The organism is Comamonas testosteroni, assembly GCF_030505195.1.
Taxonomy (GTDB): domain Bacteria; phylum Pseudomonadota; class Gammaproteobacteria; order Burkholderiales; family Burkholderiaceae_C; genus Comamonas; species Comamonas testosteroni_G.
Genome location: NZ_CP129672.1, coordinates 5,103,493 through 5,157,551, shown reverse-complemented (window position 1 = coordinate 5,157,551; position 54,059 = coordinate 5,103,493). Strand labels below are relative to the sequence as shown.

Here is a 54,059-nt window from a genome sequence, read left to right as displayed (position 1 = left end):
GGGACACCTTCATCATGGTGGCCTTCACGTGCAGCGAGAACAAGATGCCCGACTCGCGGCAGTCTTCGATTTCCTTTTCATAGAAAGCGCACAAGGCCTTCTTGCTCATGAACATGGAATCGATCACTTCTGCAGCCTGCAGCTTGACCTTGTCCTTCAGAACGATGCTGTTGCCGGACTTGGCCTCCAGCACCATCTTCACTTCGCGGGCCTTGTCCAGCGTCATGGACTTTTCGCCGTGATAGAAGTCGCCCTCTTCCATGTGCGACACATGGGTTTGCGACCACTGCTTCCACTCACCCATGGAATGGGGGTGCTTCTTGGCGTAGTTCTTGACCGCAGCAGGCGCGCGGCGATCCGAGTTGCCTTCGCGCAGCACGGGGTTCACGGCAGAGCCAATGCACCTGTTGTAGCGTGCCTTGATGTCCTTTTCGGCATCGGTCGTGGCGGTTTCAGGATAGTCGGGGATGGCATAGCCCTTGCCCTGCAATTCCTTGATCGCGTCTTGCAGCTGGCCCACGGATGCGGAGATATTGGGCAGCTTGATGATGTTGGCTTCAGGCGTCAGCGTCAGCTTGCCCAGTTCAGCCAGATTGTTCGGAGCGCGTTGGGCTTCGGTAAGAAAGTCGGGGAACTCGCCCAAGATACGGCCTGCCAGCGAGATATCGCTGGTCTCCACATTGATGCCGGCCGGTGCTGCGAAAGCACGGATCACGGGCAGGAATGCGCTGGTGGCCAGGCGGGGAGCCTCGTCAGTCAAGGTGTAGATGATGGTGGGTTGCTGCGTACTCATCTCTTGTCTCAGGTTGTGAAAAAAGGGGGAAAGGTGCCTTGGGCCTGCATCCCGGGCTTGCGCAATGGGGCCTGACACAGCGGGACGACACTTTCTTGATGCAATGCGTTCCCACAATACAAAATTCTACGCGCAACCGGGCCGATTTTTTCAAGTCTTGTACAAGACTCAAGGATTTAGCTCAACTTTCGCAAGGTGTTTTCATAGGGAAACAGCCTTTTTTCCCTGGTTTTCTACCATGTAAAAATGTCGCACTGAGGCATTCATTTAGCGACCATCACAGCCATGCAAGTTGCGTTTGAGAGTTGCGTTGCGCGGCCTTTGGCACAAATTTGCGCGAGCTTTGGCACAAAGTAGCACAGGCTTTGGCACCAAGGCTGACAAATTGGCAAGCGTTCAGCGGCCCGTATGTGTTGTTTTGTCGCCAACAGCCAGATCCAACCCTGGCGACGGATGTATCGGCCAGTGGGATTTTCAGGCTACAGGAGCGGCAGGAAGCGACCCGTTGCTGCCGCTCGTGATTTTCTCGCAGGCGACTGCTGTGCCGCGAAAGCGGCTATCTAGCCGCTTTCGTTTGTCAGTAGCAGCGTCATCCGCAACAACCCTTAAGCAGGCTCCGCAAACTGCTGGTAGGCCTCCAACGTGGGCGGCGAATCAACGGTTCACATCGACGACGATGCGTCCCTTGACTCGCCCGTTCAAAAGTTCCGTCGCCAACGGAATCACATCGGTCAAAGGCACCTCGTGGCAGATGGCACCTAGTTTTTGCAGATCCAGATCAGTCGCCAGCCGCGACCAGGCCTCAATCCGGTCCGCCTTGGGCCGCATGACGCTGTCGACGCCAGCGAGCGTCACTCCTCGTAAGATGAAAGGCGCCACTGTGGACGGGAAATCCATGCCCGCAGCCAGCCCGCAGGCCGTCACCACGCCGCCGTAGCGGGTCGTGGCACACAAGTTGGCGAGGGTGTGGCTACCCACAACGTCCACAGCAGCAGCCCAGCGCTCCTTGCCAAGCGGCTTTCCGGGTTCTGCAAATTGCGCGCGGTGCAAAACCTCTTGGGCTCCAAGATCAAGCAGGTAGTCAGCCTCATCGGTGCGCCCGGTAACCGCTACCACGGAGTACCCGAGCTTGGACAGGATGGCAATGGCCACACTTCCCACACCGCCTGCCGCCCCCGTCACCACGATTTCGCCGTCGCCTGGCTGAACGCCATGGCGCTCCAGCGCCAAGACGCAAAGCATGGCGGTATAGCCTGCGGTACCTATGGACATGGCCTGCCGGGGAGAGAAACCCGCAGGCAGCGGGATCAGCCAATCCCCATTCAGACGCGCCAGTTGTGCAAGGCCACCCCAGTGGACCTCGCCTACCCCCCAGCCGTTGAGCAGAACCCAGTCCCCCTCTTTGAACGCGGCGTGGGAGGAATGCTCGACCTGCCCGACCAGATCGATCCCCGGCACCATCGGAAATTTGCGCACCACCGGCCCTTTACCGGTGATCGCCAGCGCATCCTTGTAGTTGATCGTGGAGTGGGAGACGCGCACAAGCACGTCGCCCGGTGGCAGCAACGACTCTTCAATACGCTGAAACCTGGCCTGATAGCCATCATCGCCTTTGGTGATCAAGATTCCATTGAACATCGACACTCCTTATCAATTAGACCAATCGTCTGGTAAATGGCAAAAAAATCAGGCCTTTGGCAGACCCGCAGCAAAAAATTGCGCAAAGAAATGGAGCGGCTGGGCGCTGCGCTCCAGCTTGGCACGCAGTACAGCACCTTCCCATCCGATCCAAAAGACACAGGCCAACTCTGCAGTATCGGCAGCGTGTGCAATCTGCCCTTGTGCCTTGGCAGCCTCCAGACATACCATCGTCCGCGTTTCCCAGTCTTTGAAAACCTTGGCCAAGCGAGCGCGAAAGGACTCAGGCAGACCGTTCATTTCCTGCCCTAAGTTGCCAATCAGGCAACCTCGCTTGAAGTCGTAGCGCTCCATCCCAGACACCGCATCCGCAACAAACGCGTCGAGCCTGGCCAATGGCGCAAGTGCCTCGCTGCCAAAGTGGCTGTCGAGCTTGTACGCAAAGTAGCTGGCATAGCGCTCTATGAGCTCTAGGCCGAAGGCTTCTTTGCTGGCGAAGTAGTGATAGAACGAGCCTTTCGGCACCTCCACCCGCGACAGGATTTCATCGATGCCCGCCATGGCAAAGCCTTTTTCAGTGAGCACCTCCAAGCCCGCACGCATGAGCAACTCGCGCGTGTCGACATCGTCGACTCGCAACTTTGGGGGCCTACCCCGCCGGGGCTTGAGAAGTACATCCGTTGGCATGCAGGAAATATAGACCAATCAGTCTAAATATTCAAGCCATTAGGTATCGCATTGAGACCACGCGATAGGAAAGGCTGGTCGATTCAAGGTCCACAGAGGTCTCCCACTGGTGGTCTGTCTTGGTCAACGGTGCGAACAGACATGACTCCAAGATGTTCGAGAAGTGCGTGGATGCAATTCCTGCGATTGCAGGCTTGGCAGGGCGCCCCCCGTAAAAGGCGAGCCAAGCTGCACGCCGACAAAGGCTACGACTACCAACGATGCCATGCTCACCTGAGACAGCGGGGTATCGCCAGCCGAATTGCCAGACGAGGCGTTGAGAGCAGTGAAAGGTTGGGCAAACACCGCTGGGTGGTAGAGAGGACGCACAACTGGTTTGCAGGCTTTGGCAAGCTGCGAATCCGCTTTGAACGACGGCTGGATATCCACGAAGCGCTGCTGAAATTGGCGGCGGCGATCATCTGCGCACGCTTCGTAGATCGGTGGTGTTAGCCAGTCTTAGTGGCACTCCGCTCTAACGTATTGCCCGGCCTTCGCTAGAAGGCCGGGCATTTTTTTGCCTGTCTTTACTCAAACGTAAGGAAATGAGAATTCTGCAAATTAAAAAATCCTGTAATGCGTCTTGATCGCATTAATTCTGTGCGCCAAGTCGCTACTTCTAACTGTTAACTTTTTGTCTGTCTACTGTAGTGCTTCAGTCTCAAATCTTATTGAGATTAGTTAAATCATCAAGTCCAGAATTTGAAGAGTCTTCTAAGTTGTTTCCGCCGCACTGCAACTGAAACAAAATGCATATTGCTTGTATATTCTGCCTTGTATCAGTCCATTGAGGCTTGGTACGTCTGCACATTCCAAGCTAGGAGTGTTCCGAAGCCCATGCATGGGCAGTGATCTAAGCCTAGCACCGCAGTAAGTGAAGACGGCTTGTTGCGGGCAGCATCTAGCGTAGGAGCGCTTTTTATGATGCGATGGTCCAGTTTTGAGTCCAAGGTTGTAGTCGCATTTGGAGCAGCAACCCTGGTTGTTAGCGGGTTGGCACTATCAACCTGGGAGGTCGCTGACGACGCAACCCAAGCCGCTCAAATGGTGGCACGCACACAGCAACTGCTCAACAATCTTGCTCGTATCAGAGGATATTCATTACAAGCGGAATTAGCCACTCAGAATTTCCGACTGACAGGTAGCACGGACCATTTGGAAGAGAGAGACGCAGCGATAGCAGGGAGAGAGCTATCACTGGAAAACGTCCAGCAGCTCACTATTGCAAATCCTGATCAACAGGTTCGATGGCAAGAACTGCGTAAGCTTATTGACCAGCGCATGAGCATCTCGCGCCAGATCGAAAATTTACGCAAAACACAGGGGCAGGAGGCTGCGACTGCATTTGCAGCAACAGCTCCTCTCGCGTCTACCCGCTCCAGAACGTACGAACTGCTGACCGAAATGGACGATCGGGTTCGCCAACAACTGGCTGAGCTTGAAGCAGAACATACGCAAGCGCGAAAGCGATTTGTAGTTGCAGGAGTCTTGGTCGCTGCGACACTTATCCTCCTGCTGGCTGCATGCCATCTTCTGATACGACGACAGCTACGCGCATCTGAAGCCAGCCAGCGTGCTCTGGCTGACAATGAAGAGAACCTTGCAACCACCTTGCATTCGATTGGTGACGCAGTACTGGCCACTGACACTGAGGGACGAGTTACTCGCATGAACTCCGTGGCAGAGAGGCTCACAGGTTGGCCACTCGACCAGGCACTAGGTCGCTCTATCGGGGAGGTATTCGATATCATCCATGAGCAGACCCGCAAACCTGCTCAGATTCCTATTGAAGCAGTGTTGTCCACTGGGAGTGTTCAGACGCTCGCCGACCACACTTCACTCATTGCCAGAGATGGAACCGAATGTCCGATTTCCGATAGTGCAGCCCCGATTCGCGACTCCAAGGGTCAACTACGAGGCGCAGTACTGGTCTTTCGTGATGTTACGACGGAGCGCACTGCAGAACGAATCATCCGGGAACATAACTCAGCCTTAAAAGCTGACGTCCATAGGCGGACTATGGAATGGCATGAAAGTCAGAATCACTTAAACAATGTCATTAGTACTGTTCCCGCGTTAATTGCCTATGTCAATTCAGAGCAACGATACGTCTACGTCAACTCGCAGTATCGAGAATTCTTTGCACCTAATCGCGATGACATTACAGGTGAAACTGTAAAAGACATTCTTGGGGAGCAACGATATGCCCTTGTAGGTTCGTTGATCGGTAACGTTATTGCGGGTGAATCACAAACCTATGACTGGCAACCTTCCCCAGGGTTATGGCAAACTATTCAGTATATTCCGAGGCTCCAAGCCAATGGAGATATTGATGGCTATTATATCTTGGGCACGGACATCACTGAACGAAAAAAATATGAAGAACGTATACAGACGCTCAATGCGGAACTAGAGCAAAGAGTTTATGAGCTAGAGCGCATTGGCCGCGCTTTGCGAACATTAAGTGCGGGGAATCGCACCATGCTCCGAGCCACGGAAGAGCAGAACCTACTTGAAAGCATGTGCCGCGCCATTGTTACTTCTGGAGGTTACGGAATGGCCGCTGTTTGGTATGTAAGCGGCGATACAAATGAAGACCTTACCCCCATGGCAGAGTGCAACTACCCTGGTGGTCTCGCTGCACTTCGCGATCTAGGGATCATGGCTTCTGATTCAGTGCAGGGCCAAAGCCTGACAGCCACTGCAATTCGCAGCGGAAAGGTGCAGTGTATTCAGGACTTGCACATAGATCCAAAGCATATTCGTTGGCGCGATAAGCTTGGAAAATTGAAATCCGGCGCATCCTGTCCTTTGTTAGTAAATGGAAACGTTATCGGTGCCCTATCAATCTATGACACTGACACGAACGCGTTCGGCGAGGATGAGATTGCTCTGCTGACGGATTCGGCGGACGATTTAGCGTTTGGCATTTCTACTTTGCGAACGCGCAATGAGCAACAACGGGTACAAGCAGAGATGAACCACATTCTGCGCCATGACTCGCTCACAGGACTTCCCAATGCTATAGAGTTCCAAGAGGTATTGACTGCAAAAATCAGTGATACGAATGCTCTTCCAGCGCCACTTGCCGCGTTGCAATTCAATATTGAACGTCTTGGAGAAATCAATGACGTTCTAGGTTTTAGCAATGGCGACCGTATACTGCGAGATTTCGGACAGCGCTTGAAGCACTATGCTCCTGAATCTGCGTATGTCGCGCGCTTGCGCGGGGACGAATTCGCAGTGATTGCCCCAGCGAAGGATATGGAGTCTGCTACGGCGCTGGCCGATGACTTGGAAATGCATATTTCACGGCCATTTCAAGTTGCCGATATTGAATTGGATGTTAGTGCCAGAATTGGCATCGCGCTGTTTCCCGAACATGGCAAGACCGCCGATGACATATTGCGTCGAATGGGAAAAGCCACCTTTCAGGCCAAAGCTCGCGGACTGAGCCGTTGTGTATTTGATACGTCGTATCAAAAGAATCAAGCTGGGCGATTGACGATGGCTGGCGAGCTTCGGCGAGCAATTATCGGCAATCAACTACGGATTTTCTTGCAACCTAAAGTTGAATTTTTAACAGGGAACGTCTGCGGTGCAGAAGCGTTGGTTCGTTGGATGCACCCTATCAAAGGTTTAATTCCTCCTGGTCTGTTTATAGACCTAGCAGAGCAAACCGGCTTGATAAAACCATTGACAGAATGGGTGATCGTTGCTGCTCTTGATCTTCTGCAGAACTGGCAATAAAAAGGCTGTGCTATTCCAATTGCTGTAAACATCTCCGCACGAAACTTCAGAGATGAGAAACTCTTTGACAAGTATCGTCAATGGCATTCAGAGCGCACGGTTTCCGCAGGCTTACTGGAAGTTGAGATTACCGAAAGCACTGTAATGGAGAATGCCGATTATGCGTTAAAAGCACTAAGAGAACTGCGCAATGCTGGCATCCCTCTTTATGTCGATGACTTTGGAACCGGATATTCTTCATTAAGCTATCTTCAAAAATTGCCGGTAGATTACATCAAGATTGACCAGTCTTTTGTTTCTGCAATGGACCACGACAAAGATTCGGCAACGATAGTGCGATCGACCATTGATCTCGTGCATGATCTCGGACGCAAGACGGTAGCCGAAGGGGTAGAGACCAAAGAGCACTGGGATCTGCTCAAAGAACTTGGATGTGATATTGCTCAAGGCTACTTTATTGCGAAACCTATGCCAGCCAGCGAATTCCCGAAGTGGGCTGAAGATTTCAGAGCACGCCAACTGCAGAATGATTCATTGTTATCATGATAAGAAATTAGCGATATATATGCATTTGGTGAAATCAGATCAATGCTTATCTGACTTCCAACCTCATAAGAGCTTGGAAGTCGTAGCACCTCATCATCGTCTGGCATCCTCTTGATTTAATTGAACTTCTTGGTCGGAAGCAACATACGACTTCCGGCCTTAGATGTTCAGTCCCACCGTGAGATGGTGCGGATGAAGTCTAAAGCGGCTTGGATCTTTTTCCCATGCCTCACACATCGCCCGGAATGGTGTCTTCCACCTGAGCGCCTTCAAGTGCTTGCCGAAGTTGTAGCTTTGAATAAATGCCTGGACATGCTTCCGTAGCTGCTCCAGGCCCTCGTACTCATACGTCTTGATCGTGGATTCCTTGATGGTCCAGTTCATGCGCTCGACCATGCCGTTAGTCCAAGGGTGGTACGTCGAGACCTTCAACGCAAAGGCAACGGCGACGTACAGCGTGACGCCCTTGCTGCTGCGCTACCCGCTAGCGATTGAGGGAGGCGCCATGATTGCAGGTGAACTGGCCAAACTAGACGATGAATACCGTGATCAGGCTCGCTCAGCCTTCCTGGCCGCCAGTGCAGCATCACCACGCCTGACTTGGGCCGAGGTGGCAGGCGGTGCTCCCTGGGAATTTGCGCGGCAGGCCCTATATTCCGATTTGATCGTGCTAGGCCAGCGTGACGCCATGGATGAGGCGTCATCCGGAACACCGCCCGACTTCGTTCCCAACCTGCTGATCGAGACTGGCCGGCCAGCCTTGGTACTGCCCTACGCTGGCCCGACTGCTCAGATCGGCCGCAACGTGCTGGTGGCGTGGAAGCAGACGCGCGAGGCTGCGCGCGCCATTTCAGCCGCTTTGCCTTGGCTCGTTCGCGCTGACCACGTACACGTTGTCTGCTATGGCGATACCCCCGACCTTGTTTTTCAGGCACAGTAGCATTACCTAAAGAGCCACGGAGTCGTCGCGACCATGCACGACGGTGGGGGGGGGAGCAAGGCGATGCTGGGGCGGCTCTGCTATCCCTCGCCTCCGACTTGGACGCTGACATGCTCGTGATGGGCTGCTATGGCCATAGTCGCGCACGCGAGTGGGTGCTGGGGGGGGGCCGCGCGCTCGGTGCTTCAATCCATGACCTTACCAGTGCTGATGGTGCATTGAGTCTGGTTAAGGTTCAAGATCAAACGCATGTATACCGATTTGGCGTTCGTGCACCCTGCCCTGCAGGAGTTCGTCAAATGAGCGTCTGCCCCTGAGCGTCGTCATTCCGTTGTACATGCGCTAATGAGGAGCAGCGCCTGAGTCAGCGCAGGGCCTGGCTCGCTCGACGCGGGGATATGCACGGGTTGTCTGTAACAACTTTGGGCAGTCGACTTGATCCAAAGATAGTGACATTGAATCCTCGCCATGGGCTTGGTCGGCTCTATGCCAGTGCGTGGCATCAAGCGCAGCCCTGGGTCGAGACGGTACTCTGGCATGTGTATTGCCAACCGCGCCTCAATCCACAAGAGTGGTCTGCCTTAGCCCATCAAACAGCCTTTGGAGGCAGCCACCCAGCCGAACGTGGGTTGGAGTTGCAGCACCCACAGTAACTCAGAAAACGAAATGTAAATGGACCAACGCTAGGCATTGCGACCTACAGATAACTAATGGGCATTGGATTAGAAAGTGAATTAACCCCTAAGGAGACGTCAATGAACTCATCTCATCAGTACCAAGCATGCATTGATGCATGCAACGTATGCGTGACCGCCTGCAATTCTTGCATTGCCGAGTGCCTGAAAGAGGATGATGTGAAATCGATGGCTGGCTGCATAGAACTTGATATCGATTGCGCTGCTGTATGCAGCTTGGCCGTTAATTCAATGGCTCGTAACAGTGAACTGGCTAAGCACTTTTGCAAGTTATGCAGTGAAGTATGCTTGGCTTGTGCCAATGAATGCGGGCAACATCTCCACGGACATTGCCAAAGGTGCGCCGATGCCTGTCGCGCATGTGCCAGAGAATGTCGCGCAGTGATTAACTAGCCTATTCGAATCGCAAAAGCCTTGACCGCTTCCAACAGTTCGTCTTTGGTTGAAATGGGCCGAATTTGAACCAATGACCCTCAGTTTATGAGCTCCGAAAAACAGCAGGACTGCTCCTCCTCACGAGAAAATCCTTGCCCGCGCTCTCGTGCCAGTCACTGAAAACCTGCTGAAGCGGATAACCAGAGGCAGTCATAGAGTTGACGACTTGCGATAACGGCCTCTGGCCGTCAGCTGCCCGTCAAAAGGACTGCAATTAACAAACGGCGGCTAACCCAAAACCATTACTAACTTTCCTAGCCTTCGGAATTACCGGAGTCATAGAGGCGAAAGCGCAGAAATTGAACGCCATCGACATCAAACTCGCTATCTTCCTTAAATCTCAGCCTGAAAATCCCTCTAATTCTTTTTCTTGAGGCCGGAAGCACAATAGTGATGGAACTCAAGCCCACGATGGTGAAAGCACGATTGATAATTTCCTGATAGATGGCTTTGCCACTTCCCCAATATTTGGGGTACAGAACCAAGGCCAAGTCAGCATCACCTGCTTCGTCCTGCAGCCCTCCCCAGCCTGCAAACCTCTTCCCTTTATGGCAGGACAGCGCTCGAGCCAGATGACACCCTGACCGGCAGCTTGAAACTTGGGCTCAGCCTACTTTTTTGCATCGACCCATGTTTTTCGGAATTGCTGCGCATCAAGTTGAGACACAATGTGCGCGGCCACTTTCGATTGAACGTGAACCAACTGCATAAGCGATGTATCTCATGTATGAGTGCACCAATTTAGTGCTATCTCAAATATTTACAGCGGACCTCTATTAAATGAGTACACATTCGTACAAGGAATTGTTGGCGCAACGCGAAGCTCTTGAGCTGCAGATTGCTGCCGCTCGAAAAGCCGAAGTCGCAGGCGCGGTGCAAACAATCAAGGACTTGGTCGAGGCTTTCGGCCTGACACAGGACGATGTATTCCCTACCGCCAAGCAAAAACAAAAGCGCGAGACAGGCTCTGTGGCCCCTAAATACCGCGACCCCGCCACGGGTCAAACATGGACAGGCCGAGGAAAGCCTCCGAACTGGATCAAAGATCAAGATCGTTCGCAGTTTGCGATTTAAAAGTGGCCCTAGTGGCCACTTTTTACTTGTTGCCCCAACAGCATCTCAAGGTCTGGCAACTACACCACCCCTTCTGTATAGGTGAGGCCTGGAGCCTCGCCCTCAATCTCTCCACCACGCACAAACACGCGCTGGTCAGCTTGAGCCGGGCCTCGCACCTGCAGGCGTCCTCCACCTGCAGATCGATCGTCGCGATCCCGTTGACCACAAATGCCACCGTGCCCACCAGCAAAGGCTTGGGCGACTGCAGCTCCATGAACTGCTTGTAGAGGTTAGGCATGGGTTTCTACCTACAGCGTCTGATGCAGCTTGGGGGCGGCCCAACTGACAGCGGTTGAACGCACGATGCCTTGAACCTTCTCATTGCCGCGATAACGGACAAACTGCCCCGGCAGGATCACGCCGGTCTCGGGCAGTACCTGCATGGATAGTGAAACCAGCGCCTGGCGGCCCGTGTCGGCAAGCTCAGCCAGGCCTCGCTGTCTATGCACCGTGGAGTCCGTAATCAAGGCATGCGTGACCTGGGGCGCAATCAGATCGCCAGCGGTTCCGGCCCGAGTGATGGGCCCAAACACACCCGCGCTCATGCCACCGACAAACACCCGGTTGTAGTCGGGCTTGTCCAGGATTTCGTGCCTTCGACCTCTGGCGCTGCCTCTGGGATCTCAAAATCCGGCACCACATCACACCAATGCCAAGGTGCGGCGGGGTACTTGGGCAGGATGCGCAACACCTGGTCGGTGTTATGGGGCCGCACATAGCCGCCAGCCGCCGCCGCGATATCGTTGATGGCATCCATATAGCTGCCCTGTAGAGCCCAGGCTCCGGCAGGCACTTGCCAGTCCTCCAACTGCCAGTCGATCCCCCAGCCAATGGAGACGCCGTTGACCTTGAGCACTTGGGCAGCCAGTTGCTGGGCCGTCAACGTCTGATTCGGGCTGCCGAAAGAGATGGACTTTGCCAAAGGCTCTGCCAGGACTGCGGCAAGGCCGCGCCCGGAGACTGACCAGCGCTCCTGAGGCAAGAATCTGCGGTCGCGGCTGGTGCGCTCCATGCGCAGCTTGAACGCCACGCCATTGACGTTGGCCAGGAACTGCGCAGGGTCGCTATCCGCTTTTACAAGCGCAATGAAGCCACCGGCGCTTATGGCGCCATCAACCTGGATCTGGCTGCCGCATGACGACTACCCGCTTTGCTTCTACCGCCGATGTCGCTCACTCCGTGTGCACCAGCGAGGGCGCGCAGTCGTTGCCTCTGGTGCAGACCACCAGGATCGTGGACTTCACCCTGCGCACGGTCATCGGTCTGAACTGCCAGAACGGCAACACCCTGGACATCAATCTCGGAAACGGCCATGTCTTGAGCTGCAGCATCAAGAAAGCCATCGGCCCTACGGACGTTTAAAGGAGGCGGCATGACCCGCTTTGTTGCTCACCTCTCCTTTTGCTGCAAAAGATCAGCGCCGCCGTGAGCTGGGCCACATCCATCAGGGGCGCACGGCCCTTGGCTGGACGGAGGATGACTACCGCTTCCACCTGGTCGAAATCACGGGGGCGGCCAGCTCTGCGGATCTGGACGCAGCGGGTCGTGCCAGGGTACTGCCTCACATGGCCCGGCTGGGCTTCCAGCCCAAGTCCAGCAACTTCATGCCCTTTGGTCAGCCCGAGAAGATCAAGTGGCTCTGGAAGAAGCTCGATGAGGCAGGCGGTCTGCGCGACGGCAGTCCTGCCGCCCTACTCGCCGTTGTGGCCTGAACCATTGGCACTGAGGTGTCTGATGTGAAGTTTCTGCCAACCGCCCAGGCCAGCACGGTCATTGAGGCACTGAAGTCCATGCTGGACCGAGCCAAGCGTCAGGCACAGGTGAAATGACCCAGACTTTTACCGTTCCCATCGACCTGCTGCCGCCCCTACTGCAAGAGTTTGAGCGCCTAGTAGGTCTGCAGGCCACCATGGCGCTGATTCAGAAATGGGGTGGGCTGCGGGTGTACTTTCCAACGCTAGAGCGAGCCACCGAAGATCACCCCTATGCCGCAGTGATTGGCATTGACGCGCTTTTAAAGCTGGCGGGGGAATATGGAGGACTGCCTCATTTTCAACTGCCAAAAGCGGAAAGAGCGCTCCAGGCCGTGCGCAATGCGCGGATTGCAGCAGAGTACGCGACCAACAAGACAGCTCGGTAGATCGCTGCCGAGTATGGTCTCACGGAAGGTCAGGTCGTTAGGATCGTTGCCATGCTGGACGTATCCGCTCCACCAGACAGACGACAAAAGGCCCTGTTCTAAACCCCGCACCTTCCCCCAAAAAAGCCCAGCCTGCCAAAGACTGGGCTTTTTTCTTGAAGTCGCTCAATTGGTCACTGCAGACAGAAACTGCTCAATCTCTAAGGCGCTGCTGCGTGCCGTACGCATGACACCAATGAGTGTGGCCGACGCAGGCCCGGTCCACTCCCCGTAGCCCACAAGCCATAAACCAGGGACGCTACGCACCTTTGTGCCGTCTACCGCGACTCTGAATTCGTTGACAACGCCAAGAGTCTCCAGAGGCTGCAACGCTGACCTGAAGCCGGTACACCAGATGATCGCGTCGAAGGGCTTGGTACTTCCGTCGCCCCATTGAGCCCCGTCCGCCGTGAGCTTCTCAAATGAGCCGACAGAATGCAGCACGCCGCGCTGGCGTGCGTCAAGGACAGGGGGGACCATCACGATATCGCCAAAGCCACCTGGCAGGCTCTCTGGATCTTTACCCTCCTGTAGGGCCTGCCAGCGTGCCGTAGCCCTCTCGAAGAGTACTCGCCCATCGACCTCGTCCGGTAAAAAGGCTGGAGGCTCCAGCGTGACCCAGGTCGTAGACTGCGCAACAAGCGAGACCTCCGCCAGGATCTGTGCGCCAGAGTTTCCTCCACCGACCACCATCACCCTCTTTCCTTTGAAGGGCTCAGGTGATACGTACTGAGCTGAGTGCAACTGTGGTCCCTTGAAGGACGTCAAACCTTCAGCGTTGGGGACAAAGGGATTTCGCCATGTTCCCGTGGCCAATACAACTGCACGCGAATGCCAGGTTCTCGCTCCAGCATTGACCTGGAAGCCTTGCTCAGTGGGCTCAATACCCGTAACACGAACCGGCCTCTCGATCTTGAGTTCATAGCGTTGTTCGTACTTGCGAAGATAGTCGACCACATGGTCACGACCTGGATACTGCTCACCTGAAGGAGGCATCGGCCATCCCGCGATGGAACTCCACGAGGCGGGAGAAAAAAGCCTCAGCGAACCCCATCCATGCTGCCAGGCTCCACCACCAGCCTCCTCGGCATCCAGCAGCAACACTGACAGATTGGTTCGGCGCAGGAAATACGCCACCGATAGGCCTGCCTGACCCGCTCCAACAATGATTACGTCATGGAAAGACATGGTTTAGTTCCTATCACTGCCACTCCCCCTGCACTAGCAATAAGTGCAATGTGGATCGCTTAAATGCTGCGTTGGTTGACCCGTTTGGACAGTTCTTCAGCACTTTCACGGCGCTCGCTATAGCGATCCACCAGGTAGTCCGAACAGTCTCGCGTCAGCAGCGTGAACTTGACCAGCTCTTCCATCACATCCACCACCCTCTCGTAATACGAAGAGGGCTTCATCCGGCCAGCCTCATCGAACTCGGCAAATGCCTTGGCAACGGACGACTGATTCGGGATAGTGATCATGCGCATCCAGCGACCTAACACACGCATCTGGTTGACCGCATTGAACGACTGCGAGCCGCCAGAGACTTGCATCACTGCCAGTGTCTTGCCTTGCGTCGGTCGCACGGCACCAGCGGACAAAGGAATCCAGTCTATCTGCGCTTTGAGGATGCTGCTCATCGCGCCATGACGCTCAGGGGACGTCCAGACCATACCCTCGGCCCACACAGCCAGCTCACGCAGTTCCTTGACCTTTGGGTGATCGTCAGGGGCACCATCGGGCTGAGGCAGGTCACGCGGATCGAAGATCCTGGTCTCGGCCCCCATCTTGCGCAGCAGGCGCGCGGCTTCTTCGGTCAACAGGCGGCTATAGGAGCGGTCACGAACCGAGCCATACAGCAGCAGAATTCGCGGCGCGTGCGTCGCACGCTGTGCGGGCAAAAGGCCTTCCAAGCTGGGCTTTTCAAAGACTTGTTCGTCGAGATTCGGTAGATCAGCGCTTGCCAATTCGGTTTCCTTTCGAGTCAATAACGGTTTCGCCGTCCTCCTTGGAAAAGGCAGCCTGTTGCGGCTGAGGGAGGATGTCCAGCACGGCTTCCGAGGGACGGCACAAGCGGGTTCCCAGGGGGGTGACCACTATCGGCCTATTAATCAGGATGGGGTGCTGGAGCATGAAATCAATCAACTGCTCGTCCGTCCATTTGGGATCACCCAGCCCGAGCTCCTCATAGGGTGTGCCTTTTTGGCGCAACACTTCGCGCACGGGCATGCCCATGGCTTGGATCAGGCCCACCAGGGTGGCGCGATCAGGAGGCGTCTTGAGGTACTCAATGACCTTAGGCTCTTCCCCGCTGTTGCGGATCAGGGCCAGAACATTGCGAGAGGTACCGCAAGCAGGGTTGTGGTAAATCGTGATGTCGCTCATAGCGCTAGATTTCCGTTGGAAAGGTTCATGACGTCACGCTGAGCCGCAAGGCCAGCGCTGCAAGTGTGATGAGCAGCACGGGCATGGTTAGCACTGCACCAACTTTGAAGTAGTAGCCCCAGCCAATGGTTGTGCCCTTCTTGGCGAGCACATGCAGCCAAAGGAGCGTGGCCAGGCTGCCAATCGGCGTGATCTTGGGGCCGAGATCGCAGCCAATCACATTGGCGTAGACCATGGCCTCCTTGACCGCACCGCTGGCCGTGGATGCATCGATGGACAGTGCTCCGATCAAGACCGTGGGCATGTTGTTCATGATGGAAGACAGCACCGCAGACAGCACGCCCGTGCCCAGCGATGCGGTCCACACGCCACCGGCTGCAAACTGATTCAGCAACATGGCGATGTAGTCCGTGAGGCCCGCGTTGCGCAGCCCGTAGACCACCAGATACATACCCAGCGAGAACACCACGATCTGCCACGGAGCGCCATGGAGCACCTTCCTGGTGCTGATGACATGGCCACGCGCAGCCACCGCCAGCAAGATAGCGGCCCCCACAGCGGCCACAGCACTGACAGGGACGCCCAGAGGCTCCAGCGCGAAGAAGCCGACCAGAAGCAAGACCAGCACGACCCAGCCAGCCTGGAAGGTGGCCACATCCTTGATCGCAGCCGACGGCTGTTTGAGCTGGGCCACGTCGTAGGTGGCAGGAATATCGCGGCGGAAAAACAGCAGCAGCACACCGAGGCTGGCCAGGACCGAGGCGATGTTGACCGGCACCATCACCGATGCGTAGTCGTTGAAGCCGATCTTGAAAAAGTCAGCGGAGACGATATTCACCAGATTGGAGACGATCAGCGGCAGGCTTGCAGTGTCGGCAATAAAACCGGCAGCCATGACAAACGCCAGCGTGGCTGCCGGAGAAAAGCCCAGCGCCACCAACATGGCCATCACGATGGGCGTGAGAATCAGCGCGGCTCCGTCATTGGCAAACAGGGCCGAAACGGCGGCACCTAGCAGCACGATGAAAGCAAACAGCTTGACTCCGCTGCCGCCACCCCAGCGGGCAAAGTGCAATGCAGCCCACTCGAAGAAACCGGCTTCATCCAGCAAAAGGCTGATGATGATGACGGCGACAAAGGTCGCCGTGGCATTCCAGACGATATGCCAGACCACCGGAATATCAGCTAAGTGCACGACTCCCAGCAGCAGCGCGATACCGGCCCCAATAGAGGCGCTCCAGCCAATGCCAAGACCGCGTGGCTGCCAGATAACCAGCGTCAGAGTGAAGATGAAAATCAGGATGGCCGTCAACATGACGTATAGGTCCTAGAAAAAGCTATGAGTCAGCATCAATGCCGCCCACAACGCGAGGACGTCAGTGAAGCTTGGTGCTGCAATCCAGACTCGGTATCTGGATCGCAATTGAACTATCGGTCTTCAGTGCGAAGAGAGTTCACGTGCCGTGGACTGCAACACAGCCTGCTCCAGCTTGTGCGCCGGGAGGTTCACCAATAGCTCCAGGCGGCGATGAATCATGTGCATCGTCTGTCGGAAGGCTTCGAGCTTTGCTTCGTCAGAGGCTTCGCCTTCCGAGGGGTCCGAGTAGCCCCAATGCGCTGTGGCTGGATGACCAGGCCAGAACGGACAGACTTCACCAGCGGCGTTGTCGCACACGGTGATGATCAGATCCATGCGCGGCGCGCCAAGCACGGCAAATTCATCCCAGCTCTTGCTGCGCAAACCATCCACAGAGACGCCGGCCTTTTGCAGCACTTGCAATCCCAGCGGATTGGGTTGCTGATTCTCTCGGGGGCTGCTGCCTGCCGAATAGGCTTTAAAACGGCCTTGGCCCATATCGTTGAGCAAGGCCTCGGCCAAGATGCTGCGTGCCGAGTTGTGAGTGCACAGGAACAAGACGTTCAGGGGAGCTTTGTTGTCAGACATGGTTTTAGCAGCGGACTTAGGGATAGAAAAAGGTCGCAGCGACGCTTAGCACTGGCATGACGCAGCAGCGTCATTGGTACAAACCGCGCCCTGGCAGCAGTTCTCCGTGAGATATGCCAACAAATCGTTCATCACGGGGAAGGCCGCGCGGTAGAGCACATTTCGGCCCTGCCGCTCCTGACTGACCAGGTCGGCATGAAAAAGCTCTTTCAAATGAAAGGACAGCGCGTTCGGCGCGATGCCTAGCTGCTCAGCTAACGCACTAGGTGTCAGGCCCTCGGGACCGGCCACCACAAGGGCGCGAAATACGCGCAATCGGGCCTCATGGGCCAAAGCGGAGAGTGAGCGGATGACGTTTGCTTCTTGCATGACCCCATAATACATCAACTGTTGAATTATTGTTTTAATGACCATGAGAACGTCCCAGGTGTCATCGCGAGGTCATCAGGCAACGCCGAATGCACGCCCAAGTTGATACAAGTTGGGCGTGCTCCCCCTGAGTTTGAGGGGGGAGCTCCAACCTGTTGAATAAACAGAGAAATGTGAACTTGGGCGCAGAGCACCGCCCAACTTCCGAGCGCCCAACTTAAAGCGGTGAGGTACAGATGCTTTAAACAGCTGACCGATGGTCGCAACCCCTCGTGAAGTCAAGAAAAGGCCCGAGCGTCGCGCGAACTGGCATATCCCACGCAAGGCCCACTTTGGCCGTTTGCTGCGCCCTAGAAGTCCACTTGGTGCCAAAGTGGGCGAGCCACTTCAGACTCCGAAAATCGCTTGTAAGTCCGCATCAACATTACCGAACCCAAAATTTTCCATAGCCGTCGCCTGTGCCAAAACAAGCACTCCCCCACTTTTGTGAGTTGCGTTGCGCGGCCTATGGCACAAATTTGCGCGATCTTTGGCACAAAGTAGCACAGGCTTTGTCACCAAGGCTGACAACTTGGCAAGGGACAGCACCACAAATGTGTTGTTTTGACGCCAACAGACCGAGCGAGCTCCGGCGATAAATGTATCGGCCAGTGGACTTTTCGGCCTACAGCAGCGGCAGGAGGCGACCCCCTTGCGGTCATTCGGGGCATCATTTTCACGATACGATGCAGTACATCAATAGTGCTTGAACGGGTAGATCTATTTCATGCAAGTCTTTGTGGCCGGTACAGGAAAACTTGGTTCTGAATTGTTGAAATCTCTCACTTCTAAAGAGGGACAGGCAATTCTTCCCTGGCATAGCGAGCCGATTTCGAATGAAAAGAGCATCGTTATTCATGCGGGCTCTGGACGTGAGTTGCAAACAATTTCCACTTTCTGCTCCCGCACATCCTCCGTACTGATTGAACTGTCCACGGGTTCCGCAATTGAGTCCGTTGATGTCTGCTTTCCAGTTGTGCTATGCCCAAACACCAACATCCTCATGCTTAAATTTATGCATATGTTGGAATGCTCAGGCAGCTTGTTCAGCGGCTATGACATAAAGCTAACGGAATCCCACCAAGCATCTAAGAAGTCTGTTCCAGGCACTGCTGTTTCTATAGCCAACGCATTGAACATTCCTTTAGACAAGATTGCTTCAGTTCGTGATACAGCGATCCAAAAAGATGAGTTAAACATTCACGAAGAGCATCTGGGTCGGCATGCCCTTCATCAAATCAGAATCAATGACGGCTCGTGCCAAATCGAGATGGAATCGAGAGTAGTTGGCGACTCTCCATACGTTCATGGCGTACAGCAAATCGTAAGTGCAGTGATAGGACAAAAGCTACTAAATCAGATTTACTCGATTACTGATTTCATCGAAAAGCGATGGCTCTGAACAAGCTCAGTCACGAGCTTTCGACAACCGCTTCTAGCCGAGGCTGTGTAAAAACGCTTGGTTCGACAATTTTCAAAAATTAAAATCAAAACACCCGGTTTTAGCGAAGTGACCCATGAAGCGATTCATCGAAGGCCAGACCCGCGAGCAAGTGACCTTGCTGCCCGAGTGTCTCGATGACTTTGTGGGTGCAGACAATCCGGTGCGCATTGTCGATGCATTCGTTGAAGAACTGGACCTGCTCTCGCTGGGCTTTGATGGGTCAACACCCGCAGCCACAGAAACCAGTCATGGCGCCTTCAGATCAGGCCTGTCAGTTCACCGGGCACGAGTGGCAGACGTTCCTGCGGGAGCACAACTTGGTTAGCAGCATGAGCAGGCGAGGCAACGTCCACGACAACGCCGTGGTCGAAAGCTTCTTCCAATTGCTCAAACGTGAGCGCATCCGCCGGCAGGTCTATGCGACCCGCAGCGATGCGCGAGCCGATGTATTCAACTATATCGAGATGATCTATAACCTCAAGCGGCGTCACTGCACCGCCGGCGGCACTTCGCCGGTGGAGTTCGAGAGACGCTATTCCCAACGGCTCAAAAGTGTCTCGGGAATCCGGGTCGATTCAAGCGAGTGCTTTGCATTCTTGGGTTTGAGAGAACAATGGCCGCGATGCGTCTGGTGGGCGGATGAGCCCTTTTTACGCGGTGAAATTAGAGCAAAAAAGGCCTGAATGCCCGATTGGGCGGGTTCAGATCGTTCTTGGCTGGAAAAGTCTTCGACATCCTGAAATACGGGGACTCTGTCGATTCATTGGCTGAGATGTTGATGAAGTTTTTGAGTTTCCACACAGCCTCGACCCTAAGCTGCCGGTCAGATACAGGCAAAGCGTTCAGCAATCACCGCTTTGATATGCTTTGCATCTGATTGATAGACGACCAGATATAGGTTAAGCATGATTTTGGAATTTAAGCGACTCACTGAAGTTGACCTAGCTGACATCATTTCTCTGAACAACAATCCTGATGTGCTACGGCAAATGCCGCTTGGAAGTGCAAATTTCGACCTAGTGAAAGCAAATGAATGGGTTCAACAAAAAGATGCCCAGTGGCAGCAACACGGCTATGGGCCATGGGCGTTTGTAATTGATCAGCACTTTGCTGGCTGGGGTGGATTGCAGTATGAGGAAGGTGATGCTGACCTAGCTTTGGTGCTCCATCCTCAGTTTTGGGGGAATGGGAAAGCCATTTATCTAGAGATTGTGAAACGTGCATTCACTAGCTTGGGACTGGACTCCTTCACAATTTTGCTTCCCCCCTCAAGAACTAGAATTAAAGGGATTTTCAGACTGGGATTTCAGCCAGATGGTGAACTAGACATTGAAGGTGTTCGCTTTCTGCGATTTCGCCTGTACGCATCTAGCAAACCCGTTCGACTAGATAGTTGAGCAGAGAGTCTGCCTACTGGGCTGCCCTTGTCGACTGACCGAATTTGGCCGATCTGCGACTGTCGCTGTTCGACTGTGGATTCAACTGGTCAATGCAACACAATGACCGCCACTGGCGCAAGGAGTGTTGGCATGAAGCAAAGACCGCGGATTTACTACACCGAAGCTCAGAAGGCACTGATGTGGGAGCGCTGGAAAGCTGGCGATACCCTGCACGAGATCGGCAAGCTGTTTAACCGACCGCACACCTCCATTCACGCCATCCTGAGTTTGACGGGCGGCATTCGGCCACCTGCGAGACGCCGATCTCGTTTGGCGCTGTCTCTGGGCGAGCGCGAGGAGATATCGCGCAGCTTGGCCGCAGGTGAATCCATCCGCTGCGTTGCCAGGCGCTTGAAGCGAGCAGCATCCACCATCAGCCGAGAACTCCTACGCAATGGCGGCAAAACCTGCTACCGAGCTACAAAAGCAGATGAGGCAGCCTGGGGGCGGGCACGTCGCCCAAAGATGTGCAAGTTGGCCTGCAATCCTGCGTTGGCACAGATCGTGGCGGGTAAATTGCAGAGTCAATGGTCACCTGAGCAAATAGCAGGATGTCTCAAACGAACTTACCCGGGCGCAAAGGATATGCAGGTGTCTCACGAAGCCATCTATCGCACGCTCTTCGCCCAAACACGCGGAGCCTTGAAGAAAGAGCTTCTGGAGCATTTGCGGCGCACCAGAGGAATGCGTCGCTCACGCCATTACACCCAGAAGACGCCGATCCATGGCCGGATCTGCCCATTAGCGAGCGCCCAGCCTGCATAGAGGATCGAGCAGTGCCGGGCCATTGGGAGGGCGATCTGTTGTTTGGCGATGACTACAGCTAGATTGCAACTTTGGTGGAGCGGCACACGCGCTACGTGATGCTGGTCAAGCTGGTTGACAAAGACTCCTACACCGTCGCTGCGGCGCTGGCCAGGCATGCGCAGACCTTGCCGCAAGAGCTCTATCGTTCCTTGACCTGGGATCGAGGATCGGAAATGGCGGGGCACAAACGATTCACTGTGGCCACCGACATCCAGGTCTACTTCTGCGATCCACAAAACCCATGGCAGCGCGGAACGAACGAGAACACCAATGGGCTACTCAGGCAGTACCTACCCAAGGGCATCGACATCTCTGGCTACTCGCAAGATGAATTGGATGCGATTGCAAGAAAATTAAACGAGCGGCCCAGAAAGACCTTGGGGTAAAGAACCCCGGCGGAGATGTTTAACGAATGCGTTGCATCGATCGATTGAATCCAGAGCGACTACAGTCGGCCATTCCCCCTAAAACAGCCCCGCTAGCTCCTCACTCCTGGCCCAGCTATAAATCACCAGCTCACCACGCTCCACCCGGTTCGCACCACCGCCGACCGTGTAGTCCAGTTTCAAAGTCTTTAAAGCATTCCCAGACAGCAGGATGGTCATTGATGCTGATGACGGCTTTGCCTTTGATTTCCTTGACCTTTCTTGCCATCAGCTCGTACTGCTCCAGCCGCAGTGTGCTTCCGAGTGACTGCTGCATTGAGTGCATTGGTGCGGCTCTGCGCTAGGCAGACCCGGCAGTCATCTGCACCGCCCCGAAGCGGTCAGACGTGACGGGGCAAGAGATGAAGGCTTGATTAGGCCACACCTCACAGAAATACAAATCGTTCGCATTCGACATTAAATTCAGGGTCTCACCTACATTAATAGCCTTTGCCAATGATCAATACTTATTACATCGGCTAACTACATCACACATTGAACGTTCGAGTTCCAGAGGCCATATGTCTAGCGAGAGCACCTCACGCTTCAACAAGCATGTCATCTCTATGGATGAGGTGTTGGAGCGTACGGCGTTATCAAGATCGATGCTCTACAAGCTCTTGCGGCAGGACAAGTTCCCTCATCCCACGCCGATGAGCAACAGAAGCGTTGGCTGGTTCGAAGTGGATATTGAAAACTGGCTGCAGACTAAAACAGCAACTCGCCAAGCCAATCTCACACTCCCTCTCATCTACATGGCGGGCCAAATGGGTACAGCTGAAGGCAATAGGAAGCAGGACAGCGATATCCACTGCTGGCGAATCTTCGACGTCTCCAAGTCCAATACTCTCGGTGAACCCGGAGCTGAAGACATACTGATCTCACCGCCGCAAGAAATGGTCTTTCATGGAACGCGCACGAGGTTCATGTACTCAGGGCCGTGGAAAGCCCAGGAAACCCGCCATGGATACATGCACGAAGCCACTTCTGCTTCGCTCGATAAGACCCGGAACGCCACATATCGTGGTGCTCTTCAAGGCATTTCACGGGCGGATGTCGTTGTGGCGTATCTAGAAGACCTGCAGGCCTATGGAACCTTGGTTGAAGTCGGCTACGCACGAGCGGCCGGCAAGAGAGTGATTGTGATTACTTCGCCTGCACTCCATAAGCCACCGCTTAACAACGGCTGGGGCAGAGGTCTATGGGTTGCTATCCGGGCTGCCGACCGACATATCGAGCTGCCCGATCAACCTGGCAGCACGTCAGAAGACCACTGGCGACTGGCACATGCACACGCGGCAATGACGATTGCCGAGTGGTATCCGAACACGGTGGTCAATATCTCTTAACACCTTGCCCTGCGCTACGTGAGCAGAGGCTTTTAGTCACGGCTGATTTCATTCGGCCGAGACCTCACAGATCAGTTCGGCACACTCGTTGAATGTCTCAAACAAGCCTTGCCGCTCAACGATTTGATCGTTGATTAACTTAAATGATGCCTTTCATTACCGCATACCTAACGGCCTGAGCCCTGGTCCTGACCTGCATCTTCCGATAGATATTTTTTACATGCGTTGATACAGTCAACGCACTGATTTTCATGTAATCCCCAATCTCATGGGTTCTTTTTCCTTGAGCAATCAATCGTAAGACTTCTTTTTCCCGATCGGTCAGCTTCTCGAGTTTCTTATGGTCAATAGGACTTTCCTCGAATTCAGAGTACTTAAATATTTTTGGAAGAATTTTCTTCGCAACAGTCGGAGATATGGAGGCGCCACCATTAGCCACTTCCAGAACAGCCTGCGAATAACTTCCAAACCATGAACTTTTTAACAAGTATCCCACAACACCTTTCTTGAAAGCATCTATAGCAGTTTCTTCTTTTTCACTGAAGGAAATAGCGATGCTCAACACGTTGGGCATTCTCAATTGGACCAACTCCAGCAAATCTGCCCCTTGTCCTTCGCTAAGAGACAAGTCAACGAGAAGCACATCGAACTCCTCCGCCAAGATGCCCTTGCGCGCTTCTCGGTAGCTGGAAGCCTGCCCGACCAGGATCGTCCGGGGGTCACGCATAAGCTCCTGCGCAATCACGCTCCTGATGTGCCTGTCTTCATCTGCTAAAAAAACCCGAACTGGTTGGTTCTTCTGACCTTTCATGTCGGATGGCCACGTGTACCCCAGAACAGAGGAGGTGACTTCAGTGCTGCCTGCATCAAGGTACGGTCCCTTGGGCGAGTCGGAGAGGTACATGTGACACCCGTCTGTGTATTGAAAAGTGAGAAAAACCTCCTGAAAAATAAAATTGACGCTGGTAAAAATCTATTGAAAATCAATAAGGAATAAGATAGTTAATAATTTTACATTTATTCACGCAATAACTAGGTATTTATTTCAGAATCACTATGAAAAATAGATAAAAACCCTCTACTTTCGAGACACAAGAAGAAAATCTAATTGAATTAAAGATTACTTTTTCTAACACTGTAGGAATTTTCCAACAAACGCTATTTATTCAATAGCGCACCATCTATAGAAAACAAGGCTCAAAGCATATTTTTTGTTGATTTTATTTGGCAGAAAATATTTTCAAACAGGGTATTACTGTTTATCAGACATTTTTTGAAACTGCACCTACCGAAATCATGTTTTGGAAAGTAACCAAAGAATCCAGAGCTTGAAGACGGTTAAAACTGGCCCTTGCTTAATACCTAGCACTGGTCTCTAGCTCACATAGTCTCAGTTGTCTTTGAACTCGCTACTTAAAGGAATGATCATGAAAAAGTCTCTGATTGCCATGGCGGTTATTGCGTTGACTGGTGTTGCCTCTGCTGCAGTGAGCAGCTCAAGCATTGCGGCAACAAACACGACGTCGAGCGCATCTTCTGGCACGGTGTCGGGTGCGGCCAGCTCGGGCAACGGTGCCGCGCTGAGTTCAAATAGTGCCACCTCTGGTGCGACTTCCAATGCCAATGCTGCTGGTGGCGGCTTCGCTATTGGTCCTTTCGGTGCCGGTGGTGCAACTGCCGGTGGTAGCGCAACGACCTTCGGTAACGTGAAGAGCCTTTCGGCAACCTCGGGCAACGCAGTTGCCGGTGGTGGCGCAGCGACCAATGCCAACGCTGGTTCTGCAGCGGCAGCGGGTTATAACGCGGGCCCCGTCAGCGGAAGCGCTGGTGGCGCAGCCACTTCGCACACCGGCAACGTCGTCGCAACCGGCGCGGGCCCTGGCGGCGGACTGTCTTATGTGAACAGCAATGCTGGCACCACATCTGGCTACAACGCCACATCGGGAGCCGTTTCCTCACCTTGGGGCGCACTGACCAACACCACATCCAACGCAGGCTCTGTGGGTACCGTCCACCAAAATGCCGGCTCCTGGGGTAACGCTGGCTACTTCTCCAACGGTGGTGGCACCTCCGGTACTGCCGGTGCGGGCTCTGCTGCCAATGCCAACTAAGGAAGCTGTCCCTGGATAGCTGTGTTTGTCCCGGGCCTGGCTGACCAGGCTCGGGCGACATAGGAGCCAAGCATGAAACTCTCAATAGCTCTGTTAAGTCTTTGCGTTCCTTTGTGCAGTTATGCGCAAAGTGCCGACAGCAGCGCGCAAAGCTCCTCTAATTCCTCTTCCGTAGGAGCACAACAGAATCAGTCTGTCACCATTGTCAATCCGGTTGCTGCTCCGGCGGAAAGTCGATCTGTATCCACGATGGATAGCAGATCCACTTCAACTTCCGATCAAAAAATAACAACAACCGGAACGACCACGCAGAACCTGAACAACACGGTGTCCGGGACGTCCAAAAACATTGTGGAGTACACAGGTACTTACACCATGAAGAACGTTCCCAGTGTGAACGGGCCCAACCTCACGACCAGCAATGACACCTGCATGGGCAGCAGCAGCGGCAGTGCCAACGGCCCTGGCTTTGGCGTGAGCTTCGGCACCACCTGGACGGACGAGCATTGCAAGCGCCTGAAAATGAGCCGTGAGCTCTGGAACAAGGGCATGAAGGCCGCCTCGCTGGCAATGGACTGCATGGATCCCGCCGCTCGCGTGGCACTGGAGATCACGGGCTCGAAATGCCCGCAATCCATGACTGCAGACGAGCGCCGCAACAACTACGGCCCGGATGCGTCGGCACAAGGCAGCCCGAATCCTGCTGCACCTCCCTCAGAGGCTCAGTCAAGCTTTGCACCTGAAGTCACTCGCCCCACGGCTATCACCTCTGTGACGGATGATTCGCGTACGGCACAGCTGTATGAAAACTAGCAGGAGTGATTCCTAATCTAGGAGGCCGCTATGGGCAAGACTCTAGCTCTTTTAGCGATGGCACTATGTTGCGCCTCGACATTGGCTGCGCCCGACTCCAGGGCCATCAATGAACCGTTGAGCATTCAGCGTCAGATCTTCGGAAGTGGTGAGCAAGGCGCGACTGGATCGCAGCAAGCCGAGCCAGTGGGGGACTATGGTGTCTGGCATGTGCCGCAGTACCTGCCTGGCTATCCGACTGCAGCAACGATATGGCCTCGCGCTATCCCTGTGAAATGCAAGGACAGGCAGTGCGAAGGCTATGTGATTACCCCGCAGATGGGGCCGGGTGAGTACCTGTTTTTCGTGCCTACAAGTGAATAGGCTGGTCAAAAGCGAACAGGGCTAAAGCACTTCATTGGCGCTGACAGCAACTCACCTAACAAGGGCGGGATTCATCCCGCCCTTGTTGATTTGCCAGAGCGAAGACAACGATCCTTGTTTTAAAGATCGGATACATCACTTTTAAAGATACTCACCCCTCAATGAGCTGGGCACTTTACTTTGAGATGTACCTTAAAAAGCCAAATTTTCACTTCCAACGCTTCGCGAGGTCGGAAGTTTGGAAATCTGAGAAAAATTCATGTATCCGTTTGATTTTACAAGATATTTATAGGTTGAAGGCAAACCGCCCTCCAACCTCATGCCTTCCATCCTTGCAGAAGAGAGAGAGAGAGAGCGTCTGTGTTGGCTTGTGGATTCAACGGGCCAAAGCAACACCATGGCTGCCTCTGGCGCAAGGAGTGCTGGCATGAAGTAAAGACTGCGGATTCACTACACTGAGAATCTAAAGAGCCACACTGTGTATCCAGACAGTCACTCCCCAACACCCGCTGCCAGCCCGACTTCGCTGTCCAACTCTCTTACCTCGGAGTACTGCGCCTGCCGCCATGACACCTGACCAATATCTTGCGCATTTGCAGGCTGTGTATGCCGCATTCCAGCTAAGCTTTCACCCCATGCCGCCGGCCAGCGAACAGGATCTGGCAGCTTTGGCTGCCGCGCTGGGGCCTCTGGATACCGATCTGGCCGCATTCTGGCGCCTGACTGCAGGCAGCAGCGCCGACAGCACCCAGCCCCTGTTTCAGCGGCCAGGCTTTGTGGATGCACTGGACCTTCTCACGCCACCGCAGGCCATCGCCCTGGCACTGCGCATGGAAAATCGGGCCCAGCGCATGTGGGATCTGGCCGGCCCCGCATCCCAGGACCCTCGTCTGAGCGGACGTTGGTGGCACGCCGGCTGGCAGCCGTTTGCCAGCTTCTATGGCGACATCGTGCTAATGGCCGATCATCATCCCGGTCCTGAAGGACAGCGCGGCCAGATCATTGCCTATGTGCACGACCCCGACCAGATCTGCTGGATTGCCCCCAGCTTCTCAGCCTATCTTCAAGCGGCCGCTGACTCGATTGACGATGACAGGGAAGAATTTTTGAATGGACCGCTGGACGAGCAGGAATAAGCGGAGCTCCTGGCTACGCCCCGGCCTCAAGGCAGTAGCTGGACAGCGTGGCCGAGCCCATGAAGGTCTCTTCAAAGTAAACGCGGCGGGCCTGGTCTTGCTCGCCCCCCCCACGACCACCACCATCAACGGCAGCAGATGCTCCTCTGATGAGAACTCCCTCGTCACGCAACAGAGCCAGCGCACGGCCCACGGCCAGGTGTTATGCAGCGTTCACCCTGCCTGCCAGCTCAGGCGATCCGGGCGCACGGTAATGCAGGTTATAGGTGTGCGGTGGAAAGCCGCCGTAGTCATAAAGCATGCCATGTTGGGCGGCACTCTGCGCGGTGAAAACCGCCTCTTCCCAGTGGGCGGAGATCAGCGACACGGCCCTGGGCCTGCGCACCAGTTGGCGCGGAATATTGCGCAAACCCTCTGCCATAAGCGCATGTCAGTCGTGCATCTCGGGCACCCAGGGCCAGGGGCCCGCGCCATGACAGAGAAAGTACACTGGCATGCGAGCGCCTGCCTCCATTAGCCCGGAAGCCGCCTGACTGTTCAGGCTTTCACGCTCCTCCATGCCAGTGTCACCCATGCATCAATAGGCCATCGAAAAACATAGCTGCCTGCGCTTTCCCAATCAAAACTGGAGACCTAAAAATCCTCATTCCTAGCAGACAGGCATAAAAAAACCTCCTTGTGGAGGTTTTTTACCAACGATCAGGTCCGAGCCGTGCAGCTGCAGACCTGATGCCGTATTGCCGTGATCAGGCAGCGAAGTTGGCTTCTGCGAACTTCCAGTTCACCAGCTTTTCCAGGAAGGTTTCGACAAACTTGGGACGCAGGTTGCGGTAATCGATGTAGTAAGCGTGTTCCCACACGTCCACGGTCAGCAGCGCCTTGTCAGCGGTGGTCAGGGGGGTGCCGGCAGCACCCATGTTGACGATGTCCACGGAACCGTCGGCCTTCTTCACCAGCCAGGTCCAGCCGGAACCGAAGTTGCCGGCAGCGGAAGCCACGAAAGCCTTCTTGAACTCGGCGTAGGAGCCCCACTTCTTGTTGATGGCATCAGCCAGAGCGCCGGAGGGTTCTGCTCCGCCGTTGGGGGTCATGCAGTTCCAGAAGAAAGTGTGGTTCCAGATCTGAGCAGCGTTGTTGTAGATGCCGCCGGAAGACTTCTTGACGACTTCCTCCAGATCCATATTTTCGAATTCGGTGCCCTTTTGCAGGTTGTTCAGGTTCACCACATAGGCGTTATGGTGCTTGCCATGGTGGAATTCCAGGGTTTCCTGGCTGTAACCGAACGGAGCCAGTGCGTCGATAGCGTATGGCAGGGGGGGCAGAGTGCGTTCCATGATGGTTTTCCTCGTGGTTGAAATTTTTTGGGGCCGTCCAGTGCCAAGGCGTCTGAGCGGTGGCCGCTGTGCCGACCGGGGGCGACTAGCACATTGCTGTACTACAGATGTCAAGTATTGCACTAACCGAACCATTGTAGAAAGAACTGAGGGGCTGCGCGCCACTCATCAGGACTATTGCGCATGCAGCCAAAAGCATGCGCTCACAGCTTACAGCGCATGAATACTGGCCCCCGCTGCATTGCCTGCGCTGATTGCAAAAGAGTTCTGATGAAGACCCCGGTTAGCATGCGGGTGTTTTGCGGCCAGCTTGTGGCTGGCGAGCATCAAAGCAGACGCGGCTGAGTGACCACCACATCCACCGCCCCGTCCGACAACTGAGCCTTCAGCGCCGCTCCCGGCACGGCCTGCCTGACCTGGGTCACAGCCCTTCCCTGCTCATCCGTCAGCAAGGCATAGCCTCGCTGCAGCACCAGGCGCGGGTCCAGCAACTGCAAGCGCAGGTCGATACGATCAAGCGCTTGCAGTTGCTGCTCCAGATTGCGCTGGAAGATATTGGGAAGATTGACCTGTAGCGCTTGCTGGTTCTGCGCAAGCCGCTGTAGTTTCAAGAGCATGGCATGACGCAGGCGCTGCGCCTGACGGCTGAGCTGCAGCTGGTTGCGCGCCAACTGCTCGCTGGGCCGGCCCAGGCGCTGGGCCGCGATATCCAGGCGTTGGGCTTGGCGATCCAGCACACGCTGCACGGCATTGTCCAGGCGGTCCTGCATCAGACCCAGAGTCCCCAGCCAGACCTCGCGCGGCTGGGCAACCAGCTCGGCCGCAGCCGTGGGCGTCGGGGCACGCAGGTCGGCGCAAAAATCGGCAATGGTGAAGTCGGTTTCGTGACCCACGCCGCTGATCAGCGGCACCGGGCTTTGGACAATGGTGCGCGCCAGCTGTTCGTCGTTGAAGGCCCACAGGTCTTCCAGCGAGCCGCCACCGCGCACCAGCAAGATGGTGTCAATCACCGGCTGCCGTGCGGAATCACCACGCAAATCGCCACTTTCCTCTTGCCCCTCTTGCGCCAGGCGATACAGTTTCAATAGCGCCTGCACAAGCGATTGCGGCGCCTGGAGCCCCTGTACCAGGGCGGGAACAATTACCACCGGAATATGCGGCACGCGGCGGCGCAGCGCCGTCACCACATCGTGCAAGGCGGCCGCCCCCAAGGACGTGACCAGGCCGATGCCGCGTGGCAAGGGTGGCAGCGATCGCTTGCGCGCAGAGTCGAACAGGCCCTCGGACTCCAGCTGGGCCTTGAGGCGAAGAAACTGCTCGAACAAGGCCCCCTGCCCGGCTCGCTGCATGCTCTCCACCACCAGTTGCAGATCGCCACGCTGCTCGTAGACGCCTAGACGCCCTCTGACTTCGACCAGCTCGCCATCACGCGGCGAGAAACCAACCTGCTCGGCCGCACGACGGAACATGGCGCAGCGAATCTGCCCGCTCGCGTCCTTGAGGTTGAAATAGCAATGCCCGCTGGCAGCGCGCGAAAAGCCGCTGAGCTCGCCGCGCACCGCCACCGGATTGAAGCGCGCCTGCAAGGCATCGCCAATGGCGTGGCATAGCGCGCCAATTTCCCACACATGCGGCGTGGCTGCTGGGTTTGGACGTTCAAACAGTGAATTCATGCGGTGTCAGCGAGGTCTTACGCGTGCCGGATTCTCCACAGATGTCGGCGTCCAGCCTTGTCGGCGACAAAGCCAGAAAAATCCTAAACAGCACATGAAGAACATCATCTATCTTATTGATTTAAAACAACTTATAAAGCTTCACACAGGTGTCAAACTCGTAACAAGCCTTTAGAGCGAAGCAGATAACTTCCCGGCACAGCAACTAGATCACAAAGTTATCCACAGATTTTTGTGCTATACGCGAAAGCATTCGAAAAGAAACGCAAGCTCTTTGGGCCTGCTCTGCCGCTCCAAGCTCCATTCGCTTCAAGCGCTGCCTCGCGATCGTGCTGCGCTGAGTCATGCCGGCTGCATGAGGCCTGTAAAAACGGGTCGCGGCGGCACGGCAGTGGGTCATAATCATCGGTTGCAATTTCTGAACGACGAGGGAGAGCAACGTTGCTGTCGATCATACAAGCCGCAGGATGGCCTATCTGGCCTTTGATTGCCTGCTCGATTCTGGCCCTGGCCCTGATTTTTGAGCGCTTTGCCTCGCTGAAAGCCAGCAAGGTCGCGCCGACCAATCTGCTCAATGAAGCGATTTCGGTCTCCACCAAGAACCTGCCCAGTGCCGAAACCACCCAGCAACTGGCCCAAAGCTCAGTATTGGGAGAGGTTCTGGCCACTGGTCTTCGCACCCGCCAGGCACATCCCGAAAGCAGCGAAGAAGAGCTGCGCTCGGCCATGGAAGGCGCGGGCCGCGCCGCCGCCCACAAGCTGGAAAAGTATCTGAGCGCCCTGGCCACCATCGCCTCGGCGGCGCCGCTGCTGGGCCTTCTGGGCACGGTGATCGGCATGATCGAGATTTTCGGCTCCCAGCCCGGAGCCAGCTCCGGCGCCGGCAACCCCGCCCAGCTCGCCCATGGCATCTCGATTGCGCTCTACAACACGGCGTTCGGCCTGATGGTGGCCATCCCGTCGCTGATCTTCTGGCGCTATTTCCGCGCCCGTGTGGACGGCTATCTGCTGGGAATGGAACTGGCGTCCGAGCAGTTCGTGCGCCATCTGGGCCGCCTCAAGCCTGCCAAGTAAGAAGCGGAACACATCCACCATGAACTTCCGTCCTCGTCACCGCGATGAGCCCGAGATCAATCTGATCGCCTTCATCGACGTGCTGCTGGTGGTGCTGATCTTTTTGATGCTCTCCACCACTTACAGCAAGTTCACCGAGCTGCAGCTGACCCTGCCCGTGGCAGACGCCGAGCAGCAACGCGACCGCCCCAAGGAAATCATCGTCGGCGTCTCTGCCGACGGTCGTTACTCCGTCAACAAGCAAGGCGTGGATGACCGCAGCGTCTCCTCTGTTGCAGCCGCCCTGTCCGGTGCGGCAACAGCGGGCAATGACAGCGTGGTCATCATCAGTGCCGATGCCAACTCCCCGCACCAGTCGGTGGTGACCGTCATGGAAGCGGCCCGCCACGCGGGACTGTCGCAAATCACGTTTGCCACCCAGACCTCGGCCAGCGCAGGCAAGGCCAACTAGGAGGCCCTCGTCATTGCCTTTTGGTGATGACGCCACATGAAAAACGGGCCAGATGGCCCGTTTTTCTTTGCCCGGCCATTTCTCAGGCCTGGAGACCCAGCGCCGTCAGATCCAGCGTGCCGCCGCAAACCGGCGGGCACCAGAAATAGCATCCTGTCAACGGCTTGGAAAAGCGGAACAGTCCATCGCTGATGCCGTCATCCATGCCCAGCATGCGGCGCATTTGAGCCTCGAAAGCGTCAAAGCTGCAACCAAAGGCAGAGAACATCAAACCGCTGCGATCACTGCCCTGCGGGCTGACGCTCCACCAGGGCATGGAGCGTCGCACCACAAAGGCTTCCGGCTCAAAGCTCTCCTGCGCCGTGCGCTTGACATGGGCCGACTCAGGGGCATCGTCCAGCTCCTCGTTGTCGCTGCGACGGCGACCCACGGCATGGTCCTGCTCCGTGGTGCTCATGCAGCCAAAAGCCGAGTAGTCATGTTCCCACTGCTGCAAGGCCCAGTAGCTGCAGCCGTCCAGACCTGCACCCAGCTCTGCAGCAATGCCGGCGACCACGGCCTCATCGTCCTCGGGGTTCTCAGTGCCGTCTTCATAGCCGGTCAGGTCGCGGCCATGGCCGTTGTCCGAGCGCTGGTGCACAAAGGCATCCACGATGTGATCGAGCTTGAAGCCCGGTGCCAGCAAATTGGTCAGCTTGGTCGTCAGGGCGATCAGCTCACCGCGCTGATCGCCGCGCAGCCACAGGCACAGCGCATAAGGTGTGCTGGGTGCTTCGAGCTGTGGGCCCTTGAGGTGCGGGAACTCGCGCATCAGCGGCAGTTTCTTGTCCAGTTGCTGCAGCACCTGCATGCCCAGGCCCGCTACGACCTGCTGACCGTCAACACTGGTCTGCAATTTCTTCAGACTGTTCTGCAGATCTGCACCTGTACCAGCCAGGGTGAAAAAAACATAACGCCCCTGCTCAGGAAGAGACGCCAGAATGCCTGCTTGTGCTTTTGTCATGGGGTTGCCGATTCAATTGATGGAACACACATCAAAGTTTAGTAGCGAATCAGCGGCACCCCGCCAAGCCCAGGCCCGGGTGGCGGATCGAAAAAAAATGGGCCTCCAACGCAAAAAAGTCGCGACTTTGCCCAAACCACCATTTTTCCACTGCTAGAATTCATCCCATCGACGACAGGCGCGTAGCTCAGCTGGTTAGAGCACCACCTTGACATGGTGGGGGTCGTTGGTTCGAGTCCAATCGCGCCTACCAAACATCGCAAGCAAAACCAGAGCTTGCAAGCAAGACAGCCCGCTGCAAAGCGGGCTTTTTTGTGCCTGCTTCTCTCTTGCATCACCGCAGCATGGAGCACGCCATGCATTGACCTCGGGTCGCCCTCTGCGCGGCTTTACGTTCCGTCAGGGATGGTCGGCTCCACGAGGAGGGCAAGCAGCTGCAGCGACTCCTGCCAGCCCAGATAGCAGGCTCCTTCGGGAATCATGTCGGGAACGCCCTCCTGCACCACATGCAGCTCGGTGCCGCAAAACACGGCTTTCAGTTCCACGGTGGTGATCATCTCGCCCGGCAGATTCGGGTCCTCGAAGCGGTCGGTATGGCGTATGCGCTGGTTCGGCACCAGCTCGAGAAACTCGCCGCCAAAGCTGTTTCGACTGTTGGCAGAAAAATTGATGAAGCTCATGCGGTAGCGACCGCCCACACGGGCGTCAAATTCATGCACCTGCGCCGCGAAACCATGAGGCGGCAGCCACTTGACCATGGCCTCGGGGCTCGTGAAGGCCCGGTAGACCCGCTCGGGCGGGGCCTTGATCACACGATGCAGTCGAATGGTCTGTGGCATGCGAGACTCCTGAGATAGGGGCATCTAGCTTAGTCCTCATCGCTGCGGCTGGCTACCAGGCTTTCATGGACGCATTCATCAATCGCCTCTTCGGCGCAACGCCGCCACGGATATCCAACGGACAAGCCGCTGCGGCTCCGCCCCCAACAAACCCCTTGAATGATTCGCCGACATTGAGCAGATGGCTGTCCATGGCGTGCGATGACGAGATCGTCGTCGATGCTGCATGGCCGCCTGCGCCGTCGACCCTGGGGCGAAGCTTGCATCCATTGCCGCAGATATTGTCAAAAAGGACTTGTTCAATGCCGAGTAGGGCCAGGCCGGGCCGGATGAGCTCTGTGAAAAGCCGGCTTAGAGCTTGGCCATGTTCGTCGCCCATCTGTCACAGCCTGATCTTCTGGCTCTACGCAACCCGAGCCGCTACCAATCTGGACGCGCAACTGCCAGAATTCAGGAACGAGCCCATACGGCCTGGAGCACGGAACATGGCACACTATGGCGAACACTGGCGTATGCCGCACCACATTGCGCGTCGCCGCCTGTCGCAGCCTCATGACAACGGCCCCAGGAGTTCGTATGGGCAAAGGCAAACCAGACGCCATAGTGGCGTTTTCAGCTATTGCATCCCCGCTTGTCGACTCGGCAGTCGAACAGGCCCGGCTGATAGCCCAAGCACCCGCCGTCGAGGGCATCCATCAGTTGCGCGTCACATTGCGCAGCCTGCTGACGCTGTGGTGGTTTTACCGGCCTCTGATGGAGGCGAGAAAGTACGCACTGCAGCGCAGCAGCCTGAAATCGATTGCCTGCGCTGCAGGCATGGCCCGCGATTACGACATTCTGATCGAGCTGCTAAGGCGAAACGACAAATGCAGCGCGGCCGACATTGCGGCCCTATCGGCCGCCCGCGAATCCGCTCTGCAGGCTGGCCGGGAAATACTTTCGCCCCCTCACGTACAGACATGCTTGCAGGAAGCTCTTGCGCAAGCTTCAGCAAGCTTGGGCCCTGGGTCCGGCCAGCCGCGACTGCGGGCTCTTGCACAGGCCCGGGTTGCACAAGCAGCGAAACAGCTACGCCGACGCACCAAGCGGGCGATCACCGCCGGCAAGCCAGACCTTGAAGCCTTTCACGATGTCAGAAAAGCCGGCAAGAAAACACGTTATCTGCTGGAGCTGTTCGGGCCCCTGCTGCCCGCAGACCATCGCCGCCTGCTCAAGCGACTCCAGAAAATCCAGCAGCCGCTTGGCGAGTTGAATGACTTTGCTGTCAGCGAAAGCCTGCTCAGGCAGAACCCGCGCCTGATCCCGTCTCCAGATCAGGCGAAAGAAATAAGACGCTGGCTCAGAAAAAAACGCAAACACCGCCTGAGCGCCCTCTCCTGCTTGCTGCGCAAGGATCAGACACTCAAGCAGGCTTAAACGCTCATGACGGCGCCGTTCTCAGTCCCACACAGGAGCCAGACCTTCGGGGCTGACTTCGCGGCCGTTGCGCTCCAGCGCCGCGATCAGCGCCATGTCTTCGGCATCCAGCCTGAGGTCGCGCGCCAGCAGATTGCTGGCCAGGTTCTCGCGCTTGGTGGATGACGGGATCACCGCATAACCCAGCTGCAGCGCCCAGGCCAGCGCCACCTGCGCCACCGTGGCCTGGTGCTTGCCCGCAATCTGCGCCAGCACCGGGTCCTTGAGCACCTTGCCGTAGGCCAGGGTCATGTAGGAAGTGACCTGAATGCCCTGCTCCTTGAGGAAGGCCGTCAGCTTGCGGCCTTGCAGATAGGGGCTAAGTTCGATCTGGTTGGTGGCAATCTCGCCCTGGCCCACGGCGGCGATGGCCTGGCGGGTCAGCTCGACATTGAAGTTGGAAATGCCGATCTGACGGGTCAGACCCCTGGCCTTGGCCTGGGCCAGCGCGTCCATGTACTCGGACAGGTCCACGCCGTTGCCGGGTGCGGGCCAGTGGATCAGGGTCAGGTCCACATAGTCGCTGCGCAGTTTCCTGAGGCTGTCCTGCAGGCTGGGGATCAGCTTGGCGCGGCTGTAGTTGTCGGTCCAGATCTTGGTTGTGACAAACAGATCGCTGCGCGCCAGACCGCTGTCGGCAATGGCCTGGCCGACTTCGGCTTCGTTGCCATAGATCTGCGCCGTGTCGACTGCGCGGTAGCCCACATCGAGTGCATTGCGCACCGAATCGATCACGGTCTGACCGGAGAGGCGGAAGGTACCGACGCCGAAGGAAGGAATATGGTTCATGAATTAACTCCTGAATGAGATTGAAGGCGGCAGCCGGTCCGCAGCTTGCATGTCTGCACTCCGAAGCAGCCTTCCCGACGCCTGAAGTTTGCCCAACTCATATTTGTAGATTAAGCCCTGTATTTCATAAATTCTTTTGAAATAAAATCAAATATAAAAACTCGAATCTTGCGCCAGCAGTGACTGATCTCCATCACCTTTGATGGCAACACGCGTCCCACCAGACATGCCTGTCATGCCCGCCGCAGGAATGCGGGCTTGCACGCCATCGGCAATGCGCCGGCGCCCAGGGTGAACAGCGCCACAGACGAGTTCCCAGGGCTGAGCACTCGGTTGATATTTGCAGATCAGGCTTTGGAATTCCCTCGATTTTCTTGAACTGAATCCAACAATGAAGACCACGCTCGACGAATTGCAGGCCTTTGTGGCCGTCGTGGACACGGGCACCATCACAGCCGCTTCGGAGCTGCTGGGCCTGACGATTTCAGCCACCAGCCGTACGCTGGGGCGTCTGGAAGAAAAGCTGCAGACCACGCTGCTGCGCCGCACCACCAGGCGCCTGCAACTCACCGAGGAAGGCGCCACTTTTTTGCAGCATGCCCGCGCCATTCTTGCATCGGTCGACGAAGCGGAGGAGCTGATGGCAGCGCGACGCATGCGGCCGGCGGGAAGATTGCGTGTCGATGCGGCCACCCCCTTCATGCTGCATGTGCTGGTGCCGCTGATCGCGGGATTTCGCTCGCGCTATCCCGACGTCGAGCTCGAGCTGAACTCCAACGAAGGCATCATCGACCTGCTCGAGAGGCGCACCGATGTGGCATTTCGCATCGGCGTGCTCAAGGACTCCACGCTGCATGCCCGCCCGGTGGGCATCAGCCGCATACGCGTGCTGGCCAGCCCTGCCTATCTCAAGCGCCATGGCACACCGGTCAATGCGACCCAGCTCGCCCAGCACAGCCTGCTGGGCTTTACCCAGCCCGAGTCGCTCAACGACTGGCCGCTGCGCGACGCCGACGGCAATGCCATACGCATTCGCCCTGACATTGCCTCCTCCAGCGGCGAGACGCTCAGGCAGATGGCGCTGGCCGGCCTGGGCATCGTCTGCCTGTCGGACTTCATGACGCGCGCAGACCGCGAGCAAGGTAGTCTGGTGCCGCTGTTCGGCAAGCAGACGCTGGATATCTGTCAGCCCATCAATGCGGTCTACTATCGAAACACCGCGCTGGCGGCGCGCATCACCTGCTTTGTGGACCATGTGGTGGAAACGCTGGGCAGCCGCCCTTTCGAGACCTGAGCGGCGCGAGCCGGCCCGGCGGCTGTCACACCTGTGTCGCGATGAAGCTGCGCACTGGGCCTGCTGCGCAGCAGCTCTCGACGAGAGCTATATCGCCGCAGCAGAGCGCGCCATGGCAGGACGGAAGAATCGAGCTTCCGCGGCGGGCTCCTGCCGGCTCGGCACAGACTGCGCTGCTTTTACTTGAACGCCGTAACTAGACGGTTTGCTTAGGGAGGTGCATGTGATCAGCATTTTGGGCATCGTTCTTTCACTCGGTCTACTCATCACTTTGGCCTATCGCGGCGTCAGCGTGCTGCTGCTGGCGCCACTGACAGCCCTGCTGGCCGTAGCCGTCAGTGCACCGTGGCTGATGCTGGCCAGCTACACCCAGATCTTCATGGTCAGCCTTGGCGGCTTTGTCATCGCCTACTTTCCGCTGTTCTTGCTGGGCGCGGTCTTCGGCAAGCTCATGGAAGCTTCGGGTGCGGCTCACATCATTGCCCAGGGCATTGCGGCAGCACTGGGCGAGCGGCGCGCCATACTCGCCGTGGTGCTGGCCTGTGCCGTTCTCACCTACGGCGGCGTTTCCTTGTTTGTCGTGGCCTTTGCGGTATATCCCATCGCCCTGGCGCTTTTTAGGCGTGCCGACATCCCGCGCCGCCTCATGCCGGCCACGATTGCGCTGGGAGCCTTCACCTTCACCATGACGGCGCTGCCCGGCACGCCGGCCATCCAGAACGCGATTCCCATGCCCTATTTCGGCACCACGCCGTTTGCCGCGCCGGGGCTGGGCCTGATCGCCGCAGCCGTGATGCTGATGCTCGGCCTGTGCTGGCTGCACTGGCGCAGCGCGCAAGCGCGCTCCAGAGGCGAAGGCTTTACCGCCGGGGATGAAGCACAGCAGCCGGCAGACAAACTTGCTCCAGCGGCAGAGGCCACCCCCAGCCATCTGGAGCTGGGCAAGGCCTTGCTGCCTGTTGCCGTGGTGATCGCTCTGAACTATCTTTTATCCGTGCATGTGCTTCCGGGGCTGGACACGCGCTATCTGGCCGAAGCCCGTTTCGGCGCCACCAGCATCGAGGCGCTGCGCGGCATCTGGGCCGTGATTGCGGCCCTGACCGCAGCAATCTGCCTGTTGGTCGCCATGTGGTGGAGCCACCTGCCACAGCTCAAGCAACTGCTCGACGAAGGTGCCAGCGCCTCGGCCCTGCCGCTGCTGAACACAGCCTCCCAGGTCGGTTATGGTGCGGTCATCGCCTCGCTGGCAGGCTTCACGCTGATACGCGATGCGGTGCTGAACATCTACCCGGACAACCCGCTGATCTCGATGTCGATCGCCATCAATATTCTGGCCGGCATCACCGGCTCGGCCTCGGGCGGCATGAGTATCGCCCTGCAGACCCTGGGCAGCACCTGGCTGCAGATGGGCGAGGCTGCAGGCCTGTCGCCTCAGCTGCTGCACCGCGTCACGGCCGTGGCCACAGGCGGACTGGACACTTTGCCGCACAACGGCGCCGTCATCACCCTGCTGGGCATCTGCGGGCTCACGCATCGGCAGTCCTATCTGGACATTGCCATGGTGGCCATAGCCCCTGCCGTCGCTGCCCTTGCCGTCATCGTGGCGCTGGGCAGCCTGTTTGGCAGCTTTTGATCCCAAGCTCCCGGGATCAGAGCCCAGGTATTTGCGCATTGCGCAGGCCGGTTGGCGGCGGGAACTGTGGCCGCGCCCGTATGATCCGAACCCCTATGCCTCAAAACACCGTCCAAGCATCCTCCTCGCAACATGGCTTGCGCGCCCTCTGGCGCCAGCGTGGAGCAGGCGCCTGGCTGCTGTGGCCGCTATCGCTGGTCTATGGAATGCTGCAGGCCTGGAATGCACGGCGCATGCGCAGCCGCCAGCAAAGCACCGGTGTGCCAGTCATCGTCGTTGGCAATGTGATTGCAGGCGGCGCGGGCAAGACCCCCGTGACTCAGGCCGTGGTGGCCCACCTCAAGGCCAGAGGCTGGCAGCCGGCCATCATCTCGCGCGGTTATGGCCGCAGGATAGAGAGCGGGCAGGATTGCCGCGAGGCCCTGCCCGACAGCCCCGCCAGCGAAGTCGGCGACGAACCCGCCTTGCTGGCGCGCAGCACCGGCGTGCCGGTCTTTGTTGCCTCCAGACGTCTGCAGGCGGCGCAAGCGCTGCGCCAGCGCTACCCGCAGGTCGATGTGATCGTGAGCGACGACGGCCTGCAACATCTAGCCCTGGCACGCGATGTGGAGTTGTGCGTCTTCAATGATGAAGGAGTCGGCAACGGCTTTTTGCTGCCCGCAGGCCCGCTGCGCGAGCCCTGGCCTCGCCCGGTGACGGCCACACTGCATGCCGGCCAGCCGCCCAGGCCGCTGGGCACGTCCCCGGCGTTCGCGCTGCAGCGCAACCTGGCCGAGACCGCCTACAACGGCCATGGTCAGAGCATCCCGCTGCGCAGCCTGGCCGCTCAGAGCCCGGAGGCCGTGGCCGCCGTGGCACGCCCCGAGTCCTTTTTTGCCATGCTGGCCGCGCAGGGCATCACTGCGGCGGCAACCCAGGCCCTGCCCGATCACTATGATTTCGAGAGCTTCTCGCGCAAGCTGGAAAACGACAAACCCTTGATTTGCACCGAAAAAGATGCCGTCAAACTCTGGCGCAGCCATCCTGAGGCCTGGGCTGTGCCCCTTGAGCTGCAGCTGCCGCAGGCCTTCTGGGAGCTGCTGGATGCACAGCTGGCCAAGGCCAACGCCAATATTCGCCGCGGTGGCAAGCCAGGCTGACTATCATTGGGCCTATGGATCAACAGCGTTTGATCACCTCTTTTTGCAGCGCCAGCTCACTGCCGGCGCCCTCATCCCGTTTTGCAGGAATACTCCATGGACGCCAAACTTCTCGAACTGCTGGTCTGCCCCGTCACCAAGGGCCCGCTGCGCTTTGACCGCGAGCATCAGGAGCTGATCAGCCACAGCGCGCGTCTGGCCTATCCCGTGCGCGACGGCATCCCGGTGCTGCTGGAAAACGAAGCCCGCACCCTGTCCGACGACGAGCTGGAAGAAGAAAAGCAGTAACCCATGAGCTATACGGTACTGATCCCGGCCCGCCTGTCCTCGACCCGTCTGCCCGGCAAGCCGCTGGCCGATATTGCCGGCTTGCCGATGGTGGTTCGTGTGGCCCAGCGCGCGGCTCTGGCCGGTGCAGCCCGCTGCGTGGTGGCGGCCGACGACGAAAGCATTGTCGCGGCCTGCGCCCGGCATGACGTCCAGGCCATCCTGACGCGCAAGGATCATCCCAGCGGCAGCGACCGTCTGGCCGAAGCCTGTGAGCAACTGGGCCTGTCCGGCGACGATGTGGTCGTCAATGTGCAGGGCGACGAGCCGCTGATCGACCCCAAGCTCATCGAGGCCGTGGCACAACTGCTGCTGGCACGCCCCGAAGCCAGCATGGGCACGGCAGCCCATCCTATTGACAGCCTGACGGATTACCGCAACCCGAATGTGGTGAAGGTGGTCTGTGACGCAAAGGGTCTGGCCAGCTATTTCAGCCGCGCGCCCATCCCTTTCTCGCGCGACCATGGCGATGAAGCCTGGTGGCAGACGGCGGCCCCCCAGGCCGGTCACACAGGCTTCACACCGCTGCGCCATATTGGCATCTACAGCTACAAGGCAGGTTTTCTGCGCGAGTTCCCACAACTGGCACCCGCGCCCACCGAAGCCATGGAGCAGCTGGAGCAGTTGCGCGCCCTCTGGCACGGCCACCGCATTGCCGTGCATATCACGCCCGATGCACCGGGTGCCGGCGTGGACACGCCCGAAGACCTTGAGCGCGTGCGTGCTGTTTTTGCTGTTTGAGAAAAAGACCTGCGCACTTTGGCGACACTGGTGCGCAGGCCGTCTTCATCCAGGGCTGCTCACGCATCCAGCCGGCAGCAGCCCCGTCGGCCAGAGCCATCCCAAAGGGCCCCAGGCCAGTCCAGGAAAGCGCTGATCGCTATACTTTCCGCATAGTCCGAATAGCATATGTAACGGCTTGGGCACCTGGATTACAACTACAGCAATCGCGTTTGCAGCGGATACATGCCCTCAATTGGCCGCACTTGTGACAGCCTTGACTGAATTGTGTAAGCCTGTGTTGGTCTTGTGCATGCTATCCTTGCCCGCGAAAAAATACTGCCCGGGGACTACGGACGACCACCCGTCCGCCTGGGCCAACAAGAATTTCTACTCTCCTCAAGGATTTCCATGAAACTGATTTTGTTGGGTGCACCCGGCGCAGGCAAAGGCACTCAGGCGGCCTTTATTTGCCAAAAGTACGGTATCCCTCAAATCTCCACGGGCGACATGCTGCGCGCCGCCGTCAAGGCTGGCACCCCTCTGGGTCTGCAAGCCAAGGCCGTGATGGACGCCGGCCAGTTGGTCAGCGACGATCTGATCATCAACCTGGTCAAGGAACGCATTGCACAGCCCGACTGCGCCAAGGGTTTCCTGTTTGACGGCTTCCCCCGCACCATCCCCCAGGCCGACGCCATGAAGGCTGCCGGCGTGAAGCTGGACTATGTGCTGGAAATCGATGTGCCCTTCGACGCCATCATCGAACGCATGAGCGGCCGCCGCAGCCACCCCGCATCGGGCCGCACCTACCACGTCAAGTTCAATCCTCCCAAGGTGGAAGGCAAGGACGATGTGACCGGTGAAGACCTGGTGCAGCGCGAAGACGACAAAGAAGAAACCGTCAAGAAGCGCCTGGACGTCTACAGCAACCAGACCCGTCCTCTGGTGGACTACTACAGCAACTGGGCCAAGGCCGATGCGGCAGCGGCCCCCAAGTACCGCGCCATCAGCGGCACAGGCAGCGTGGAAGAGATCACCGAACGCGCTCTGGCCGCTCTGGCCTCCTGATCGCCCTGATCACTCGCGCATGCGAGCCTTGCCGACTTTTCGCGGTCGGGCATTTCTGCGCGCAAAAAGGCCGGTGTCTTCACCGGCCTTTTTTGTTCTCGAACCTCAAGCTCCTGGCCATTCGGCCGGCATCCGTCCGATGCGGCATCCGTCCGATGTGGCAAGCTGCACCGTGGCGGAGTCGCGGCCATCACTATTCATAGCTGCCTGCGCTTATTCTCATTGAGTTTCAGACAAATAACATCATACATTCCCCGTATCACATGGGATTTAAGCTCTTAAAACAGGAGCATCAAACCAATGCGCGAGGCCAGCCCATCAGCTCCAGCATCAGGCTGATTCTGGCCTTGGCCGCAGGCAGACTGCTCACGCGGCTATCCCGTGCACCCTGAGCCTGCACCACCTGCCCCTCCTCGCACCGGGTTGTGATACGCAAAGTCATGCCCTGCGCCTGCGCCCAGTTCAGGGCCGGCTCCAATGCCTGATGGACCGTGCCATTGCCCGTTCCCACCACCACCACGGCACGCACGCCTTGCGCATGCCAGGCCTGCATTACCGCCAGCGCCACGGCACTGTTGCAGCCGGCATGGCTGTGCAACAGCTCCACCTGGGGCCATTGAGCTGCGGGCGGTAAAGCGATCTCAGGCAAGCCAGCCGAAGCAGCCATGGGCAGTCCGCCCGTTGCCCAGCGCAGCCGCCCCTCTTCCACCCAACCCTGCGGACCGGCGCCGCCTCCATCAAAGGCATCCACACGGTAGGGATGCACCTTGCGCACCTGGCGCGCGCTGAACACCCGGCCCGCCACCACGGCAAGCACACCGCGGCCAGCAGCCTGCGTATCGGCCGCACAGGCCACGGCATCACGCAGATTGCCCGGGCCGTCTGCCGAAATGGCTGTAGCCGGGCGCATGGCGCAAGTCAACACCACGGGCTTAGTCGGGCGCAGGACACATTGCAGAAACCAGGCGGTTTCCTCCAGTGTGTCTGTGCCGTGGGTGATGACAATGCCGCTCACATCATCACGCGCGAGCAGCTCTGCACAGCGCAGCGCGAGTGCATGCCAGGTTGCGTGATCCATATCCTTGCTGTCCAGCTGCGCCAGTTGCTCCGCCTGCAAAGATGCAGCAGCAACGCGCTCCAGGTCCGGCACAGCCTGCAGCAGCTGGACCACACCCAGTTCGGCCGCACGGTAGCCCACGCTGGTGCCAGCCTGCTCTGCAACACCGGCAATCGTGCCACCGGTGCCCAGGATGACGATATTTTTGTCACGTTCCACTTGCAGTCCTCTTCAAACTGATTAAAAATACAGGTACTGGATGAACACACAGTATTCATCATTGATCGATCAAGGAATGCCCATGGACCACCCCAAGCTCACTCCCCGCCAGCAGCAGATTCTGGACCTCATCCAGTCCACCATCGCTCGCACGGGTGCACCCCCGACCCGGGCCGAGATTGCCAGTACCTTTGGCTTCAAGTCGGCCAATGCTGCAGAAGAGCATTTGCAGGCACTGGCCCGCAAGGGCGTCATCGATCTGGTCAGCGGCACATCGCGCGGCATTCGCCTGCGCGCCGATACCGTGCGCACCATCAATGCGGCACGCGGTGCCAGCTTTGCGCTGCCGCTCGCGGCTCTGGCACCGCTGGTGCTTCCCCTGGTCGGCCGCGTCGCTGCCGGCTCGCCCATTCTGGCCCAGGAACATATTGATCAGAGCTATTCGGTCGAGCCCAGCCTGTTTGCCGCCAAGCCCGATTACCTGCTCAAAGTGCGTGGCATGTCCATGCGTGACGCGGGCATCATGGACGGCGACCTGCTGGCGGTACAGGCTACTCATGAAGCGCGCAACGGCCAGATTGTGGTGGCCCGCCTCGGTGATGACGTTACCGTCAAGCGCTTCAAGCGCACGCCTCAGGGCATCGAGCTGCTGCCCGAGAACCCCGACTACAAGATCATTCACGTCGATCCTGAAGAGTCATTCGCCATCGAAGGCCTGGCCGTAGGCCTTATCCGCAACAGCATGTTCATGTAACGGGCAGACGGCGTCCGTCCGTCCATGCAGCGCAGGCACTGAGCCTCTTTCCCTCTCAAGCCCAGGCCGTAGGCGCGAAGCCGTTGAGCTTCGCCCTGGGCGGAGCTTTGCCGCAAGAATGCAATCCTGCCCTTATTCATGCCGCAAGGTCATCAAAAGGAGTTGCCAAATGGGATTCGCCACATCACTGCAGACTTTGACACGCCTGACTCTGAAGAGCCTGCCTGCCACGCTGTCGCTCAACCCGAACTTCAGCTCCGATGACGCAAGCAAAGCCGCTGCACAACCCGTATCGTTCACTACCAATCGTCCAAAGGCGAAGCAGATCAGCATTCCCGTCATGCGCGCCAACCGCGGCCGCAGTCGTCCAGGCAGCAATACACTTTATCCTCAGGCCTTTGCAGCGCCCCCAGAGCTGCAATCGCTGGTAACCGATGAGTCGACGCCAGCTGCTTCTCCGCGACTTCTCAAAATCGTGCAGCGAGAACCGCGCAAGCAGCCCGAATGCCTGCTGATCTGCGGACGCATGGCCGATGTCTGCGCCGCGCTGGAGCGTATGGCACTCCATGAGCAAACAGCCCCGCAAGTCTGAAAGCACAGTGAGGTTTGACGGCCTGCGCTTATGCAGCCCGAGCCGCGATAGGCCTGCAGGCGATGCAACATAGCTTCGATATGCATCCAACAGAAAGCCATCTCAACGCTCCTGGCACATCGGCCGGCAGATACGGCGCCAGACAACTCTGCCAACAGCGCATCGGCGAAAAAATCGATATCGCCAGAGCAGGCCCTCTGCATTCGCGCCGAACGATCTGGATCGCCATGTAAATTTTTTGCGGACGTTCTGCCTGGGCCTGTTGGCGGAACGCATTTCGCACAAGCCTCGCAGCCTTCAGAACTCCTTGTCAGGCGCGAATATTTGTCAGAACGGATACCCGAATCAGGGTATTGCGGCACCTCTTCGACAGTGGAAACATTCATATACACATGTCAACGAGGGCGTCTTATGAGTGCCTACCGCAAGCTCTTGCAGCACATACAGGCCAAAGACGCCAATGGAGGCCTGCGCCTGATTCTGGTCTATCAGAGTTTTGATGAGGTCGACATGCCGCATGGCATCTCCATACGCCCCTCTGCCATTTACTTTGAAACTGCCGATCACCAAAAGGTCAACTGGCTCAATCCACAGCAATTCGAGATAGAGGCCACTGGCGAAATCCTCAATCGCATTCCTCCCTCGCCCGAGGAATGAGACAACTCGATGCGACCGCCCCTCGTTACAGAGTCTTACCTCCTGTCTACAACTGTGCTGCATGCAAGAACTAGGCATTGCGCGGCTCGAAATATTGGAATAGATTAATTCTCAGGCACATATCTCGGCATCAGGAGGCTGAACATGTTCAAGCACCTGCTCATTCCCACCGATGGCACCAAACTGTCAGAGGCTGCCGTGCGTGCAGGCGTTCTACTTGCACGTGAACAAGGCGCCAAAGTGACCAGCCTTTATGTCATGCCCGATTACCGCGCCATCATCTACGGCGCAGACGCGCTGTTGACTTACAACAGCGCGGAGTTCGAGCGAAGTGCCAACAGCGATGCAGATGCGGCTTTGCAGTTCGTTGACCAGATTGCCAGGCCTGAAGGCGTACCTTGCAACTTTGTGCGCGTCACCCACGCCTCTGTTTACCAAGCCATTGTTCAACAGGCTCAGGAATTGCAATGCGACCTGATTTGCATGGCTTCACACGGTCGCAAAGGTATCGGCGGAATTTTGCTGGGCAGCGAAACCCAACGCGTTCTGACGCACAGCCATATCCCGGTGCTGGTACACCGGCCCGCCTCCACCGGCAAACATTAAGGAGCCAGAAATACCGAATAGCAGTCCTGCATGTCGCACGCTTGCCTCGATACAAGATGGGCTCAAGCGACTTGCAGGTCATGGCTACAAAATGCAGGCCAGCCAGTCAGAAGTTGCTGGCCTCCCCCGATGGGGCAACCTGTCAACCGTTCAAACGCGTCAGCAACAGTGCAAGAGCGATAAACGGCGATTGAGGCCAAGGTAAGGCCTCTGCCAACTATTCAAATGCATTGACTGTGTGAGCTGCAGAACCGGATCGAGAGGACCCCAAAACTTGCCCGCCTTGCGCGGGCATTTTTTTTGGCTGCTATGCGCATCGCTCCGATACTTCTCCCAATCGCTCACGGTGCCCAGGCAAGGTGAACAGAATCTGGAGATTCTGCGAGTCCATTTGCTGCACCACGATGGAGCCGTCTTCGTGCAGATAGATCCGCACGGTGTGTGCATCATCCAGATCCCAGTGTGCAACGCTCGTATTCACCCCCCGCCAGCCATGCTCCTCGCACAGCCGACGCCGACGCAAGGCCTTCAAAAATTCCGGCGAGGCACCAAGCTCTGCATTGGTTTGCACCCAGCTGTCGATCACCAACTCATAAGCCATCTGCTGCGTATGGCAAGGCTTGGCCAGCTTCATATGTCTGATCCAGGCATCCAGACGGGAGGCAAAAGTGTATTGCAGGTGGTGGGACATGGGCTTTTTTGTAATTCAGTAGGACATCGGGCTAGAACGCCACTTGCACATCAAAATCAGAATTTTCCTACGCCCAATTTACCGAAAAGTGCAGCAGAAACAAAATCTACATCACCAACAGGTTCAGGGTTTAACACTGCTTGATGACTGACCTGAGAGACGACTGGCAAAGTGAGAATGGCCAGAGCCACGGTGAACCCTGAGCCTGCACGGTGACATATCTCAAGGATTGAATAAGCCGGCTTTCGGACGCTTGCCAGCTGTTCAGCCACCGCTTTGCCAGGTATTTCGGGAGTGCCTGTCGATGACTTGCTTGCTGGAATTCAGGCAAGGCGATTCAGCCATCCTTTCAATGACTCAGGACTCAAGCATCGACATCCTGAAATTCAATGCTCCCCTTCTAAAAATTGCCATCATCAGGCAACTTCTACGCTCAAACCCATGCCAGCTCAAGATAGATTTCATTAAAAAAATCTATCTTTTCACTCAGTTACTTAGCACGGCCACTTCATCAAGAAAAGATGACAGCTGCACCGGCAAAGCACCTCCTCTGCGCTTCAAAGAAGCTCACACATCAGATCTGTTCTATCCATTAGCGAGATCTGTAAGTGCCTACATACTTTCTTACATCCGCTTGATACAACATCAGTCAAATGCAATGAAATGTCAGCTCGCAGGTCCTGCGGCAAGTCGTTGAGCAACAGGGAGTGTCGTCATGAGAAAAGTTAATCCTGCCGCCAAGAACGCGAACCGCGCTTTTGTTCGTCTGCACACGTATGTGACCAAGCAATTCGACTGGGATCTCTTCACCAAGGACTACCGTGTAGTCCTGCACACAGACGAGGACGGAGGCGTCACGCTCTACATCGTCAAGGTCTTCGACAAGGATGGACAGCCTGCCGCACTAGGGCCAAAGATACCCAACCAGATTACGTTCTCTTACCGTCAGGCTCCCATCATGTCGGTATGGACAGAGTTCTTCAACGACGGCAAATTCAGTTGGCGCAATGTCTCCTGCCGCTAGGGCGCGGCGGTGGGGGATGAAGGCCTGGCTGTCGACATAGACACCCGCCGCTGCGCCAGGAGCGCCATCCTGTCCAACACATTCAGGAGAGTTGCATGACCCGCTTCCAACCGATGCTTGCAACTGCTGCCCTGCTCAGTCTCATGACCCTACACCTCAGCAGCAGCTCCATGGCACAGGCCGCCTTTACAACCCCGGGCGGCTACACCAACTCCTATAGCGGCCAGATCACGGGCAACGGCATCGTGCAATACGGGCTCGAAACGCGGCCCTTCCAGCGCATGACCGTCACGCTCAACACCAACAACCCGTCCAGCCAGATGAACGTCTTCAAGGACGGCTCTGCCCAGCCTCTATGCCAAGGCTCTGCCAACAACAACATCTGCACCTTCCGCATCGAGCGTGGAGCCAGCTACCGCGTGCTGATCTTCCTCACGCGTGAAGCAGCCCTGCGCGGCGAAAGCGCACGCTTTACGCTTACCACCGAAGAAAGCACCTGACGGCTTGACTGCCAACAAGAACACCTTAGTCCGTGGCTTGTAAACTGGCTCTAACAGATTCAAAGTGAAAGCCCGTTACACGATATGGAAAACTTTCCCAAAGACATCTACACCGAGCCTACGCCCGATGTGAATACCCTGGCCAACCTCGGCCCCCTCACCGGAATGGCCGGCGTCTGGACCGGCAAGCGCGGCCTGGACATCAACCCCAAGGCTGACGGGCCCGAAAAGCAGGCCTTTATCGAGCACATGGAGTGCCAGCCCATCGATGCGCAAACCAACGGCCCCCAGCTCTTCTATGGCCTGCGCTACCACACACGCATCGTCAAGCCCGACGACGTGGAAACCTTTCACGACCAGGTCGGTTACTGGCTGTGGGAGCCTGCCACCGGCAACATCATCCAGACCCTGACCATCCCGCGCGGGCAGACCGCCATGGCCACAGGCAAGACCACGGCCGATGCCACCAGCTTCACCCTCAGGGCCGAGCGCGGCTCCACCGTCAACGGCATCTCCAGCAACCCGTTTCTGGAGCATGCCTTCAGAACCGACGCCTATACCATCACCGTCACCAAGCACTCAGACGGCACCTGGTCCTACGAGCAGGAAACCACATTGACCATCCCCGGTCAGAGCGAGCCTTTTGCCCATACCGACCGCAACACCTTGCACAAGATTGGCGAGCCCACGCCCAACCCAACGGCAAGGGCCGCAGTTGAAATCTGATTAGCGCTCTCAAGGGACTCCACGCCACGGCCGAATTCACCGGCTCCACAGGGCGCACACGCCCCGATTACCGCATCGTCCGCGATGGCCTTACGCTGCTGGTCATGGACCTTACGGGCAAGAAGGCGCTTGCCCGCACACTGGCCTATATAGATGTCTTTCAACGCATGGAGACCATTCGCAGCAAGCTGTCGGCATTCGGCACATGGCGCTGGCCTTCAATCTGGTCGCGAAGGCTGCGGTGCAGGTGCACCGCACTGCCTTCAAGACTTTGATACAGGGCGATGCCGACAAATGACAGCACAGCCGCCACCTACTGAACCTGGATTACGGCCCCCCTGCGCCATGCACAGTCGATTGCGACCGACCTGATGTCGGCCTCCTTCGACAGCCTGCCAACCGGCCACAGCCGCGGGGCATGCTGCGCATGACGTTCGGATAGTCTGTTTTTGATAGCTTCTAACGCTTTATGGATAAGGGCTTGAGGCAGATTTTACTCGCACCTTTATCAATTTGATTTCCATCAATAAACCATCTGAATACTCATTTCAAGGTGTTGCACTAGCAGCCCTGAAGTGTGAGTATGAGTTTGATGATAGGTCGAATTGATTTGGCAACAAGACGCGCACCAATGCGCAAGGAGGCTGGATATGTTCAAGCACATTTTGATTCCTACGGACGGCTCGAAACTCTCTGAGGCCGCGCTGCGCGCAGGGATACAGCTGGCGAAGGAACAAGGCGCACAGGTGACGGCGCTGTATGTGATGCCGGATTACGCAGCCATGATTTACGGAGCCGAGGCGCTGATCGCCTACAACTCTGCAGAGTTCGACAAGAGCGCCCAGAAGGAAGCAGATCAGGTGTTGCAAGCTGCCCTGGGCATTGCCAAAACCGAGGGCGTGGCCTGCCAAACGGTGCGGGTAACAAATATCTCCATCAATCAGGCCATCATCAAGCAGGCGCAGGAGGGTAACTGCGATCTGATCTGCATGGCATCACACGGCCGCAAGGGCATTGCCGGCATTTTGCTGGGCAGCGAGACCCAGCGCGTACTGGTCAACAGCAGCATTCCGGTGCTGGTGCATCGCCCGGTTTAAGCATGATCGACTGCAGCGCAGCCACTTCCCGGCCGCTCTCATACTGCAAACAACGCCCCATCGCCCTCGTGCGGTGGGGCGCTTTTTCATGGGCCGATCGTCGCGTAACATCGGCGCATCAAATTGTGAATCTTCGGTTCCATTTGTCACGCCTGCCGCGGCGTCTTTGTTCATTCAGCACAAGGGGAGAGAGCAGATGAGCAACGCAATCGCTACTGACGTCGACCTGGCCTGGAAGGCCGGCCCGATTCGCCCCAGAGCCTGCACCTGCGGCAGCGTGGTGTGTCAATTGCTGCATGAGCGGGTAATGACTGATATGTCGCGCCGCATGTTTGTGGGCGGAGTGGCCGCTATGATGGCGCCGTTCGTAGGCCTGCATGCGGCCGAGCCCGGTGCTGGCGGCACGCCCAAGCAGGCCGACCGCCCCGTGTTGCTGACCAATCTGCGCCTGTTTGACGGCACGGGCAAGTCCGTGCGCCAGGGCGTGCAGGTGCTGATCCAGGGCAAGGTGATTGCTGCCCTGCCCTCTGCCGGCGAGAAGGTGGAAGGCGCCCAGGTGATCGATTGCCAGGGCAAGCTGGTGATGCCGGGCATGATCGATACGCACTGGCACACCATGCTGGCGGCCGTGCCGCAGATGACGGCCATGACGGCAGATCTGGGCTATCTGTACATCTGCGCCGCACAAGAGGCGCAGCGCACACTGATGCGCGGCTTCACCTCGGTACGCGATGCGGGAGGGCCAGCCTTTGCGCTCAAGCGCGCGATCGACGAGGGCATGGTGCCGGGCCCGCGCATCTACCCCAGCGGGGCAATGATTTCTCAGACTTCGGGCCATGGCGACTTCCGCCTGCGCAGCGATATCCCACGTGCGGCGAACGAGTCGCTGAGCATGGTGGAGCAAGTCGGCGTGGCCATGATTGCGGATGGCGAGACCGAGGTGCTGCGCCGCGTGCGAGAGCAGTTGATGCTGGGCGCCTCGCAGATCAAGATGCTGGCGGGCGGCGGCGTGGCATCGCTGTACGACCCGCTGGACAGCACCCAGTTCACCGAGAAGGAACTGCGCGCCGGCGTGGAAGCCGCCGCAGACTGGAACACCTATGTGATGTCGCATGTTTACACGCCCAAAGGCATCAAACGGGCCATCAAGGCGGGCGTGAAGAGCATTGAACACGGCCAGTTGGCCGACGAGGAAAGCGTGCGCATGATGCGCGACGAGGGTGTGTGGTGGAGCCTGCAGCCGTTTCTGCAGGACGAGGACAGCAACGTATACCCCGATGCCACACGCCAAGAGAGCCAATCGCGCGTGGCCCAGGGCACAGTGCGCGCCTATGAGATGGCGCAGAAGTACGGCATCAAGACCGGCTGGGGCACGGACGTTCTTTTCAACCCCAAGGGCACAGTCACTCAGGGCAGGCAACTGGCCAAGCTGACGCGCTTTTACGACCCCATGACGCTGCTGAAGCAGGCCACAGGCACCAACGGCGAGCTCCTGGCCCTGTCGGGCGAGCGCAACCCCTACCCCCAGCCGCTGGGCCGCATCGCCGCTGGCGCATTTGCCGATCTTCTGGTGGCCGATGGCGACCCGACGGTGAATCTGGACTTCCTGAGCAACCCGGAACAGAACCTGCGCCTGATCATGAAGGACGGCAAGGTGTACAAGAACACGCTGTAAGGCAGACAAATGATCCAGCACATCAACACCACTGCGGGCATGGCAGCGGCGGCGCTGGCCGTGGGCCTGCTGGCAGGCACGCAGGCCTGGGCGCAGGATAAGGCGGCGGCCGATGCATGGCGCTATCAGCTCACGCCCTATGTGTGGATGACGGGGCTGGACGGCAGCGTCCGCCCATTCAGGGGCGCGCCCACCGTGACCGTGAACAAGTCGTTCTCGGACATTCTGGAGAGTCTGGACGCTGCAGCCTTTGTGAACGGCACGGCGCGCAAGGGGCAATATGTGCTGCAGGGCGACTTCAGCTACGCGGCCACATCGGACCAGGCCGCCCTGCCCCTGGGCCTTAGTGCCAATGCCAAGATTCGTCAGACCTCGCTGACTATGACGGGCGGGTACAACTGGATGCTGAGCCCTCAATCGAGCTTCGACCTGATGGCCGGCCTGCGCCTGTGGCAGATCAAGGCCGAAGTGAATGTGCCAGGGGTAGGTTCGGCGCAATCCAACACCTCGTTCGTCGACCCCGTGGTCGCCGCACGCTGGCGCTACGACATTGCGCCACGCTGGTCCAGCTTGCTGTATGCCGATATGGGCGGGCTGGATGTGGGCTCGAAGTTCACCTGGCAGGTTCATGCCTCGGTGAACTACCAGGTCAAGGAAAACATTTTTGTGTCCGTAGGCTACCGCCACCTGAGCGTGGACTACCGTGACAATGGCAAGCGACTGGACTTCAGCCAGAGCGGCCCGATCGTCGGAGCGACGCTCAGGTTCTGATCACCACCAGCGGATAGACAATACCCAGCCCGGCAGACCAGCGGTCTGCAATGCCACATACAGCAATCGCTGCGGGCGAACCGTGCTGCATCAGGCCCTCAGTAGCGCTGGTTTAACTGGTGTGCGATCTCACTCAGTTTCAGCGCATGGAGTCTCCTCAACCACATGAGGAGTCTGAGCCTGAAAAAGTGCTCGCAACACCACCACAGCGTAAACCTGGGGCGTGCGCACTCATTGCTGTAGTCCGCCTTTCTTTGCTCCGTCAACCGCCCGCGCCGGGCGACAATGTCAAAGCCTCACCAACTGAGTAAAACAAGAAATCCGACAGGCCACGAGGCATCAATGAATCGCACCGAATTTCTGCAACAGCCCGAAGTCATAGGCTTTACCGACTGGCTTGCAGCCACACTCCCCCAGCGGCAGGTTCAGTTGAACATTCGCTCTTCCAGCTACGTACCCAAGGGCTTGACAGCCGCCACCCGTTTTGCCGATCTGGTACCTCGCCACTACCGCTGGCGAGCGACTGGCCTCGTAACGGGCGACTGGGCCGAGTCGTGCATCAAGACAAGCGCTCTTTCTGCCAAGCTGCGCGCTGCCGTACAGGCCAACGATGCGACAGCCACCCTGGCCGCCTGTAGCGATGTGCTGGACTGGGGCGGCGAGCGCAACCCCAAGGAAGGCGCGCGGCCCTTTCTTTTGGGCCTTGGCACTAACATCAGCCACTACATTGCCCAGACCCACCGGGAAATGGCACTTGGCTCGGCCAGCCTGAGCGCCGGCTTTCCGACCGTGCGGCTCATGAACTCCATGCTCACCAAGGTGCACGCCTTTTATTCGGCCGAAGGCTTGCCCATCTATGACTCACGGGTCAGCGCCGCAGCGGCTGCTCTGGTGGAGCTCTGGCGCCGCAGCAGCGGCACGTCCCACCTGCCCGATACGCTGAGCTTCCCGCTGGCCGGCGGCAGCCAGAAGCCCCAGCACAAACTGGCTTGCCTCTTTGACCAGCCACCGTCGCCGGGCACCCTGCTCTACGCCAGCCAAAGCACGCCCCAGCGCTGGGCTGGTGCCAAGGTGCGACTGGCCTGGGTAATGGCCGAAACCCTGCGCAAGACCCCCAGCCTGTTTTCAGGCCAGCCCGATCGCATGCGCGCCATGGAAGCTTCACTCTTCATGGTGGGTTACGACCTGAACTGCCTGGCCTGAACAGAAAACCCCTGCCAACCAGTAGCTGCGAGGCTTTTCTCCGCACCCAGGAATTTAGGTCAAATAGGCCTGCAGCGCCTATCCACCAAACGCCGCAGGCTATCAAAACGGCTAGCGCTGGGAAAAGCCAATGGGCCTGTCGAATGCGGACAAGGGCAAAACGGCAAGGCTGGCTGCAATCACGGCAGCGCCCTTCACCAAAGCACAAGGCCAGCCGGTGGACCCGATTCAGGGTGCTGCGGTTGGAG

General features: G+C 57.4%; 61 protein-coding genes, 1 tRNA gene and 7 pseudogenes (2 of these 69 only partly in view). 42 read left to right on the top strand and 27 right to left on the bottom strand.

Features of this window, described 5'->3' with window-relative positions:
- From QYQ99_RS23815 to acuR, 3 genes are all read right to left on the bottom strand, one after another.
- On the bottom strand, nt 1–793 hold the 5' portion of the coding sequence (locus QYQ99_RS23815) for an NADP-dependent isocitrate dehydrogenase (protein WP_302090306.1). It extends 1,439 nt beyond the left edge of the window; only the first 793 of its 2,232 coding nucleotides appear in the window; the start codon lies at nt 791–793; the stop codon falls past the left edge of the window.
- 654 nt (nt 794–1,447) lie between these two features.
- Nucleotides 1,448–2,431: an acrylyl-CoA reductase (NADPH) gene (acuI, locus tag QYQ99_RS23810; protein WP_302090305.1), complete on the bottom strand. Its 984-nt coding sequence runs from the start codon at nt 2,429–2,431 to the stop codon at nt 1,448–1,450.
- Between the two features lie 48 nt (nt 2,432–2,479).
- Nucleotides 2,480–3,118 (bottom strand): acrylate utilization transcriptional regulator AcuR, encoded by a 639-nt coding sequence (acuR, locus tag QYQ99_RS23805; RefSeq protein ID WP_304351642.1) that lies wholly within the window; start codon nt 3,116–3,118, stop codon nt 2,480–2,482.
- A gap of 116 nt (nt 3,119–3,234) precedes the next feature.
- Between acuR and QYQ99_RS23800 the strand changes: the two are divergent.
- A pseudogene (locus QYQ99_RS23800) lies at nt 3,235–3,610 on the top strand (transposase); the annotation flags it as partial.
- Between the two features lie 468 nt (nt 3,611–4,078).
- Nucleotides 4,079–7,453: pseudogene (locus tag QYQ99_RS23795) on the top strand (EAL domain-containing protein).
- 159 nt (nt 7,454–7,612) lie between these two features.
- Here QYQ99_RS23795 and QYQ99_RS23790 read toward each other — a convergent pair.
- Nucleotides 7,613–7,870, bottom strand: a pseudogene (locus tag QYQ99_RS23790) (integrase core domain-containing protein); the annotation flags it as partial.
- On the opposite strand from QYQ99_RS23790, the gene QYQ99_RS23785 reads away from it, so the two are divergent.
- Nucleotides 7,848–8,393, top strand: coding sequence for a hypothetical protein (locus QYQ99_RS23785; RefSeq protein ID WP_302093294.1), 546 nt, complete (start codon nt 7,848–7,850; stop codon nt 8,391–8,393). The pseudogene QYQ99_RS23790 and the gene QYQ99_RS23785 overlap by 23 nt on opposite strands.
- A gap of 710 nt (nt 8,394–9,103) precedes the next feature.
- Complete coding sequence (locus tag QYQ99_RS23780; RefSeq protein ID WP_409816033.1) at nt 9,104–9,481, top strand: four-helix bundle copper-binding protein; 378 nt, start codon at nt 9,104–9,106, stop codon at nt 9,479–9,481.
- Nucleotides 9,482–9,777: 296 nt separating this feature from the next.
- Here the strand turns inward: QYQ99_RS23780 and QYQ99_RS23775 are convergent, their stop codons facing one another.
- On the bottom strand, nt 9,778–10,014 hold the full coding sequence (locus tag QYQ99_RS23775) for a hypothetical protein (RefSeq protein ID WP_302090302.1): 237 nt from the start codon (nt 10,012–10,014) through the stop codon (nt 9,778–9,780).
- Between the two features lie 289 nt (nt 10,015–10,303).
- On the opposite strand from QYQ99_RS23775, the gene QYQ99_RS23770 reads away from it, so the two are divergent.
- On the top strand, nt 10,304–10,597 hold the full coding sequence (locus QYQ99_RS23770) for an H-NS histone family protein (protein WP_302090301.1): 294 nt from the start codon (nt 10,304–10,306) through the stop codon (nt 10,595–10,597).
- A 22-nt stretch (nt 10,598–10,619) separates the two neighbouring features.
- Here the strand turns inward: QYQ99_RS23770 and QYQ99_RS23765 are convergent, their stop codons facing one another.
- Genes QYQ99_RS23765 through QYQ99_RS23755 form a run of 3 tightly spaced genes read right to left on the bottom strand, consistent with a single transcriptional unit; the run spans nt 10,620 to nt 11,669 of the window.
- Entirely contained in the window at nt 10,620–10,877 is a 258-nt protein-coding gene (locus QYQ99_RS23765) for a hypothetical protein (protein ID WP_302090300.1), read from the bottom strand.
- 10 nt (nt 10,878–10,887) lie between these two features.
- Complete coding sequence (locus QYQ99_RS23760; protein WP_302090299.1) at nt 10,888–11,172, bottom strand: hypothetical protein; 285 nt, start codon at nt 11,170–11,172, stop codon at nt 10,888–10,890.
- Nucleotides 11,173–11,180: 8 nt separating this feature from the next.
- Nucleotides 11,181–11,669 (bottom strand): hypothetical protein, encoded by a 489-nt coding sequence (locus QYQ99_RS23755; protein ID WP_302090298.1) that lies wholly within the window; start codon nt 11,667–11,669, stop codon nt 11,181–11,183.
- A gap of 104 nt (nt 11,670–11,773) precedes the next feature.
- On the opposite strand from QYQ99_RS23755, the gene QYQ99_RS23750 reads away from it, so the two are divergent.
- The 3 genes from QYQ99_RS23750 to QYQ99_RS23740 all read left to right on the top strand — a co-directional run bounded on the left by QYQ99_RS23750 (nt 11,774) and on the right by QYQ99_RS23740 (nt 12,779).
- On the top strand, nt 11,774–12,001 hold the full coding sequence (locus tag QYQ99_RS23750; RefSeq protein WP_302090297.1) for a hypothetical protein: 228 nt from the start codon (nt 11,774–11,776) through the stop codon (nt 11,999–12,001).
- Nucleotides 12,002–12,021: 20 nt separating this feature from the next.
- Entirely contained in the window at nt 12,022–12,351 is a 330-nt protein-coding gene (locus QYQ99_RS23745; RefSeq protein ID WP_302090296.1) for a phage protein GemA/Gp16 family protein, read from the top strand.
- Nucleotides 12,352–12,464: 113 nt separating this feature from the next.
- Nucleotides 12,465–12,779: a hypothetical protein gene (locus tag QYQ99_RS23740; protein ID WP_302090295.1), complete on the top strand. Its 315-nt coding sequence runs from the start codon at nt 12,465–12,467 to the stop codon at nt 12,777–12,779.
- A 165-nt stretch (nt 12,780–12,944) separates the two neighbouring features.
- Here the strand turns inward: QYQ99_RS23740 and QYQ99_RS23735 are convergent, their stop codons facing one another.
- The 6 genes from QYQ99_RS23735 to QYQ99_RS23710 form a co-directional block, all read right to left on the bottom strand.
- Nucleotides 12,945–14,006, bottom strand: a complete 1,062-nt coding sequence (locus QYQ99_RS23735) for an ArsO family NAD(P)H-dependent flavin-containing monooxygenase (RefSeq protein WP_302090294.1) — start codon at nt 14,004–14,006, stop codon at nt 12,945–12,947.
- Between the two features lie 59 nt (nt 14,007–14,065).
- The gene (gene arsH, locus QYQ99_RS23730; RefSeq protein ID WP_302090293.1) at nt 14,066–14,782 is read right to left on the bottom strand and encodes an arsenical resistance protein ArsH; all 717 of its coding nucleotides are present in this window, start codon (nt 14,780–14,782) and stop codon (nt 14,066–14,068) included.
- The gene (arsC, locus tag QYQ99_RS23725; protein WP_302090292.1) at nt 14,769–15,200 is read right to left on the bottom strand and encodes an arsenate reductase (glutaredoxin); all 432 of its coding nucleotides are present in this window, start codon (nt 15,198–15,200) and stop codon (nt 14,769–14,771) included. The genes arsH and arsC overlap by 14 nt, the downstream gene beginning before the upstream one ends.
- Nucleotides 15,201–15,225: 25 nt before the next feature.
- Nucleotides 15,226–16,515: an arsenic transporter gene (locus tag QYQ99_RS23720; RefSeq protein WP_302090291.1), complete on the bottom strand. Its 1,290-nt coding sequence runs from the start codon at nt 16,513–16,515 to the stop codon at nt 15,226–15,228.
- A gap of 123 nt (nt 16,516–16,638) precedes the next feature.
- Nucleotides 16,639–17,145 carry an arsenate reductase ArsC gene (locus QYQ99_RS23715; protein ID WP_302090290.1) on the bottom strand — a complete coding sequence of 169 codons (507 nt, stop codon included), beginning with the start codon at nt 17,143–17,145 and terminating at the stop codon, nt 16,639–16,641.
- Nucleotides 17,146–17,190: 45 nt separating this feature from the next.
- On the bottom strand, nt 17,191–17,514 hold the full coding sequence (locus QYQ99_RS23710; protein WP_302093253.1) for an ArsR/SmtB family transcription factor: 324 nt from the start codon (nt 17,512–17,514) through the stop codon (nt 17,191–17,193).
- Nucleotides 17,515–18,280: 766 nt separating this feature from the next.
- On the opposite strand from QYQ99_RS23710, the gene QYQ99_RS23705 reads away from it, so the two are divergent.
- The 5 genes and pseudogenes from QYQ99_RS23705 (at nt 18,281) to QYQ99_RS23685 (ending at nt 21,629) form a co-directional block, all read left to right on the top strand.
- Nucleotides 18,281–18,955 carry a dihydrodipicolinate reductase C-terminal domain-containing protein gene (locus tag QYQ99_RS23705; RefSeq protein WP_302090289.1) on the top strand — a complete coding sequence of 225 codons (675 nt, stop codon included), beginning with the start codon at nt 18,281–18,283 and terminating at the stop codon, nt 18,953–18,955.
- Nucleotides 18,956–19,070: 115 nt separating this feature from the next.
- A pseudogene (locus QYQ99_RS23700) lies at nt 19,071–19,235 on the top strand (IS5/IS1182 family transposase); the annotation flags it as partial.
- Nucleotides 19,228–19,554: pseudogene (locus tag QYQ99_RS23695) on the top strand (IS3 family transposase); the annotation flags it as partial. The pseudogenes QYQ99_RS23700 and QYQ99_RS23695, both read left to right, overlap by 8 nt.
- A 348-nt stretch (nt 19,555–19,902) precedes the next feature.
- Nucleotides 19,903–20,394, top strand: coding sequence for a GNAT family N-acetyltransferase (locus QYQ99_RS23690; protein WP_302090288.1), 492 nt, complete (start codon nt 19,903–19,905; stop codon nt 20,392–20,394).
- Nucleotides 20,395–20,526: 132 nt separating this feature from the next.
- Nucleotides 20,527–21,629 (top strand): annotated as a pseudogene (locus tag QYQ99_RS23685) (IS30 family transposase).
- A gap of 78 nt (nt 21,630–21,707) precedes the next feature.
- On the opposite strand, the gene QYQ99_RS23680 reads toward QYQ99_RS23685, so the two are convergent.
- Entirely contained in the window at nt 21,708–21,848 is a 141-nt protein-coding gene (locus tag QYQ99_RS23680) for a hypothetical protein (RefSeq protein WP_302090287.1), read from the bottom strand.
- A gap of 341 nt (nt 21,849–22,189) precedes the next feature.
- Here QYQ99_RS23680 and QYQ99_RS23675 point away from each other — a divergent pair, with 341 nt between their 5' ends.
- The gene (locus tag QYQ99_RS23675) at nt 22,190–23,017 is read left to right on the top strand and encodes an AlpA family phage regulatory protein (protein WP_302090286.1); all 828 of its coding nucleotides are present in this window, start codon (nt 22,190–22,192) and stop codon (nt 23,015–23,017) included.
- Between the two features lie 139 nt (nt 23,018–23,156).
- Here the strand turns inward: QYQ99_RS23675 and QYQ99_RS23670 are convergent, their stop codons facing one another.
- Nucleotides 23,157–23,921 (bottom strand): response regulator transcription factor, encoded by a 765-nt coding sequence (locus QYQ99_RS23670; protein ID WP_302090285.1) that lies wholly within the window; start codon nt 23,919–23,921, stop codon nt 23,157–23,159.
- Nucleotides 23,922–24,444: 523 nt separating this feature from the next.
- On the opposite strand from QYQ99_RS23670, the gene QYQ99_RS23665 reads away from it, so the two are divergent.
- The 4 genes from QYQ99_RS23665 (at nt 24,445) to QYQ99_RS23650 (ending at nt 27,440) form a co-directional block, all read left to right on the top strand.
- Nucleotides 24,445–25,128, top strand: coding sequence for a hypothetical protein (locus QYQ99_RS23665; RefSeq protein ID WP_302090284.1), 684 nt, complete (start codon nt 24,445–24,447; stop codon nt 25,126–25,128).
- A 375-nt stretch (nt 25,129–25,503) separates the two neighbouring features.
- Nucleotides 25,504–25,941 (top strand): hypothetical protein, encoded by a 438-nt coding sequence (locus QYQ99_RS23660; protein ID WP_302090283.1) that lies wholly within the window; start codon nt 25,504–25,506, stop codon nt 25,939–25,941.
- 30 nt (nt 25,942–25,971) lie between these two features.
- Nucleotides 25,972–26,304 carry a hypothetical protein gene (locus QYQ99_RS23655; RefSeq protein WP_302090282.1) on the top strand — a complete coding sequence of 111 codons (333 nt, stop codon included), beginning with the start codon at nt 25,972–25,974 and terminating at the stop codon, nt 26,302–26,304.
- Nucleotides 26,305–26,870: 566 nt separating this feature from the next.
- Nucleotides 26,871–27,440, top strand: a complete 570-nt coding sequence (locus QYQ99_RS23650) for an SMI1/KNR4 family protein (protein WP_302090281.1) — start codon at nt 26,871–26,873, stop codon at nt 27,438–27,440.
- Nucleotides 27,441–27,642: 202 nt separating this feature from the next.
- Here QYQ99_RS23650 and QYQ99_RS23645 read toward each other — a convergent pair whose 3' ends face one another.
- The 3 genes from QYQ99_RS23645 to xseA form a co-directional block, all read right to left on the bottom strand.
- On the bottom strand, nt 27,643–27,861 hold the full coding sequence (locus QYQ99_RS23645) for a hypothetical protein (RefSeq protein ID WP_302090280.1): 219 nt from the start codon (nt 27,859–27,861) through the stop codon (nt 27,643–27,645).
- A 325-nt stretch (nt 27,862–28,186) separates the two neighbouring features.
- Nucleotides 28,187–28,774: a superoxide dismutase gene (locus QYQ99_RS23640; RefSeq protein ID WP_302090279.1), complete on the bottom strand. Its 588-nt coding sequence runs from the start codon at nt 28,772–28,774 to the stop codon at nt 28,187–28,189.
- A 326-nt stretch (nt 28,775–29,100) separates the two neighbouring features.
- Nucleotides 29,101–30,447 (bottom strand): exodeoxyribonuclease VII large subunit, encoded by a 1,347-nt coding sequence (gene xseA / locus QYQ99_RS23635; protein WP_302090278.1) that lies wholly within the window; start codon nt 30,445–30,447, stop codon nt 29,101–29,103.
- Nucleotides 30,448–30,888: 441 nt separating this feature from the next.
- Here xseA and QYQ99_RS23630 point away from each other — a divergent pair, with 441 nt between their 5' ends.
- Nucleotides 30,889–31,521, top strand: coding sequence for a MotA/TolQ/ExbB proton channel family protein (locus tag QYQ99_RS23630; RefSeq protein ID WP_302090277.1), 633 nt, complete (start codon nt 30,889–30,891; stop codon nt 31,519–31,521).
- Between the two features lie 19 nt (nt 31,522–31,540).
- Nucleotides 31,541–31,972: an ExbD/TolR family protein gene (locus tag QYQ99_RS23625; protein ID WP_302090276.1), complete on the top strand. Its 432-nt coding sequence runs from the start codon at nt 31,541–31,543 to the stop codon at nt 31,970–31,972.
- Nucleotides 31,973–32,054: 82 nt separating this feature from the next.
- Here the strand turns inward: QYQ99_RS23625 and QYQ99_RS23620 are convergent, their stop codons facing one another.
- Nucleotides 32,055–32,975 (bottom strand): Dyp-type peroxidase, encoded by a 921-nt coding sequence (locus QYQ99_RS23620; protein WP_302090275.1) that lies wholly within the window; start codon nt 32,973–32,975, stop codon nt 32,055–32,057.
- A gap of 176 nt (nt 32,976–33,151) precedes the next feature.
- On the opposite strand from QYQ99_RS23620, the gene QYQ99_RS23615 reads away from it, so the two are divergent.
- A tRNA-Val gene (locus tag QYQ99_RS23615) sits at nt 33,152–33,228 on the top strand.
- Nucleotides 33,229–33,364: 136 nt separating this feature from the next.
- Here the strand turns inward: QYQ99_RS23615 and QYQ99_RS23610 are convergent.
- A complete protein-coding gene (locus QYQ99_RS23610) occupies nt 33,365–33,814 on the bottom strand; it encodes an SRPBCC family protein (protein ID WP_302090274.1) in 450 nt (149 codons plus the stop codon).
- A gap of 52 nt (nt 33,815–33,866) precedes the next feature.
- Entirely contained in the window at nt 33,867–34,193 is a 327-nt protein-coding gene (locus QYQ99_RS23605; RefSeq protein ID WP_302090273.1) for a hypothetical protein, read from the bottom strand.
- Nucleotides 34,194–34,390: 197 nt separating this feature from the next.
- Here QYQ99_RS23605 and QYQ99_RS23600 point away from each other — a divergent pair, with 197 nt between their 5' ends.
- Nucleotides 34,391–35,230 carry a CHAD domain-containing protein gene (locus tag QYQ99_RS23600; protein WP_302090272.1) on the top strand — a complete coding sequence of 280 codons (840 nt, stop codon included), beginning with the start codon at nt 34,391–34,393 and terminating at the stop codon, nt 35,228–35,230.
- A gap of 21 nt (nt 35,231–35,251) precedes the next feature.
- Here QYQ99_RS23600 and dkgB read toward each other — a convergent pair whose 3' ends face one another.
- Nucleotides 35,252–36,058, bottom strand: a complete 807-nt coding sequence (gene dkgB / locus QYQ99_RS23595) for a 2,5-didehydrogluconate reductase DkgB (protein ID WP_302090271.1) — start codon at nt 36,056–36,058, stop codon at nt 35,252–35,254.
- Nucleotides 36,059–36,205: 147 nt separating this feature from the next.
- Nucleotides 36,206–36,460, bottom strand: a complete 255-nt coding sequence (locus tag QYQ99_RS23590) for a hypothetical protein (RefSeq protein WP_302090270.1) — start codon at nt 36,458–36,460, stop codon at nt 36,206–36,208.
- Between QYQ99_RS23590 and QYQ99_RS23585 the strand changes: the two genes are divergently transcribed.
- From QYQ99_RS23585 to adk, 6 genes are all read left to right on the top strand, one after another.
- Complete coding sequence (locus QYQ99_RS23585) at nt 36,450–37,352, top strand: LysR family transcriptional regulator (protein ID WP_302090269.1); 903 nt, start codon at nt 36,450–36,452, stop codon at nt 37,350–37,352. The genes QYQ99_RS23590 and QYQ99_RS23585 overlap by 11 nt on opposite strands.
- Before the next feature lie 223 nt (nt 37,353–37,575).
- On the top strand, nt 37,576–38,985 hold the full coding sequence (locus QYQ99_RS23580) for a GntP family permease (protein WP_302090268.1): 1,410 nt from the start codon (nt 37,576–37,578) through the stop codon (nt 38,983–38,985).
- A gap of 95 nt (nt 38,986–39,080) precedes the next feature.
- A complete protein-coding gene (gene lpxK, locus QYQ99_RS23575; protein WP_302090267.1) occupies nt 39,081–40,124 on the top strand; it encodes a tetraacyldisaccharide 4'-kinase in 1,044 nt (347 codons plus the stop codon).
- Nucleotides 40,125–40,220: 96 nt separating this feature from the next.
- Complete coding sequence (locus QYQ99_RS23570) at nt 40,221–40,412, top strand: Trm112 family protein (RefSeq protein ID WP_003054006.1); 192 nt, start codon at nt 40,221–40,223, stop codon at nt 40,410–40,412.
- 3 nt (nt 40,413–40,415) lie between these two features.
- Nucleotides 40,416–41,192 carry a 3-deoxy-manno-octulosonate cytidylyltransferase gene (gene kdsB, locus QYQ99_RS23565; protein ID WP_302090266.1) on the top strand — a complete coding sequence of 259 codons (777 nt, stop codon included), beginning with the start codon at nt 40,416–40,418 and terminating at the stop codon, nt 41,190–41,192.
- Nucleotides 41,193–41,582: 390 nt separating this feature from the next.
- Entirely contained in the window at nt 41,583–42,239 is a 657-nt protein-coding gene (gene adk, locus QYQ99_RS23560) for an adenylate kinase (protein WP_003054002.1), read from the top strand.
- Between the two features lie 292 nt (nt 42,240–42,531).
- Here adk and QYQ99_RS23555 read toward each other — a convergent pair whose 3' ends face one another.
- Nucleotides 42,532–43,515 carry an asparaginase gene (locus tag QYQ99_RS23555; RefSeq protein ID WP_302090265.1) on the bottom strand — a complete coding sequence of 328 codons (984 nt, stop codon included), beginning with the start codon at nt 43,513–43,515 and terminating at the stop codon, nt 42,532–42,534.
- Between the two features lie 82 nt (nt 43,516–43,597).
- Here QYQ99_RS23555 and lexA point away from each other — a divergent pair, with 82 nt between their 5' ends.
- The 4 genes from lexA (at nt 43,598) to QYQ99_RS23535 (ending at nt 46,124) form a co-directional block, all read left to right on the top strand.
- Nucleotides 43,598–44,269 carry a transcriptional repressor LexA gene (lexA, locus tag QYQ99_RS23550; RefSeq protein ID WP_302090264.1) on the top strand — a complete coding sequence of 224 codons (672 nt, stop codon included), beginning with the start codon at nt 43,598–43,600 and terminating at the stop codon, nt 44,267–44,269.
- Between the two features lie 169 nt (nt 44,270–44,438).
- Nucleotides 44,439–44,861, top strand: coding sequence for a hypothetical protein (locus QYQ99_RS23545; protein WP_304351266.1), 423 nt, complete (start codon nt 44,439–44,441; stop codon nt 44,859–44,861).
- A gap of 411 nt (nt 44,862–45,272) precedes the next feature.
- Nucleotides 45,273–45,518, top strand: coding sequence for a hypothetical protein (locus QYQ99_RS23540; protein WP_302090262.1), 246 nt, complete (start codon nt 45,273–45,275; stop codon nt 45,516–45,518).
- 144 nt (nt 45,519–45,662) lie between these two features.
- Nucleotides 45,663–46,124, top strand: a complete 462-nt coding sequence (locus QYQ99_RS23535) for a universal stress protein (RefSeq protein WP_302090261.1) — start codon at nt 45,663–45,665, stop codon at nt 46,122–46,124.
- A 307-nt stretch (nt 46,125–46,431) separates the two neighbouring features.
- Here the strand turns inward: QYQ99_RS23535 and QYQ99_RS23530 are convergent, their stop codons facing one another.
- Complete coding sequence (locus tag QYQ99_RS23530; RefSeq protein ID WP_302090260.1) at nt 46,432–46,815, bottom strand: hypothetical protein; 384 nt, start codon at nt 46,813–46,815, stop codon at nt 46,432–46,434.
- A gap of 304 nt (nt 46,816–47,119) precedes the next feature.
- Between QYQ99_RS23530 and QYQ99_RS23525 the strand changes: the two genes are divergently transcribed.
- The 5 genes and pseudogenes from QYQ99_RS23525 to QYQ99_RS28395 all read left to right on the top strand — a co-directional run.
- The gene (locus QYQ99_RS23525) at nt 47,120–47,512 is read left to right on the top strand and encodes a hypothetical protein (protein WP_302090259.1); all 393 of its coding nucleotides are present in this window, start codon (nt 47,120–47,122) and stop codon (nt 47,510–47,512) included.
- An 18-nt stretch (nt 47,513–47,530) separates the two neighbouring features.
- Nucleotides 47,531–47,839, top strand: coding sequence for a hypothetical protein (locus tag QYQ99_RS23520; RefSeq protein ID WP_003053988.1), 309 nt, complete (start codon nt 47,531–47,533; stop codon nt 47,837–47,839).
- Nucleotides 47,840–47,934: 95 nt separating this feature from the next.
- On the top strand, nt 47,935–48,339 hold the full coding sequence (locus tag QYQ99_RS23515) for a DNA breaking-rejoining protein (RefSeq protein ID WP_182283205.1): 405 nt from the start codon (nt 47,935–47,937) through the stop codon (nt 48,337–48,339).
- Nucleotides 48,340–48,423: 84 nt separating this feature from the next.
- Complete coding sequence (locus QYQ99_RS23510) at nt 48,424–49,065, top strand: FABP family protein (RefSeq protein WP_003053984.1); 642 nt, start codon at nt 48,424–48,426, stop codon at nt 49,063–49,065.
- Nucleotides 49,062–49,178 (top strand): annotated as a pseudogene (locus tag QYQ99_RS28395) (Rha family transcriptional regulator); the annotation flags it as partial. The gene QYQ99_RS23510 and the pseudogene QYQ99_RS28395, both read left to right, overlap by 4 nt.
- Before the next feature lie 47 nt (nt 49,179–49,225).
- Here the strand turns inward: QYQ99_RS28395 and QYQ99_RS23505 are convergent.
- Nucleotides 49,226–49,369, bottom strand: coding sequence for a hypothetical protein (locus QYQ99_RS23505; protein WP_302090258.1), 144 nt, complete (start codon nt 49,367–49,369; stop codon nt 49,226–49,228).
- Nucleotides 49,370–49,715: 346 nt separating this feature from the next.
- On the opposite strand from QYQ99_RS23505, the gene QYQ99_RS23500 reads away from it, so the two are divergent.
- From QYQ99_RS23500 to QYQ99_RS23480, 5 genes are all read left to right on the top strand, one after another.
- Entirely contained in the window at nt 49,716–50,162 is a 447-nt protein-coding gene (locus QYQ99_RS23500; protein WP_302090257.1) for a universal stress protein, read from the top strand.
- 196 nt (nt 50,163–50,358) lie between these two features.
- Entirely contained in the window at nt 50,359–51,837 is a 1,479-nt protein-coding gene (locus QYQ99_RS23495; RefSeq protein ID WP_302090256.1) for a metal-dependent hydrolase family protein, read from the top strand.
- Nucleotides 51,838–51,846: 9 nt separating this feature from the next.
- Complete coding sequence (locus tag QYQ99_RS23490) at nt 51,847–52,608, top strand: YfaZ family outer membrane protein (RefSeq protein ID WP_302090255.1); 762 nt, start codon at nt 51,847–51,849, stop codon at nt 52,606–52,608.
- Between the two features lie 342 nt (nt 52,609–52,950).
- The gene (locus QYQ99_RS23485; protein ID WP_302090254.1) at nt 52,951–53,811 is read left to right on the top strand and encodes a hypothetical protein; all 861 of its coding nucleotides are present in this window, start codon (nt 52,951–52,953) and stop codon (nt 53,809–53,811) included.
- A gap of 130 nt (nt 53,812–53,941) precedes the next feature.
- Nucleotides 53,942–54,059, top strand: partial view of a hypothetical protein gene (locus tag QYQ99_RS23480; RefSeq protein WP_302090253.1) — the 5' end (the start) only. Its footprint extends 455 nt past the window's final position; the window shows 118 of its 573 coding nt (coding positions 1–118); the start codon lies at nt 53,942–53,944; the stop codon falls past the right edge of the window.

Bases quoted from the DNA above. Each gene is read 5' to 3' on its own strand.
- acuI (WP_302090305.1), bottom strand. From the start codon at position 2,431: ATGTTCAATGGAATCTTGATCACCAAAGGCGATGATGGCTATCAGGCC.
- acuR (WP_304351642.1), bottom strand. From the start codon at position 3,118: ATGCCAACGGATGTACTTCTCAAGCCCCGGCGGGGTAGGCCCCCAAAG.
- QYQ99_RS23785 (WP_302093294.1), top strand. From the start codon at position 7,848: ATGCCGTTAGTCCAAGGGTGGTACGTCGAGACCTTCAACGCAAAGGCA.
- QYQ99_RS23780 (WP_409816033.1), top strand. From the start codon at position 9,104: ATGGGCATTGGATTAGAAAGTGAATTAACCCCTAAGGAGACGTCAATG.
- QYQ99_RS23770 (WP_302090301.1), top strand. From the start codon at position 10,304: ATGAGTACACATTCGTACAAGGAATTGTTGGCGCAACGCGAAGCTCTT.
- QYQ99_RS23765 (WP_302090300.1), bottom strand. From the start codon at position 10,877: ATGCCTAACCTCTACAAGCAGTTCATGGAGCTGCAGTCGCCCAAGCCT.
- QYQ99_RS23750 (WP_302090297.1), top strand. From the start codon at position 11,774: ATGACGACTACCCGCTTTGCTTCTACCGCCGATGTCGCTCACTCCGTG.
- QYQ99_RS23740 (WP_302090295.1), top strand. From the start codon at position 12,465: ATGACCCAGACTTTTACCGTTCCCATCGACCTGCTGCCGCCCCTACTG.
- QYQ99_RS23735 (WP_302090294.1), bottom strand. From the start codon at position 14,006: ATGTCTTTCCATGACGTAATCATTGTTGGAGCGGGTCAGGCAGGCCTA.
- arsC (WP_302090292.1), bottom strand. From the start codon at position 15,200: ATGAGCGACATCACGATTTACCACAACCCTGCTTGCGGTACCTCTCGC.
- QYQ99_RS23720 (WP_302090291.1), bottom strand. From the start codon at position 16,515: ATGTTGACGGCCATCCTGATTTTCATCTTCACTCTGACGCTGGTTATC.
- QYQ99_RS23715 (WP_302090290.1), bottom strand. From the start codon at position 17,145: ATGTCTGACAACAAAGCTCCCCTGAACGTCTTGTTCCTGTGCACTCAC.
- QYQ99_RS23710 (WP_302093253.1), bottom strand. From the start codon at position 17,514: ATGCAAGAAGCAAACGTCATCCGCTCACTCTCCGCTTTGGCCCATGAG.
- QYQ99_RS23705 (WP_302090289.1), top strand. From the start codon at position 18,281: ATGCAAGTCTTTGTGGCCGGTACAGGAAAACTTGGTTCTGAATTGTTG.
- QYQ99_RS23690 (WP_302090288.1), top strand. From the start codon at position 19,903: ATGATTTTGGAATTTAAGCGACTCACTGAAGTTGACCTAGCTGACATC.
- QYQ99_RS23680 (WP_302090287.1), bottom strand. From the start codon at position 21,848: ATGACCATCCTGCTGTCTGGGAATGCTTTAAAGACTTTGAAACTGGAC.
- QYQ99_RS23675 (WP_302090286.1), top strand. From the start codon at position 22,190: ATGTCTAGCGAGAGCACCTCACGCTTCAACAAGCATGTCATCTCTATG.
- QYQ99_RS23670 (WP_302090285.1), bottom strand. From the start codon at position 23,921: ATGTACCTCTCCGACTCGCCCAAGGGACCGTACCTTGATGCAGGCAGC.
- QYQ99_RS23665 (WP_302090284.1), top strand. From the start codon at position 24,445: ATGAAAAAGTCTCTGATTGCCATGGCGGTTATTGCGTTGACTGGTGTT.
- QYQ99_RS23660 (WP_302090283.1), top strand. From the start codon at position 25,504: ATGAAGAACGTTCCCAGTGTGAACGGGCCCAACCTCACGACCAGCAAT.
- QYQ99_RS23655 (WP_302090282.1), top strand. From the start codon at position 25,972: ATGGGCAAGACTCTAGCTCTTTTAGCGATGGCACTATGTTGCGCCTCG.
- QYQ99_RS23650 (WP_302090281.1), top strand. From the start codon at position 26,871: ATGACACCTGACCAATATCTTGCGCATTTGCAGGCTGTGTATGCCGCA.
- QYQ99_RS23645 (WP_302090280.1), bottom strand. From the start codon at position 27,861: ATGGCAGAGGGTTTGCGCAATATTCCGCGCCAACTGGTGCGCAGGCCC.
- QYQ99_RS23640 (WP_302090279.1), bottom strand. From the start codon at position 28,774: ATGGAACGCACTCTGCCCCCCCTGCCATACGCTATCGACGCACTGGCT.
- xseA (WP_302090278.1), bottom strand. From the start codon at position 30,447: ATGAATTCACTGTTTGAACGTCCAAACCCAGCAGCCACGCCGCATGTG.
- QYQ99_RS23625 (WP_302090276.1), top strand. From the start codon at position 31,541: ATGAACTTCCGTCCTCGTCACCGCGATGAGCCCGAGATCAATCTGATC.
- QYQ99_RS23620 (WP_302090275.1), bottom strand. From the start codon at position 32,975: ATGACAAAAGCACAAGCAGGCATTCTGGCGTCTCTTCCTGAGCAGGGG.
- QYQ99_RS23610 (WP_302090274.1), bottom strand. From the start codon at position 33,814: ATGCCACAGACCATTCGACTGCATCGTGTGATCAAGGCCCCGCCCGAG.
- QYQ99_RS23605 (WP_302090273.1), bottom strand. From the start codon at position 34,193: ATGGGCGACGAACATGGCCAAGCTCTAAGCCGGCTTTTCACAGAGCTC.
- QYQ99_RS23600 (WP_302090272.1), top strand. From the start codon at position 34,391: ATGGGCAAAGGCAAACCAGACGCCATAGTGGCGTTTTCAGCTATTGCA.
- dkgB (WP_302090271.1), bottom strand. From the start codon at position 36,058: ATGAACCATATTCCTTCCTTCGGCGTCGGTACCTTCCGCCTCTCCGGT.
- QYQ99_RS23585 (WP_302090269.1), top strand. From the start codon at position 36,450: ATGAAGACCACGCTCGACGAATTGCAGGCCTTTGTGGCCGTCGTGGAC.
- lpxK (WP_302090267.1), top strand. From the start codon at position 39,081: ATGCCTCAAAACACCGTCCAAGCATCCTCCTCGCAACATGGCTTGCGC.
- QYQ99_RS23570 (WP_003054006.1), top strand. From the start codon at position 40,221: ATGGACGCCAAACTTCTCGAACTGCTGGTCTGCCCCGTCACCAAGGGC.
- kdsB (WP_302090266.1), top strand. From the start codon at position 40,416: ATGAGCTATACGGTACTGATCCCGGCCCGCCTGTCCTCGACCCGTCTG.
- adk (WP_003054002.1), top strand. From the start codon at position 41,583: ATGAAACTGATTTTGTTGGGTGCACCCGGCGCAGGCAAAGGCACTCAG.
- lexA (WP_302090264.1), top strand. From the start codon at position 43,598: ATGGACCACCCCAAGCTCACTCCCCGCCAGCAGCAGATTCTGGACCTC.
- QYQ99_RS23545 (WP_304351266.1), top strand. From the start codon at position 44,439: ATGGGATTCGCCACATCACTGCAGACTTTGACACGCCTGACTCTGAAG.
- QYQ99_RS23540 (WP_302090262.1), top strand. From the start codon at position 45,273: ATGAGTGCCTACCGCAAGCTCTTGCAGCACATACAGGCCAAAGACGCC.
- QYQ99_RS23535 (WP_302090261.1), top strand. From the start codon at position 45,663: ATGTTCAAGCACCTGCTCATTCCCACCGATGGCACCAAACTGTCAGAG.
- QYQ99_RS23530 (WP_302090260.1), bottom strand. From the start codon at position 46,815: ATGTCCCACCACCTGCAATACACTTTTGCCTCCCGTCTGGATGCCTGG.
- QYQ99_RS23525 (WP_302090259.1), top strand. From the start codon at position 47,120: ATGACTTGCTTGCTGGAATTCAGGCAAGGCGATTCAGCCATCCTTTCA.
- QYQ99_RS23520 (WP_003053988.1), top strand. From the start codon at position 47,531: ATGAGAAAAGTTAATCCTGCCGCCAAGAACGCGAACCGCGCTTTTGTT.
- QYQ99_RS23515 (WP_182283205.1), top strand. From the start codon at position 47,935: ATGACCCGCTTCCAACCGATGCTTGCAACTGCTGCCCTGCTCAGTCTC.
- QYQ99_RS23510 (WP_003053984.1), top strand. From the start codon at position 48,424: ATGGAAAACTTTCCCAAAGACATCTACACCGAGCCTACGCCCGATGTG.
- QYQ99_RS23500 (WP_302090257.1), top strand. From the start codon at position 49,716: ATGTTCAAGCACATTTTGATTCCTACGGACGGCTCGAAACTCTCTGAG.
- QYQ99_RS23495 (WP_302090256.1), top strand. From the start codon at position 50,359: ATGAGCAACGCAATCGCTACTGACGTCGACCTGGCCTGGAAGGCCGGC.
- QYQ99_RS23490 (WP_302090255.1), top strand. From the start codon at position 51,847: ATGATCCAGCACATCAACACCACTGCGGGCATGGCAGCGGCGGCGCTG.
- QYQ99_RS23485 (WP_302090254.1), top strand. From the start codon at position 52,951: ATGAATCGCACCGAATTTCTGCAACAGCCCGAAGTCATAGGCTTTACC.